Source organism: Mesorhizobium sp. B3-1-6 (assembly GCF_006439555.1).
In the GTDB taxonomy this organism is placed as follows: Bacteria; Pseudomonadota; Alphaproteobacteria; order Rhizobiales; family Rhizobiaceae; genus Mesorhizobium.
Genome location: NZ_VFTM01000023.1, coordinates 57,672 through 111,919, shown reverse-complemented (window position 1 = coordinate 111,919; position 54,248 = coordinate 57,672). Strand labels below are relative to the sequence as shown.

General features: G+C 63.6%; 47 protein-coding genes. 27 read left to right on the top strand and 20 right to left on the bottom strand.

The features are described 5' to 3' along the window. Positions 1–335 precede the first annotated feature (335 nt). Positions 336–2,348 (top strand): acetyl/propionyl/methylcrotonyl-CoA carboxylase subunit alpha, encoded by a 2,013-nt coding sequence (locus tag FJ414_RS20670; protein ID WP_140646190.1) that lies wholly within the window; start codon positions 336–338, stop codon positions 2,346–2,348. 120 nt (positions 2,349–2,468) lie between these two features. Beyond that, complete coding sequence (gene dnaE / locus FJ414_RS20665) at positions 2,469–5,993, top strand: DNA polymerase III subunit alpha (protein WP_140646189.1); 3,525 nt, start codon at positions 2,469–2,471, stop codon at positions 5,991–5,993. A gap of 1 nt (position 5,994) precedes the next feature. On the opposite strand, the gene FJ414_RS20660 is transcribed toward dnaE, so the two are convergent. Next, on the bottom strand, positions 5,995–6,882 hold the full coding sequence (locus tag FJ414_RS20660; protein ID WP_140646188.1) for a DMT family transporter: 888 nt from the start codon (positions 6,880–6,882) through the stop codon (positions 5,995–5,997). Positions 6,883–7,059: 177 nt separating this feature from the next. On the opposite strand from FJ414_RS20660, the gene FJ414_RS20655 reads away from it, so the two are divergent. Next, positions 7,060–7,563 carry a hypothetical protein gene (locus FJ414_RS20655; protein WP_140646187.1) on the top strand — a complete coding sequence of 168 codons (504 nt, stop codon included), beginning with the start codon at positions 7,060–7,062 and terminating at the stop codon, positions 7,561–7,563. A gap of 4 nt (positions 7,564–7,567) precedes the next feature. On the opposite strand, the gene FJ414_RS20650 is transcribed toward FJ414_RS20655, so the two are convergent. After that, a complete protein-coding gene (locus FJ414_RS20650; RefSeq protein ID WP_140646186.1) occupies positions 7,568–8,896 on the bottom strand; it encodes a DNA polymerase IV in 1,329 nt (442 codons plus the stop codon). A gap of 65 nt (positions 8,897–8,961) precedes the next feature. Between FJ414_RS20650 and FJ414_RS20645 the strand changes: the two genes are divergently transcribed. Then, complete coding sequence (locus FJ414_RS20645; RefSeq protein WP_140646185.1) at positions 8,962–9,537, top strand: GNAT family N-acetyltransferase; 576 nt, start codon at positions 8,962–8,964, stop codon at positions 9,535–9,537. 94 nt (positions 9,538–9,631) lie between these two features. Then, positions 9,632–11,209, top strand: a complete 1,578-nt coding sequence (locus FJ414_RS20640; protein ID WP_140646184.1) for a hypothetical protein — start codon at positions 9,632–9,634, stop codon at positions 11,207–11,209. A 9-nt stretch (positions 11,210–11,218) separates the two neighbouring features. Here the strand turns inward: FJ414_RS20640 and FJ414_RS20635 are convergent, their stop codons facing one another. Together FJ414_RS20635 and FJ414_RS20630 are read right to left on the bottom strand one after the other, a co-directional pair. After that, positions 11,219–11,872 (bottom strand): hypothetical protein, encoded by a 654-nt coding sequence (locus tag FJ414_RS20635; RefSeq protein ID WP_140646183.1) that lies wholly within the window; start codon positions 11,870–11,872, stop codon positions 11,219–11,221. Continuing rightward, the gene (locus FJ414_RS20630) at positions 11,869–12,168 is read right to left on the bottom strand and encodes a DUF3572 domain-containing protein (RefSeq protein WP_140646182.1); all 300 of its coding nucleotides are present in this window, start codon (positions 12,166–12,168) and stop codon (positions 11,869–11,871) included. Before FJ414_RS20630 ends, FJ414_RS20635 begins: the two co-directional genes overlap by 4 nt. 240 nt (positions 12,169–12,408) lie before the next feature. On the opposite strand from FJ414_RS20630, the gene FJ414_RS20625 reads away from it, so the two are divergent. Next, positions 12,409–12,780 carry a response regulator gene (locus tag FJ414_RS20625; protein ID WP_027166515.1) on the top strand — a complete coding sequence of 124 codons (372 nt, stop codon included), beginning with the start codon at positions 12,409–12,411 and terminating at the stop codon, positions 12,778–12,780. 33 nt (positions 12,781–12,813) lie between these two features. Further along, positions 12,814–14,187 carry a PleD family two-component system response regulator gene (locus FJ414_RS20620; RefSeq protein WP_140646181.1) on the top strand — a complete coding sequence of 458 codons (1,374 nt, stop codon included), beginning with the start codon at positions 12,814–12,816 and terminating at the stop codon, positions 14,185–14,187. 675 nt (positions 14,188–14,862) lie between these two features. Here the strand turns inward: FJ414_RS20620 and rpmG are convergent. From rpmG to FJ414_RS20575, 8 genes are all read right to left on the bottom strand, one after another. After that, the gene (gene rpmG, locus FJ414_RS20610; protein ID WP_006201775.1) at positions 14,863–15,030 is read right to left on the bottom strand and encodes a 50S ribosomal protein L33; all 168 of its coding nucleotides are present in this window, start codon (positions 15,028–15,030) and stop codon (positions 14,863–14,865) included. Between the two features lie 156 nt (positions 15,031–15,186). Beyond that, positions 15,187–15,645, bottom strand: a complete 459-nt coding sequence (locus FJ414_RS20605) for a hypothetical protein (protein WP_140646179.1) — start codon at positions 15,643–15,645, stop codon at positions 15,187–15,189. A gap of 93 nt (positions 15,646–15,738) precedes the next feature. Further along, positions 15,739–16,914 (bottom strand): MFS transporter, encoded by a 1,176-nt coding sequence (locus FJ414_RS20600; protein WP_140646178.1) that lies wholly within the window; start codon positions 16,912–16,914, stop codon positions 15,739–15,741. 20 nt (positions 16,915–16,934) lie between these two features. After that, complete coding sequence (locus FJ414_RS20595) at positions 16,935–17,675, bottom strand: NUDIX hydrolase (protein ID WP_140646177.1); 741 nt, start codon at positions 17,673–17,675, stop codon at positions 16,935–16,937. A gap of 91 nt (positions 17,676–17,766) precedes the next feature. Continuing rightward, positions 17,767–18,210 (bottom strand): DUF983 domain-containing protein, encoded by a 444-nt coding sequence (locus FJ414_RS20590; RefSeq protein WP_140646176.1) that lies wholly within the window; start codon positions 18,208–18,210, stop codon positions 17,767–17,769. Continuing rightward, a complete protein-coding gene (gene rnr, locus FJ414_RS20585; RefSeq protein ID WP_140646175.1) occupies positions 18,210–20,516 on the bottom strand; it encodes a ribonuclease R in 2,307 nt (768 codons plus the stop codon). The genes FJ414_RS20590 and rnr overlap by 1 nt, the downstream gene beginning before the upstream one ends. Positions 20,517–20,522: 6 nt before the next feature. Further along, positions 20,523–23,090 carry a type I DNA topoisomerase gene (topA, locus tag FJ414_RS20580; RefSeq protein WP_140646174.1) on the bottom strand — a complete coding sequence of 856 codons (2,568 nt, stop codon included), beginning with the start codon at positions 23,088–23,090 and terminating at the stop codon, positions 20,523–20,525. Between the two features lie 277 nt (positions 23,091–23,367). Then, positions 23,368–23,745, bottom strand: coding sequence for a hypothetical protein (locus FJ414_RS20575; protein WP_140646173.1), 378 nt, complete (start codon positions 23,743–23,745; stop codon positions 23,368–23,370). Between the two features lie 165 nt (positions 23,746–23,910). Here FJ414_RS20575 and FJ414_RS20570 point away from each other — a divergent pair, with 165 nt between their 5' ends. Next, a complete protein-coding gene (locus FJ414_RS20570; protein WP_140646172.1) occupies positions 23,911–24,657 on the top strand; it encodes a cytochrome c biogenesis CcdA family protein in 747 nt (248 codons plus the stop codon). A 26-nt stretch (positions 24,658–24,683) separates the two neighbouring features. Here FJ414_RS20570 and FJ414_RS20565 read toward each other — a convergent pair whose 3' ends face one another. After that, a complete protein-coding gene (locus FJ414_RS20565; RefSeq protein ID WP_140646171.1) occupies positions 24,684–25,811 on the bottom strand; it encodes a hypothetical protein in 1,128 nt (375 codons plus the stop codon). A gap of 230 nt (positions 25,812–26,041) precedes the next feature. On the opposite strand from FJ414_RS20565, the gene FJ414_RS20560 reads away from it, so the two are divergent. The 6 genes from FJ414_RS20560 to FJ414_RS20535 all read left to right on the top strand — a co-directional run bounded on the left by FJ414_RS20560 (position 26,042) and on the right by FJ414_RS20535 (position 31,872). Then, the gene (locus FJ414_RS20560; RefSeq protein WP_140646170.1) at positions 26,042–26,479 is read left to right on the top strand and encodes a nuclear transport factor 2 family protein; all 438 of its coding nucleotides are present in this window, start codon (positions 26,042–26,044) and stop codon (positions 26,477–26,479) included. A 145-nt stretch (positions 26,480–26,624) separates the two neighbouring features. Next, positions 26,625–27,992 carry a bifunctional UDP-N-acetylglucosamine diphosphorylase/glucosamine-1-phosphate N-acetyltransferase GlmU gene (glmU, locus tag FJ414_RS20555; RefSeq protein ID WP_140646169.1) on the top strand — a complete coding sequence of 456 codons (1,368 nt, stop codon included), beginning with the start codon at positions 26,625–26,627 and terminating at the stop codon, positions 27,990–27,992. A 235-nt stretch (positions 27,993–28,227) separates the two neighbouring features. Further along, positions 28,228–30,051 (top strand): glutamine--fructose-6-phosphate transaminase (isomerizing), encoded by a 1,824-nt coding sequence (gene glmS, locus FJ414_RS20550; protein ID WP_140646168.1) that lies wholly within the window; start codon positions 28,228–28,230, stop codon positions 30,049–30,051. 171 nt (positions 30,052–30,222) lie between these two features. Then, the gene (locus FJ414_RS20545; RefSeq protein WP_140646167.1) at positions 30,223–30,510 is read left to right on the top strand and encodes a GIY-YIG nuclease family protein; all 288 of its coding nucleotides are present in this window, start codon (positions 30,223–30,225) and stop codon (positions 30,508–30,510) included. Positions 30,511–30,736: 226 nt separating this feature from the next. Further along, positions 30,737–31,036, top strand: a complete 300-nt coding sequence (locus FJ414_RS20540; RefSeq protein ID WP_140646166.1) for a HigA family addiction module antitoxin — start codon at positions 30,737–30,739, stop codon at positions 31,034–31,036. 83 nt (positions 31,037–31,119) lie between these two features. Further along, complete coding sequence (locus FJ414_RS20535; protein ID WP_140646165.1) at positions 31,120–31,872, top strand: DUF502 domain-containing protein; 753 nt, start codon at positions 31,120–31,122, stop codon at positions 31,870–31,872. Here the strand turns inward: FJ414_RS20535 and recG are convergent. Beyond that, positions 31,824–33,932, bottom strand: a complete 2,109-nt coding sequence (gene recG, locus FJ414_RS20530) for an ATP-dependent DNA helicase RecG (protein ID WP_140646164.1) — start codon at positions 33,930–33,932, stop codon at positions 31,824–31,826. The two genes, FJ414_RS20535 and recG, sit on opposite strands and share 49 nt — an antisense overlap. A 93-nt stretch (positions 33,933–34,025) precedes the next feature. On the opposite strand from recG, the gene FJ414_RS20525 reads away from it, so the two are divergent. From FJ414_RS20525 to FJ414_RS20505, 5 genes are all read left to right on the top strand, one after another. Further along, complete coding sequence (locus FJ414_RS20525; protein WP_140646163.1) at positions 34,026–34,313, top strand: succinate dehydrogenase assembly factor 2; 288 nt, start codon at positions 34,026–34,028, stop codon at positions 34,311–34,313. Between the two features lie 13 nt (positions 34,314–34,326). Further along, positions 34,327–37,824 (top strand): transcription-repair coupling factor, encoded by a 3,498-nt coding sequence (gene mfd / locus FJ414_RS20520; protein WP_140646162.1) that lies wholly within the window; start codon positions 34,327–34,329, stop codon positions 37,822–37,824. A 175-nt stretch (positions 37,825–37,999) separates the two neighbouring features. After that, complete coding sequence (locus tag FJ414_RS20515; RefSeq protein ID WP_140646161.1) at positions 38,000–38,332, top strand: Mpo1-like protein; 333 nt, start codon at positions 38,000–38,002, stop codon at positions 38,330–38,332. Between the two features lie 2 nt (positions 38,333–38,334). Beyond that, the gene (locus FJ414_RS20510) at positions 38,335–38,766 is read left to right on the top strand and encodes a DUF3995 domain-containing protein (protein ID WP_210239676.1); all 432 of its coding nucleotides are present in this window, start codon (positions 38,335–38,337) and stop codon (positions 38,764–38,766) included. Between the two features lie 193 nt (positions 38,767–38,959). Then, a complete protein-coding gene (locus FJ414_RS20505; protein WP_140646160.1) occupies positions 38,960–40,333 on the top strand; it encodes a 3-deoxy-7-phosphoheptulonate synthase class II in 1,374 nt (457 codons plus the stop codon). Between the two features lie 102 nt (positions 40,334–40,435). Here the strand turns inward: FJ414_RS20505 and FJ414_RS20500 are convergent, their stop codons facing one another. Continuing rightward, on the bottom strand, positions 40,436–42,016 hold the full coding sequence (locus FJ414_RS20500) for a glycosyltransferase family 39 protein (protein WP_140646159.1): 1,581 nt from the start codon (positions 42,014–42,016) through the stop codon (positions 40,436–40,438). A gap of 193 nt (positions 42,017–42,209) precedes the next feature. Between FJ414_RS20500 and FJ414_RS20495 the strand changes: the two genes are divergently transcribed. Continuing rightward, positions 42,210–42,914 (top strand): hypothetical protein, encoded by a 705-nt coding sequence (locus tag FJ414_RS20495; protein WP_140646158.1) that lies wholly within the window; start codon positions 42,210–42,212, stop codon positions 42,912–42,914. An 8-nt stretch (positions 42,915–42,922) separates the two neighbouring features. Here the strand turns inward: FJ414_RS20495 and FJ414_RS20490 are convergent, their stop codons facing one another. The 3 genes from FJ414_RS20490 to FJ414_RS20480 all read right to left on the bottom strand — a co-directional run bounded on the left by FJ414_RS20490 (position 42,923) and on the right by FJ414_RS20480 (position 45,159). Beyond that, positions 42,923–43,687 carry an RES family NAD+ phosphorylase gene (locus FJ414_RS20490; protein ID WP_140646157.1) on the bottom strand — a complete coding sequence of 255 codons (765 nt, stop codon included), beginning with the start codon at positions 43,685–43,687 and terminating at the stop codon, positions 42,923–42,925. Next, positions 43,647–44,024 (bottom strand): MbcA/ParS/Xre antitoxin family protein, encoded by a 378-nt coding sequence (locus tag FJ414_RS20485; protein ID WP_140646156.1) that lies wholly within the window; start codon positions 44,022–44,024, stop codon positions 43,647–43,649. Before FJ414_RS20485 ends, FJ414_RS20490 begins: the two co-directional genes overlap by 41 nt. Positions 44,025–44,088: 64 nt before the next feature. After that, positions 44,089–45,159 carry a diguanylate cyclase gene (locus tag FJ414_RS20480; protein WP_140646155.1) on the bottom strand — a complete coding sequence of 357 codons (1,071 nt, stop codon included), beginning with the start codon at positions 45,157–45,159 and terminating at the stop codon, positions 44,089–44,091. Positions 45,160–45,482: 323 nt separating this feature from the next. On the opposite strand from FJ414_RS20480, the gene FJ414_RS20475 reads away from it, so the two are divergent. Then, on the top strand, positions 45,483–45,902 hold the full coding sequence (locus tag FJ414_RS20475; protein WP_140646154.1) for a GFA family protein: 420 nt from the start codon (positions 45,483–45,485) through the stop codon (positions 45,900–45,902). 78 nt (positions 45,903–45,980) lie between these two features. Next, complete coding sequence (locus FJ414_RS20470; protein ID WP_140646153.1) at positions 45,981–46,340, top strand: diacylglycerol kinase; 360 nt, start codon at positions 45,981–45,983, stop codon at positions 46,338–46,340. A 14-nt stretch (positions 46,341–46,354) separates the two neighbouring features. Here the strand turns inward: FJ414_RS20470 and FJ414_RS20465 are convergent, their stop codons facing one another. Next, positions 46,355–46,954: a DedA family protein gene (locus FJ414_RS20465; protein ID WP_140646152.1), complete on the bottom strand. Its 600-nt coding sequence runs from the start codon at positions 46,952–46,954 to the stop codon at positions 46,355–46,357. Next, positions 46,951–47,514, bottom strand: a complete 564-nt coding sequence (locus FJ414_RS20460; RefSeq protein ID WP_140646151.1) for a DUF1003 domain-containing protein — start codon at positions 47,512–47,514, stop codon at positions 46,951–46,953. The genes FJ414_RS20465 and FJ414_RS20460 overlap by 4 nt, the downstream gene beginning before the upstream one ends. 91 nt (positions 47,515–47,605) lie before the next feature. On the opposite strand from FJ414_RS20460, the gene FJ414_RS20455 reads away from it, so the two are divergent. The 5 genes from FJ414_RS20455 to FJ414_RS20435 all read left to right on the top strand — a co-directional run bounded on the left by FJ414_RS20455 (position 47,606) and on the right by FJ414_RS20435 (position 54,146). Beyond that, entirely contained in the window at positions 47,606–48,319 is a 714-nt protein-coding gene (locus tag FJ414_RS20455; RefSeq protein ID WP_140646150.1) for a DNA-3-methyladenine glycosylase I, read from the top strand. Positions 48,320–48,400: 81 nt separating this feature from the next. Beyond that, positions 48,401–50,080, top strand: a complete 1,680-nt coding sequence (locus tag FJ414_RS20450; protein WP_140646149.1) for an NAD+ synthase — start codon at positions 48,401–48,403, stop codon at positions 50,078–50,080. Positions 50,081–50,100: 20 nt separating this feature from the next. After that, a complete protein-coding gene (locus FJ414_RS20445) occupies positions 50,101–50,508 on the top strand; it encodes a GNAT family N-acetyltransferase (protein WP_140646148.1) in 408 nt (135 codons plus the stop codon). Positions 50,509–50,877: 369 nt separating this feature from the next. After that, positions 50,878–52,683, top strand: coding sequence for an ABC transporter ATP-binding protein (locus FJ414_RS20440; RefSeq protein ID WP_140646147.1), 1,806 nt, complete (start codon positions 50,878–50,880; stop codon positions 52,681–52,683). Positions 52,684–52,994: 311 nt separating this feature from the next. Continuing rightward, positions 52,995–54,146, top strand: a complete 1,152-nt coding sequence (locus FJ414_RS20435; RefSeq protein ID WP_140646194.1) for a hypothetical protein — start codon at positions 52,995–52,997, stop codon at positions 54,144–54,146. Positions 54,147–54,248 lie beyond the last annotated feature (102 nt).

Below are 54,248 nucleotides of genomic sequence, written 5' to 3'. Positions count from 1 at the left end.
CCGTCGCGCGGCCCTTCGAGGTCCACCTCCATGATCTCAAGCGGCTTTCCGGCGGCAACGGCAACGGCGGCACGCGTTTTCATGAGGCACTCCTCCCAAGGCAATCTGTAAGTTTTAGCTAACGGCAAGCTGTTCGTGGCGAATGGCAGCCTGCCATCCGTTCGGCGTCACGGGCAAGCTTAGCGAGTTCCGCGCTGGCGGCCAACGTCTGTTGCGACGTTTTTCGGCGCGGTTCCTGCAATCGGCGCCAGCCGTAGGAGCCGGCCCGCGGGCACTTGAGGCGGGCCGGAATTGTCCATAGAACAGGACCGCTTCGCCGGAGGAACGACATCCGAATGTTCAAGAAAATCCTGATCGCCAATCGCGGCGAGATCGCCTGCCGTGTGATCAAGACGGCGCGAAAGATGGGGATCGCCACCGTCGCGGTCTATTCGGATGCCGACCGCGATGCCGTGCATGTCGAGATGGCCGACGAAGCGGTGCATATCGGACCGCCGCCAGCGGCACAGAGCTATCTGGTCCCTGAGAAGATCGTCTCCGCCTGCAAGGAGACCGGCGCGGAAGCCGTGCATCCGGGCTATGGCTTCCTGTCCGAGCGTGCCTCCTTCTGCGAGGCGCTGGAGAAGGAAGGCATCGTTTTCATCGGACCGAAGCCCAAGGCCATCAAGGCGATGGGCGACAAGATCGAATCGAAGAAGTTCGCCAGCGAGGCCAAGGTCTCGACCGTGCCTGGATGGCTGGGCGTCATTGAAGACGCCGACCATGCCGAACGGATCGCCGGCGAGATCGGCTATCCGGTCATGATCAAGGCTTCGGCTGGCGGTGGCGGCAAGGGCATGCGCATCGCCTGGAGCAAGGCGGAGGTGCGCGACGGTTTCGACCGGGCGCGTTCGGAAGCGAAAAGCTCCTTTGGCGACGACCGCGTCTTCATCGAGAAGTTCGTCGTCGACCCGCGCCACATCGAGATCCAGGTGCTGGCCGACGCGCATGGCACCGCGCTCTATCTCGGCGAGCGCGAATGCTCGATCCAGCGCCGCAACCAGAAAGTGGTCGAAGAGGCGCCGTCGCCATTCCTCGATGCCAAGACCAGAAAGGCGATGGGCGAGCAGGCGGTGGCGCTGGCCAAGGCGGTCGACTACCAGAGCGCCGGTACGGTCGAGTTCATCGTCGACAAGGACAAGGACTTCTATTTCCTTGAAATGAATACGCGATTGCAGGTCGAGCACCCGGTGACCGAGCTCGTGACCGGCATCGACCTGGTCGAACAGATGATCCGCGTCGCCGCCGGCGAAAAGCTCGACATCAAGCAGAGCGACGTGAAGCTCAACGGCTGGGCGGTGGAAAGCCGCCTTTACGCTGAGGATCCTTTCCGCAACTTCCTGCCCTCGATCGGCCGGCTGACCCGTTACCGGCCGCCGGAGGAGGGCACGTTCGGCGATGTCGTGGTCCGCAACGATACCGGCGTCGCCGAAGGGTCGGAAATTTCGATGTTCTACGACCCCATGGTAGCCAAGCTCTGCACCTGGGCGCCGACCAGGCTTGAGGCGATCGACGCCATGTCGGAGGCGCTGGACAGTTTCGTCGTCGATGGCATCGAGCACAACATCCCTTTCCTTTCGGCGCTGATGCAGCACCCGCGCTGGCGCGAGGGGCGGCTGTCGACCGGCTTCATCGCGGAGGAATATCCGGACGGCTTCGCGCCGGTCGAGCCGGATGGCGGGGAGAGGGCGGTGTTTGCCGCCGTTGCAACCGCGATCGAACTGCTGCGCCGCGACCGGCTCGACCGCCTGAGCGGCCGGCTGGCGCCGCATTCCGGCCATCTCAAGCGCGATTGGGTGGCGAAGATCGACGCTGACTATCTTCCGGTCGAAATCGTCGACGGCATGGTTTCCATCCCGATGGAGGTCGATCTGTCGATCGATGGCGGCAGGCCGCTGACCGTCGCTTCGGACTGGCGGCCGGGCGACGCGATCTGGCAGGGCACGATTGGCGGCAAGAACATCGCCGCCCAGATCCGCCCGATGCTGAACGGTTTGCGCATCGCCTGGAAAGGCATGTCGGTGACGGCTCAAGCCATGCTGCCGCGCACCGCGGAGCTCGAAAGGCTGATGCCGGAAAAGCTGCCGCCCGACACCTCGAAGATGCTGCTCTGCCCGATGCCTGGGCTCGTCGTCTCGATCGCCGTGGCCGAGGGCCAGGAGGTCAAGGCCGGCGAGACGCTGGCCGTGGTCGAGGCCATGAAAATGGAGAACGTGCTGCGCGCCGAACGCGACCTCACCATTGCCAAGCTCAACGCCAAGCCGGGCGACAGCCTGGCGGTCGATGCGGTGATCATGGAGTTCGCCTGAGACGAGGCGATACGGGGCCGCACGCCTGTGGTCTGTGGGTCGATTGTGCTGGACTGGCATGGCCCCGTCCGGGACAATACATCTGCATGGATTTGAGTCTTTGGGACGGCGCGAAAAAATATGGCGGATGAACGACTTCCACGCGACCCGTTGCAGCGCGAAGCAGCCGTGAAGGCCGCGCGGCCGGAAGCGCCGGCGCGGACCTTCATCCATCTGCGCGTGCATTCGGCCTATTCGCTGCTGGAAGGCGCCTTGCAGCTTGGCGCCATCGTCGGCCATGCCGTCAAGGACGAGGCGCCGGCGATCGCGGTCACCGACACCAACAATTTGTTCGGGGCGCTCGAATTCGCCCAGAAGGCGGTCAAGGACGGCATCCAGCCGATCATCGGCTGCCAGGTCGATCTCGCCTTTTCCGGCGAGGCGAGCGACGGCCAGCGAGACCGCCGCCGGCATGGACCGGAAATGTCGCCGGTCGTGCTGATCGCCGCCAGCGAGGCCGGCTATGCCAATCTCGTGCGGCTGATCAGCAAGGTCTATCTGGAGACGCCGCCCGGCGAGCCGGTGCACCTGACCAGCACGATGCTGGAAGGCAGAAGCGATGGCCTGATCTGCCTCACCGGCGGGCCGCGCGGCCCGATCGGCACCGCTCTGAAGGCCGACCGGCGCGATCTCGCCGAACAGCGGCTGCTCTTCCTCAAAGACCTGTTCGGCGACAGGCTCTATGTCGAACTGGAACGGATCGCCGGCTATGATCGCATGGTCGAGAAGTCGACGGTCGACCTTGCCTACACGCATGAACTGCCGCTGGTCGCCACCAACGAGGCGTTCTTCTCCAAGCGTGACGACTATGAGGCGCATGACGCTTTGATCGCCATCGCCGAGGGCTCGGTGGTGGCCGCCGACAACCGCCGGCGGCTCGCCGCGGACAATTTCCTGCGCGGCCAGGCCGATATGGCGCGGCTCTTCTCGGACCTGCCGGAATCGATCGACAACACGGTCGAGATCGCCATGCGCTGCTCCTACTATCCGAAGAACCGCAGCCCGATCCTGCCGCGCTTCACCGGCGCCGACGCCGCAGACAAGGACGCGGCCGAGAAGGCGGAGGCGGCCGAGCTCGCCCGGCAGGCGCGCGAAGGGCTGGAGGCGCGGCTTGCCGCGCACGGGCCGACGCCCGGCTACACGGTCGAGCAATATCGCGAGCGGCTCGAATTCGAGCTTGGCATCATCGAGAAGATGAAGTTCCCGGGCTACTTCCTGATCGTTGCCGACTTCATCAAATGGGCGAAGGCGCAAGGCATTCCGGTCGGACCGGGCCGCGGTTCGGGCGCCGGTTCGCTGGTCGCCTATTCAACCACCATCACCGACATCGATCCGCTGCGTTTCTCGCTGCTGTTCGAGCGCTTCCTCAATCCGGACCGCGTCTCGATGCCCGACTTCGACATCGACTTCTGCCAGGACCGGCGCGAGGAGGTGATCCGCTACGTCCAGCAGAAATACGGCCGCGACCAGGTCGGGCAGATCATCACCTTCGGTACGCTGCAGGCGCGCGCCGTGCTGCGCGACGTCGGCCGTGTGCTGCAGATGCCCTACGGCCAGGTCGACAAGCTCTCCAAAATGGTGCCGCAGAACCCGGCCAATCCGGTCAAGCTGGCGGATGCCATCGCCAACGAGCCGCGCTTTGCCGAGGAGGCGGAGAAGGAGCCGATCGTGCAGACGCTGCTCGACACGGCGCAGAAGCTCGAAGGCCTCTACCGCCACGCCTCGACGCATGCCGCGGGCATCGTCATCGGCGATAGACCTTTGTCGGAACTGGTGCCGATGTATCGCGATCCGCGCTCGGACATGCCGGTCACCCAGTTCAACATGAAATATGTCGAGCAGGCCGGCCTGGTGAAGTTCGACTTCCTCGGCCTGAAGACGCTGACCGTGCTGGAGACCGCGGTGAAGCTGATCCGCCGGCGCGGCGTCGACATCGATCTCGCGACGATCCCGCTCGACGACCCAGACACCTACGCCATGCTGTCGCGCGGCGAGGTGGTCGGCGTGTTCCAGGTTGAAAGTGCGGGCATGCGCAAGGCGCTGATCGGCATGCGTCCGGACTGCATCGAGGACATCATCGCGCTGGTGGCGCTCTATCGCCCTGGCCCGATGGAGAACATCCCGACCTACAACGCCAGAAAGCATGGCGAGGAGGAGATGGCCTCGATCCATCCCAAGATCGACCATCTGGTGAAGGAGACCCAAGGCGTCATCGTCTACCAGGAACAGGTGATGCAGATCGCGCAGGAGCTGTCCGGCTATTCGCTCGGCGAAGCCGACCTTCTGCGCCGCGCCATGGGCAAGAAGATCCGTGCCGAGATGGACAAGCAGCGCGAGCGCTTCGTCTCCGGCGCGGTCGAGCGCGGCGTCTCAAAGCCGCAGGCCGATTTCATCTTCGACCTCCTGGCCAAGTTCGCCGACTACGGCTTCAACAAGTCGCACGCGGCGGCCTACGCGGTCGTTTCCTACCAGACCGCCTACCTGAAGGCGCATTACCCGGTCGAGTTCCTGGCGGCGTCGATGACGCTCGACATGAGCAACACCGACAAGCTGGCCGATTTCCGCCAGGACGCCATGCGCCTCGGCATCGAGGTGGTGGCGCCGTCGGTGATGTCGAGTTTCCGTCCCTTCGAGGTCGGCGAAAACAAGATCTTCTATTCGCTTGCGGCGCTCAAAGGCGTCGGCGATGCGGCGGTCGAGCACATCGTCGAGAAGCGTGGCCAGAAGCCGTTCAAGAACCTTGCCGATTTTTGCGAGCGCGTCGATCCGAAGATCGTCGGCAAGCGCGTTTTCGAAAGCCTGATCATGGCAGGCGCGCTCGATTGCTTCGGCCACGACCGCGCCCAGATGATGGCCGGAGTCGAGCGCATGATGGGCCTGGCCTCGCTGGCGCAGCAGAACGCCATTTCCGGCCAGGCCGACATTTTCGGCGCATCGCTTGGGAGCCAATCGCAGGCGCTCAACCTGCCCGCGACCGATCCGTGGCTTGCCGCGGACCGGCTGCACCGCGAGTTCCAGGTGGTGGGCTTCTACCTCTCGGCCCATCCGCTCGACGAATACAAGGCGGCACTCCAGAAGATGCGGGTGCAGAACTGGGCGGAATTCTCGGCTGCGGTCAAACGCGGCGCCGCGGCCGGACGCCTCGCCGGCACGGTCACCTCCAAGCAGGAGCGCAAGACCCGCACCGGAAACAAGATGGGCGTCGTGCAGTTTTCCGACACGACGGGCCAATATGAGGCGGTGCTGTTTTCCGAGGGCCTGGCGCAATATCGCGACATGCTGGAGCCTGGGAGTTCGGTGGTGATTATGGTTGCAGCCGAAGACAGGCCCGAGGGCGTGAACCTGCGCATTAACTCGGTGCAATCACTGGACGACGAAGCCAGCCGCATCCAGAAAGCGCTACGCATTTTTGTCAGAGACGATGGACCATCATCGATCATTCAATCGCAGCTCAAACAGCGTGGCGACAGTCAAGTCAGCATCATCGTTCTCAAGGGAGAGGCGCAGGGCGAGGTTGAGATCGGCTTGGGGAATTATCGCGTCTCGCCGCAAATCGCCTCTGCCATGCGTGCGGTGCAGGGCGTGGTGGAAGTGGAGTTGGTCTAGCTCAGGGCGTTGCCGCCTCCGCCTCTGCCACTTGCGGTGTCTTGCGCTGCAAATTGAGCAGGTTGCCGGCGAGGATCAGGGCGGCGCCGCCGGCGGTGAAGACGTCGATCTGCTCGTGATAGAGCAGCCAGCCGACCAGCGCCGTCAGCGGCACGCGCAAAAAATCCATCGGCGAGATGATCGTGGCGTCAGCGTGGGTGAGAGCGCGGGCCAGGCAGAAATGCGACGACATGCCGGTGAAGGCGATGATGAAGATCCAGGGCCAGAGGCCGGGCGAGGGAGTGTGCCAGCTATAGAGAGCGGGGATCAAGCCAACCGCCGACTGGATGATCAGCATCCAGAAGATGATGCGCACCACGCTTTCGGTCTTGGTCATCGACTTGACCAGCACCATCGAGATGCCGAAGCAGACCGCGGCGCCCAGGACGACGAGGTGGCCGGGGTCCATCGAACCGGCGCTTGGGCGCACGATGACGACCACGCCGATCAGACCAAGCACGATCGCCGTGAGCTTCGACCGGGACAGTCTTTCCCCCAGAAAGCTGACGGCGAGAACCGCCGTCCAGATCGGCGTGGTGAACTCGATCGAGATCAGCACGGCGAGCGGAATGAGCGTCAGCGCGTAGAGCCAGGCGGCCTGGCCGGTATAGTGGATCATGTTGCGGGCGATATGGGCGAACGGACGCTCGGTGCGCATCGCGGCAAAACCGCCGCTCATCATCACCAGCGGCAAAAGGATGAAGAAACCGATCACCGAGCGCAGCTCCAGCACCTGGAAGACGTTGAGCTCGGCGGTCGTTTCGCGGCCGGCAACCGACATCGCCAGCATCGAGGCGATTGACAGAGCCATCCAGAACGCGGCTTTTGGGATCGAGGGAGCGGGCGCCATTTGGGGCCCTATGTCGCAAGCCCGGACCCTGGCCGCAACCGTTAGTGGCGTCATTCCACTGGGCCAGCGGATCGGGTGTGAAAAAAACCGTCATCGCCGCGGCGGAACCTGGCGCTTGGGCACCCGTTAAGTCCACGCTTCCATCGGAAGGCTATGATCGCAAGAGGGGACGTCTTGATGAAATCGACTGCTGCTTTGCTGGCCGCCGCCTGTCTTTTCTGCTCGACGGGCGCGCATGCAGACGAGGCGGCTTTCCTGCGCTCGCTGCAGGGAAAGTTCTCCGGCAAGGGAACGGTCAGGATCAGGACGAACACGCCGGTGATGAACATCAACTGCACCTTCACCTCGGACGCGACGGCGGACTCGCTGTCGCTTGACGGCACCTGCCGCGCGCTGCTGATCATGTCGCGGGAAATCCGCGCCGACCTGAAGGTCAGCGGGGAGAGCTACACCGGCAGCTATATCGGCTCGCGCAGCGGGCCTGCCGGGCTCAGCGGAAGCCGCAAGGGCGATGCGATCAACCTCGACATCCATTGGGCGAAAATCGTCAATGGCGACCGCGACGCGGAGCTGACGGTCGAGAAGATCGGGCCGGACAATATGCGCATGACGGTGACCGACATGGATCCGGCAACCGGCAAGATGGTGGTGACTAGCCGGATCGACCTCAAGCGGACCTGACCCCTCAATCCTCCAGCGGCTCGGGCGGATTGGCGGCGCGGCCCTTGCCGAATGTGTAGCCGGTCTCGACGGCTTTCCTGCCGAACTTGTCGCGCAGCGTGTCCATCGCGCCTTCCGCCAGCGCGCGCTTGCGCGACTGCATGTCGACAAGGTCCGGCGGATCGGCCTTTTCGTCGTCGGAGAGGTCGCTGACGCCGATGCCGAGCAGTCGGAATCTTGTGCCGTCGGCCTCGCGGCGCAACAGATCGAGCCCGGTCTGGAAAATGCGGTCGGCCAGGCGGGTCGGGTCGCCGAGCTGGCGGTTGCGGGTGCGGAGCTTGAAATCCTGCGTCTTCAGCTTCAGCACCACGGTGCGCCCGGCAATGCCTGATTTCTTCAACCGCGCCGAGACCTTTTCCGACAGGCCGCGAAGCACCGGCACCAGTTCCGCCAAGGCGGCGATATCGGCGTCGAAGGTGGTTTCCGCAGAGACGCTCTTGGCATCGCCGCCGGGGTCGACCGGGCGATCGTCCTCGCCACGCGACAGGCGATAGAGCCGGTCGCCCATCACGCCGTAGCGGCGCATCAGGTCGCCGCGCTCCATGCGCTGCAATTGCGCAATCATGCGGATGCCGTCGCGCTCCAGCGTCGCGGCAAGCGCCTTGCCGACGCCCCAGATCATCGTCACCGGCTGCGCCGCGAGGAAGCTTGGCGCCTCGGCTTCGCCGATCACCGAAAAACCGCGCGGCTTGCGGAAATCCGAGGCGATCTTGGCCAGGAATTTGCAGTAGGAGAGGCCTGCCGAAACGGTGATGCCAAGCTCCTTTTCCACCGTCTGCGCGAAGCGCGCCAGCACCAGCGCCGGCGGCATGCCGTGCAGCCGCTCGGTGCCGGCCAGGTCGAGAAAGGCCTCGTCGATCGACAGCGGCTCGACCTGCGGCGTCAGCGCCAGCATCAGCGCGCGGACCTCGCGCCCGACGCCGACATATTTTTCCATGTTGGGCGGGATCACCACCGCTTCGGGGCACAGTTCGAGCGCCTTGAACATCGGCATGGCCGAGCGCACGCCCTGGATGCGAGCGATGTAGCAGGCAGTGGAGACGACGCCGCGCTGGCCGCCGCCGACGATCACTGGCCTATCCTTCAGCGCCGGGTTGTCGCGCTTTTCGATCGCCGCGTAGAAGGCGTCGCAGTCGATATGGGCGATCTTGAGCCGGTAGAGCTCGGCGTGGCGGACAAGGCGCGGGCTGCCGCAGCGATCGCAGCGACGCGTCTCGGAGCGCTGGAAAGCCAGGCAGTCACGGCAAAAACCGTGTTCGGGATTGTTGACAGGAGCCGCCATCGCTGCGAACATAAAGAGAACAGATGCAATGGTACGACAGCGCAAGGCTGGCAACAAGCTTGGCCTGGGGAGAACGCATGAGCACGACCATAGCACCGCTGACCCCCGAGCGCTGGCCCGATTTCGAGGACCTCTTCGGCAAGCAGGGCGCCTGTTACGGGTGCTGGTGCACGCATTTCCGGCTGGCGCCGGCGCAACGGCGCGCCAGCGACAAGGAGCGCAACAAGGATCTCATCAAGGCGCGAATCGAAACGGGCCCACCGCCGGGGCTTTTGGCGCTCGAAGACGGCAAGGCCGTCGGCTGGATGCAGATCGGGCCGCGCGCCGACGTGCCCGAATGGAACAATCAGGGCAGGGGCTCGGCGCCGGTCGATCCGGCCGATGCCGGCGATCTGGACGTGTGGGCGATCTCGTGCTTCTTCATTCGCGTCAAGGCGAGGGGAAGGGGTGTCACGCATCGTCTCGTCGAGGGCGGTATCGCCTTCGCGCGCGAGAACGGCGCGCGGCTGCTGGAAGCCTGCCCGATCGACCTGTCGCGCGATTCGCGCTCGATCGGGCTTTTCGTCGGCTCGTCGCGGGTGTTCGAGAAGGCCGGCTTCCAGAGGCTTGTCGAGCGCAAGCCCGGCCGGCCGCTGATGCGGCTGGTGCTTTAGCCGGATGCGCTTTTGGCTTACAGTCGGCGTCTTGCGGCTGTAACGCTTCTTGCCTACCAGAAGCACAATCTTTCCGAGACCACGGAGAACCGACGTGAAGCGTATTTTGCCACTTGCCTTCGCCCTTGCGCTCAGCGCGCCGGCTTTTGCCCAGACTGTCGACAATCAAGGCGCCAAGGAGCTGTCCGACAATCTGGCGCGTTATTTCGGCAAGCAGGCGTTCGACAAGGGCGTGCTCAAGGTTTCGGTCGAGGGCGACGCCTACAAGATCGCGTTTGACGTCAAGTCGCTCGTCAGTGCGCTGCCGGAGCAGAAGCTCCTCAAATTCGACATGGCGCCATATGCCTTGATGGTGAAGCCGCGCAGCGACGGGTCCTGGGACGTCTCGTCGAATTTCTCGCAGGGTGCGTCCTTCGAGTTCGATGGGCCGGAAGGCCGTCAGAGCATGGAATTCACGATCAAGGACGGTAAGCTGACCAGCGTCTACGATCCGGCGCTTGCCGCCTTCACCAACGCCACCAGCTCGTTGGCCGGGATGACCATGACGTCCCGGGAAGCCAAGCAGCAGGCCGATGTCTCGACCGGCGCCGGCACCGCCACCGTCACGGCGACCAAATCCGCCAATGGCGGCGTCGACTTCACGGCCACCCAGAAAGTTTCGGACTTCGTCGAGAAGATCAAGATCGACGATACCAACAGCGGAATGAATTTCCCGCTCACCTTGAAAACGCCGGAACTTTCGGTGGATGCAAACGGCAAAGGCGTGCGGACGAAGCCACTGCTCGACCTGCTTGCCTTTGCCGTGGCCAACGAGGACGAAGCCAAACTCAAGGCGAACCAGGCTGAGCTCAAATCGCTCATGCTGGCCGCGCTGCCCATCTGGGAAAGGGTCGACGGCAACTACGGCTTCAAGGATTTCGAGGTGGAGAGCCCTGTCGGCAAGTTCGGGGCCGCGCAATTCAGCGCCGCATTCGGCATGGACGGCGTCTCCCAGAACGGCAAGGTCGACTACAAGATCAAGGCTGCCGGCCTGACAATTCCGCGGCAGACCTTGCCGGAATGGACCGTCCCATTGCTGCCAACCGACATCGATCTGAACTTCGGCGGCGCCAATATCGATCTCGATACGATGGCGAAAAAGGCGATCGAAGCCTTTGATCTCAATAAGAATCCGCCGCTGTCGGATGAATTCGGCAAGGCTCTGGTCGCCGATTTCAAGGCCAAGAATCCGAAGGTCGTGATCGGGCACAGCACGGTGAAGAACGGCGATATCGAGGTCGCGCTGGAAGGTGAGATGACTTTTCCCGGCGAGAAGCCCGACGCGACCGTGACCATCGACGTCGCCGGCTACGACAAGGTCGTCGATGCCCTGAAGGAAGCGGCCAAGAGCGATGAGCAGATGGCGCAAGCCTTCCCGTTTGCGCTGGCCGTCAAGGGATTTGGCAAGACACTGCCGGATGGCCGCCTGGAGTGGGTGATCGACACGAAAGCCGACGGCTCGGTCAAGGTCAACGGCGCCATGCTGAAGGGGCCCGATGCCGTCCAGGACGACAGCGCGGGTCAGGACGACTCGGGTGGTGATGACGGCTCGAACGGAACCGACAATTCGAGTGGGGGCGACGATACGGATGGCGGCGACAATGGCGGGGCCGGAGCGAAGCTGCAGCCCTGAGCGCTTGGGTTAAAGCCCGAGAGCGCTGGCGATTTTTGGCGCCGCATCCCGCCAGTCCTCGACCGAGACGATGTCTTCCGGCGTTGGCGGCAAGAAGGCGCGCAGCGCGTTGTCTGCCATCAAATGGAAGAGGTGGGCATCCGCGACGGAATTGCGCGCCGAGATCAGGTTGGAGGGCTGGTCGTCGACGAAGGCGACGGGCCGGCCCTTGACGCCGCGCAGTTTCGCGATTGCCGGTCCCTTGGCCATTTCCGTCGTCAGCAGCGGATAATTGAGCCCCAGCGCATCGAGATGCGCGCGGCGCACGTCGCGGTGCTTGTGCGGCATGGCGGTCAGCATGACGATCTCGGCGCTTCGGCCGAGCATCGCCAGCGCATCCGCGGCGCCGTCGGCGATGCTTTGCCAATCCGCCTGGGCATCGAAGAATTCGCCCAGGAGCGCCGTCACCTCGGGTTGCTCGATCAGCCGGCCGGTTGCCGTCTCGGCGATGTTGCCGGTCAATCGGAAGGAAGCGAGCGTCAGGCCGAAACCGCGCGACTTCAGGTAGCGCGGAAACGGCCGGATGAATTCCAGCACGACGTCGTCGACGTCGAGCACCAGCAGCGGCCGGTCATCGGCGGCAAGTTCTTCGATCTGCCGCGCCGTCTCGGGATCGTCGCTCATGTCGAACGCTCGTGGTCGTCGTTGCCGAGCGGGAGCGCGCGCAGCGCCTTGCCGACGGCGGCTGGCGGAGTGCCGGTCTCCTCGGCGAAGCGCAGCAGCGTCGGCTCGTGGGCGAGGATGAACTGCAGAACGCCGGCAAGGAAGCCGGGCTCGGCTGCGGCTTTGCGGATCGACTGCACGTCGATGCCGGTGATCGCCAAGAAGCGGGGCAGAAGTTCGGGATCTGCGGCGACGAAGCCCAGAGCCCTGACGGCAATGGTTTCCGCTTCCTCGCGCATTGACGCTGCGTTCGCCATCATTACCTTTGGAATGGTGGATTTTTTCGAGTCTCCTTCCGCAGTAACGGCAAGCGTCGCTTGCGGCAAGCCTCCGCTCTTTCCCGTACAACGTCCGAAGGTGGAATTGGTGCAGCTTTCCAACCTCCGGTTTCCGTTTCGTCAATCATATTGGGCTAGAGTGGAAAAGGGTTGGGTGCGGTCCGAAGGGGACGCATTGCGACGGCCTTCGGTTTCGAGGGCGGTCGGGACGGGAAACTGATGGCTAAGAAGGTCATGATCGTCGAGGACAATGAGCTTAACATGAAGCTCTTTCGGGACCTCATCGAAGCCAGCGGTTACGAGACGGTTCGCACGCGTAACGGGCTGGAGGCGCTGGATCTCGCGCGCCAGCATCGGCCGGACCTGATTCTGATGGACATCCAGTTGCCCGAAGTCTCCGGCCTGGAAGTGACGAAATGGCTTAAGGAAGACGACGAATTGCATTCGATCCCGGTCATCGCCGTCACCGCCTTCGCCATGAAGGGCGATGAGGAGCGCATCCGCCAGGGCGGCTGCGAGGCCTATATCTCCAAGCCGATCTCGGTGCCGCGCTTCATCGAGACGATCAAATCCTATCTGGGCGACGCCTGATGCCCGAGACCAGCAGAGCCGGAGTTTGTTGAGATGACCGCGCGGATCCTCGTCGTCGACGATATCCCCGCCAATGTGCGGCTGCTGGAGGTTCGGCTGCTTGCCGAGTATTTCGAGGTGCTGACGGCCAGCAACGGCCTGGATGCGATCGAGACCTGCGAGAACGGCAAGGTCGACGTGGTGCTGCTCGATGTCATGATGCCGGACATGGACGGGTTCGAGGTCTGCAAGCGCCTGAAGAGCGATCCGGCGACCTCGCATATCCCCGTCGTCATGATCACCGCGCTCGACCAGGTGTCGGACCGGGTGCGCGGCCTCGAGGCGGGCGCGGACGATTTCCTGACCAAGCCGGTCAACGACCTGCAACTGATGACGCGCGTGAAGAGCCTGGTCAGGCTGAAGTCGCTGACCGACGAATTACGGCTGCGCGCCTCGACGACGCGCAATATCGGCATCGAAGAGCTTCTGAGCCGCGATTTCGCCACCGAGGACGCCAAGCCGAGGGTGCTGCTTGTCGACGAGCGCAAATCTTCCGTCGAACGCATCCAGAAGATGCTGCGCAACAGCGCCGAGCTGGATGTCGCGGCCGATCCGAATGCCGGGTTCTTCCAGGCGGCCGAGGCGGCGTATGAATGTGTGCTGGTGTCGACCGCCTTCTCGAATTTCGATGCGCTGAGGCTCTGCTCGCAGCTGCGTTCGCTCGACCGCACCCGCTTCCTGCCGATCATGCTGCTCGCCGACGAGGGCGAGGAGGGCCGCATCCTGCGCGGGCTGGAACTCGGCATCAACGACTACCTGATCCGGCCGATCGACCAGCACGAGCTGACAGCGAGGCTGCGCACGCAGGTGCGGCGCAAGCGCTACAACGACCAATTGCGGGCCAGCGTCGCCCAGACGATCGAGATGGCGGTGATCGACGGGCTGACCGGGCTGCACAACCGGCGCTACCTCGACAGCCATCTGCAGACGCTGTTCGACCGCGCCGTGGCTCGGCGGCGGCCACTGTCGGTGATGATCACCGATCTCGATCGCTTCAAGTCGATCAACGACACCCATGGCCATGACGGCGGTGACGACGTGCTGCGCGAGTTCGCCCGGCGGCTGCGCAAGAATGTGCGCGGCATCGATCTCGCCTGCCGCTTCGGCGGCGAGGAGTTCGTCGTGGTGATGCCGGACACCGACGGCGCGGTCGCCGAGAAGGTCGCCGAGCGCATCCGCGCCGAGATCGCGCAGGCGCCTTTCGCGATCGGCAACGACGGCAAGATGATCGAGGTCACGGTCAGCGTCGGGGTGTCGTCGGTCCTGAAAGGGACGGACAGCGTCGCCGCGCTGATGAAGCGCGCCGACCTGGCGCTCTACGAGGCCAAAAGCGGCGGCCGCAACCGGGTGGTCGCCAAGGCCGCCTAGGCTGTGTTGATATTCAGGTGATGCCGGCCTGCGAACGATGGTTTCCTGCGCTTCCGGTGCTCACGTACTTTAAGTACGCTCCGCTCCGGTTCTCGGAAACCAACGTTCTCGGCTCAGCCTGACCTGAATCTCAACACATCCCAAAAACGCGTCGCGATCTTTCACACCCAGCACGCGCCTGTCTTTGTCCCAAAACCGGTTTCCACTCTCGGGAGACATGCTCGGCAAAAAGGCGACGATTCTCGGCCGTCCCAACAGGGTTACGAATTTACCTTAACCCAAGCGATTCGCGAGCGGTGGTTAAGAAATGGTTGATTTTTATAAGGTCTTGCGCAAATCTGCGATGCATAGACAGAAGCCGAGGCCGGCGCGAGGGTAGACGAGCCGGCTCGATCCAAAAATACCCCATGATGCTCAGGTCCGCCGCATCTCCTGGGTCCGTGGGGTCGGCCGGCCGGCGCTGGCGCATAGTGGCCTCCTCGTACCGCTGCCAAACGCCGACCGGCCCCCTTTTCTCAAAAGCCGACATCGGAAGCTTGCGCAGACAGTCGCGCAGGCTCCCCAGCCGTTCGGTCTTTCCGTCTGCCGGGAAACCGTGTCGGACTTTTCCTGGAATTGCTCCAAAACAAAAACGCCGCCCGAGGGGCGGCGTTTTGATTTCTCGGGATAACCAGATTACTTGATCTTGGTTTCCTTGAACTCGACGTGCTTCTTGGCGACCGGGTCGTACTTGCGGAACGAGAGCTTGTCCGTCTTGGTACGGCTGTTCTTGCTGGTGACGTAGAAGAACCCGGTGTCGGCGGTCGACAGAAGCTTGATCTTGATGTTTGCGGCTTTGGCCATGATTTTCGTCCGTTAATGTTCGTGGAGTTTTGGCCGCTGGAGCACGGGGAAAACACCCGGACGCGGGAAACTTGACGCGACACATAAAGAACGCGCCCGGAAAGTCAAGCCCGGGCGCCTTCCCTGCCCCATTTGGACATGGCCGATCTCGCCGCTTCAGGCGTTCTCGCCGACCCGCTGAGCCGTTTTTTTCCGGTCGCCCGTGGTGTTCCACCAACGGTTGGGATTGGCATGGTCGTCAAGACCCTTGGAACGGCTGGCGAGCAGCGGTTGGATGCGAATGACGGGCTCCTGATAGGAGTGGGCCTGGAATATCGCCTCGACGACACGAGCGGCGAGCGACTGGTCGTCGGCGATCTCGAACGACACTTCAACGGTGCCGGGCCGCCGGCGCAATTCCGTCTCGGCGCCCGCGGCGGCGCCCTCGAGCGGCCGATAGCGCTCGACGCCTTGCGCCGACTGATAGGCGTTGCTGTCATATTTGCCCATGCGCAGCGGCGTGATCGCCACCACCGCCTCCATGATGCGCTCGACATCGGCGGCCGGCGCCTGGAATGTGACGAGCAGAAGCAGTTCCATCCTGAGGGATTTGGTTTCAAAGCCGCTGTCGATCATCGCAATTCTCCTACTTCGCGCTGGAAACAGGGTATAGCAGGGGTGCTGCTGACACGGTGATGTCAGGATGCCCGACGCTGCAGCGGCATTTGCCTACAGAATCTTGCGCACCAGCCTGACCAGGATCAGAGCCATGTAGGCAGCGAAGAAGAAGGCCAGCGACCAGCCGAAGCCGGATGGGCCGAAGGCGTCCATGCCGATGCCGATCGCCTGCGGACCCAGCACCATGCCGACGCCATAGCAAAGCACGAAGGCAGCATTGGCGGATGCCAGTTCATGGCCGGACAGCTGCGAGCCGAGATGGGCAAGGCCGATCGTGTACATGGCGGCGACGACGCCGCCCCAGACGAACAGGAGGGCCGCCATCAGATGCCAGTTCTGTGCGAAGAACGGCATGAAGACCGTTCCGATGAGGCCGACCGTGGCGCAGGCCAGCAGCAGGTAGCGCCGGTCGGAAACGCGGTCGCTGATCATGCCGATCGGGATCTGCAGAAGCACATTGCCGAGCCCGATCATTGTCAGGAGCAGCGCGGCGTCGGCTTCCGAATAGCCGATACGGCTGCCATAGACGGGGAAGAGCGAGAAACCGCCGGTCTCGACGGCGCCGAAAACAAGCACGGCGAAGGTCGCGGTCGGCACCAGCCAGATGTAGCGCAGGAAGTGGCTGGTCTCGCTGTCGGCGACGATGGTCGGACTCTCGTTGCGGGCCGCCAGCACCGGGATAGAGGCAAGCGTCACCAGCGCTATGGTGACGCCGAACGGCAGGAAGCCCGTGCTGCCGAGATGAGCAAACAGCCAGGGTCCGGCGGCAAAGCCGAGCGACAGCACGGTGGCGTAGATGCCAAGCACAAGGCCGCGCCGGTTCGGCGGGGCGGAGGTGCTGATCCAGAATTCCGACAGGATGAACAGCACCGTCAGCGAGATGTGCAGGGCGACGCGGAGCGGAAACCACATCCAGAAATCCGGCGCGAAATGGAAGCCGACAAAGGCGAGCGCGCCGATGGCAATCATCAACAGCATGGTCCAGGCGACGCCGAGCCGCATGGCAAGCGGGGTGGCGAGCGGCGCGCCGGCAATCGAGGCGAGACCGGCGACGGCGGTGTTGAGGCCGATCATCGAAGCGGAATGGCCGCGGCTTTCCAGAATGACGCTGAGCAGCGGCATGCCGAGGCCGATGGCGATGCCGACGACGCTGATCGAGGAGATCGCCGCGATCATCGGCAGCCAGTGTACGCGTTCGTCGCCCTGTTCTTGGGTATCGACCGTCATGGGATCAAAATGCTCTGCTTCTAAAGGACTTCGCGGACAAAGCGGTTGCGGACGAGCCGGAAGAACGGCACGGCGCCCCCCGGCCGCAGCAAGGGATCGTCGGCAAGCCGACCTTCCAGTTCTTCCAGGATCATGCCGGTGATGTCGGGGATGTCGGCCTTGCGGGCATCGGCAAGCGGCAGCCAGACGAGTTCTTCGAGCTCGTTGGTCGGGCCGCCGCCGGGCAATTCCACGGCAACGTCGTGGCGCCAGGCGCTGAAGAAACGCGTATCGAAACGGCGCACGCGATTGGGCGGAGTGATGGCGCGGGCGATGAAGCGGAGCACGTCCAGCGAGGGGACCACGCCATGTTCGGCGAAACCCTGCCAGTCGCGCTTTGCGGTCGAGAAGGCGCCTTTGCGGCCGATAAGCAGGCCGGCTTCCTCATAGGTCTCGCGAATCGCCGACAGGGCGATTGCGCGCGCCCGCGCCACGCTCGCGCGGCCGGGGCCTGAGACCAACCTACTTTCTTCTTCTTCGGGCAGAGGGGCGCCGACGGCAATGCGGCTGTCGGCGGGATCGGTGCGGCCGCCGGGGAAGACGAATTTCCCGGGCATGAAGGCGTGCCCGGCATGGCGCCGGCCCATCAGCACCAGAACGTCCTTGCCCCGGCGATCGAGCAGAATGAGGGTCGCGGCATCGCGCGGACGCAGCGCCCGGCCGTTGCGCACGGCCAGGCCCCTATCGAGCTTGTCGACATCCGCCTTGGTCATTCGTTCCATGCGCTCGACCTAGCGGAAACTTCCCGGATGCGAAAGTGGCTTGCGCGTCGCGGCCTTTGCACCAGGGCCGGCAGCGGCGCGACCTGGCTTATCAATGGCTCTCGAATTCGTCTTTCTCGTCGCCGAAGCCGTGCATATAAAGCGCCCATTGCAGGCCGATGACGGCGCCCTTGACCGGCTGCAGCAGCACGAGCGCGAGAATGATGGTCAACGGCACCCAGATCAGCGCGTGCTGCCAGGTCGAGAGCGTGGTGGCGGCCTCCACCGCCATGAACGAGCCAACCACGATATGGCCGACGATGACGATGACCAGATAGGCAGGCAGGTCGTCCGCGCGATGGTGGTGCAGTTCCTCGCCGCAGACCTCGCACTTGTCCACGGGCTTCACGAAAGCGTGGAACAGCTTTCCCTTGCCGCAATGCGGGCAGCGGCCGAGCATGCCGCGCTTGATCGCCGTCCACAGCGGACGCGCGACGCGGCCTGAGTGGTGCTCGCCGCCGAAAACCTGTTCTTCCACCCGCAAATCGCCTGGCATCATCTTCTCCTGCCGCGCGGACCGACGCGCGATTGCGACGCGCGGGCGCGGCCTTTGGCCTTGTGGAACGACCGCTTTGAGCCGGGCAGGGGCTTCGGGTCGGTCAGCATCTCGAAACGCATCGCACCGGCCATCGGCGCGACCTCGATCAGCCGGACTTCGACGCGGTCGGCAAGCTGATAGCCTTTGCCAGTGCGTTCCCCGAACAGCGATCGGGCGGTTTCGTCGTAGATATAGTAGTCGCCGCCCAGAGTTGACACCGGAATAAAGCCGTCCGCGCCGTACTGCGGCAATTGGACAAAGAGCCCCGCCTTGGTGACGCCGGAAATGCGCGCGTCGAACGTGTCGTTGACGCGCTCGGCGAGATAGGCGGCGATCAGCCGGTCGACCGTATCGCGCTCGGCGGCCATGGCGCGGCGTTCCGTGGCCGAGATCAGCGCGGCGGCCTCTTCCAGCCTGTCCGCCTCCTGCTGCGTCAAGCCGCCGGGACCCAGACCAAGCGCCGCGATCAATCCGCGGTGCACGATCAGATCGGCATAGCGGCGGATCGGCGAGGTGAAATGCGCGTAACGCCTGAGGTTGAGGCCGAAATGGCCGATATTCTTCGGCGAATACTCGGCCTGGCTCTGCGAGCGCAGCACCACTTCGTTGACCAGCGCCTCGTTGTCGGCGCCGCGCACCCGCTCCAGGATACCGTTGAACTGGCTGGGTCGCATCTGCGCGCCGCGCGCCAACGATAGGCTGAGCGTTTGCAGGAATTCGCGCAGCGATTCCTGCTTGGCGAGCGACGGCGCGTCATGGATCCGGTAGACGAGGGGCTCTTTCCTGCCCTCCAATGTCTCCGCGGCCGCGACATTGGCCTGGATCATGAACTCTTCGATCAGCTTATGCGCATCGAGTCGCTCCGGCACGGTGACGCGGTCGACCGTGCCGTCGGGCTTCAGCAGGATCTTGCGCTCCGGCAGGTCGAGTTCCAGCGGCTGGCGGGCGTCGCGGCCGCGCTTCAGCACCGCGTAGGCGTCCCAGAGTGGCTTCAGAACGCCATCGAGGATCGGCCGCGTCTTGTCGTCGGGCACGCCGTCGATCGCGGCCTGCGCCTGCGGGTAGGAGAGCTTGGCGGCCGACTTCATCATGACGCGGTGGAAGGAGTGCCTGAGCTTGCGGCCTTCCGAGGAGAAGGTCATGCGCACGGCGATGGCCGGCCTGTCCTCGCCTTCGCGCAGCGAGCAGAGATCGTTGGAGATGCGTTCGGGCAGCATCGGCACGACGCGGTCCGGAAAATAGACCGAATTGCCGCGCTTCAAGGCTTCGCGGTCGAGCGGCGTGCCATAGCGCACATAGGCGGCGACATCGGCGATCGCCACGGTGACGACGACGCCTCCGGGATTCTTCTCGTCCGCATCGGGCGTGGCGAAGACGGCGTCGTCATGGTCCTTGGCGTCGGCCGGATCGATGGTCACTAGCGGCAGGTTGCGCCAATCCTCGCGGTGATCGAGCGTCGCCGGCTTCACCGCTTCGGCCTCGGCAATCACGTCCGCCGGAAAGATATGGGGAATGTCGTGGGCGTGGATGGCGATCATCGAAACCGCCTTTTCGCTGCTCAAGGACCCCAGTACCGCCAGCACTTTTGCCCTGGGCAGTCCGTAACGGGATGCGCGCGCCGGCTCGACCTCGACCAGGTCGCCGTTTTTGGCGCCGTTCTGGAATTCCTTGTCGACGATCAGTTCCGGCTGGCGCCGTTCGACGGGCTCGATGCGCAACGTGCCATCCTTCAGTACGCGGAAGACGCCGAGCACCGCATCGCTGCGCTTCTCGAAGACCTTCATCACCCGCCCGGTATAGGCGGGGCCTGACGGATCGTCGGTGGGGAAGGTCTTGGCAAGCACGCGGTCGCCGATGCCGGGCACCGGGCCGTTGGCGCCGCGCGAAATCCGAATGGCGATGACCGGCAGCGAGCCGTTGCCGGTGTATTCGTTCGGATGCGCCAGAAGCATGCCGTTGTCGTCGCGGCCGAAAATGTCGAGCACCGCGACATGAGGCACGGCGCCCGCGCGGGTGAGGCGCTTGCGCTCTTTGTTAAGGAGGCCCTCGTCCTGCAGGTCGCGCAACAGGTCTTTCAGCCAGATGCGGTCCTCGCCACGCAGCGCGAAGGCCTTGGCGATCTCGCGCTTGCCCGAGCGGTCGGGATTTTCGGCGATGTAGCGCAGGATTTCGTCGCGAGAAGGTCGATAGTCGTCTTTGACCTTGGCCCTGGTGTCGGCGTGGCGCGGATCGCCGTGGCTTCTTCCGGAGATCCTGCGCGCCACGTCCCGCTATCCCTTCTTCGCCGCCCTGCGGAAGGGCTTTTTGCCGCCTCCGCCCTTGGCCTCCCTTTCGGCAATCAGGGTGAGCGCCTCTTCCATCGTCACCGATTGCGGATCCTTGCCCTTGGGCAGCGTCGCATTGACCTTGCCGTAGTTGACATAGGGCCCGTATTTGCCGTCGCGCACGACGATCTTGCCGCCGCCGTCGGGATGGTCGCCCAGCTCCTTGAGCGCCGCGGCGGTGCCGCCATTGCGGCCGCCCTTGCCCTTCTGCTGTTTCTCGGCGATTACCGAGACCGCGCGGTTGAGGCCGATCGAGAACACGTCCTCGATGCTTTCCAGATTGGCATAGGTGCCGTCATGCAGCACGAACGGGCCGTAGCGTCCGAGGCCGGCCGAGATCATCTTGCCAGATTCGGGATGTTTTCCGACGTCACGCGGCAGGGCCAGCAGCGCCAGCGCCTTCTCGTGGTCGATCGACTCGGGCGTCCAGCCCTTGGGCAGGCTCGAGCGCTTGGCCTCCTTGCCTTCGCCGCGCTGGATATAGGGGCCGAAACGGCCGCTCCTCAGCGTGATTTCCTCGGCGGTGTAAGGATCCTTGCCGAGCAGCTTGACGCCGTCCTCGCCATTGCCGTTCTCGCCGTTGGGATTGGCGGCGTCGCCGAGCTGGCGGGTGTAGGAACACTCCGGATAGTTCGAGCAACCGACGAAGGCGCCGAACTTGCCGAGTTTCAGCGAGAGGTTGCCTGAGCCGCATTTCGGGCAAATGCGCGGGTTGGAGCCGTCCTCGCGTTCCGGGAAGACAAGCGGCGCCAGTTCTTCGTTGAGCGCATCGAGCACGTCGGTGACGCGCAGTTCCTTGATGTCGTCGACGGCGCCGGAGAAATCCTTCCAGAAGTCGCGCAGCACGTCCTTCCAGGCGAGCTTGCCGTCGGAAATCTCGTCGAGCTTTTCCTCGAGCGAAGCGGTGAAATCATACTCGACATAACGCTCGAAGAAGCTTTCGAGGAAGGCCGAGAGCAGCCGGCCCTTGGCCTGCGGCACCAGCCGGCGCCGGTCGATGGTGACATAGTCGCGATCCTCGAGCGTCTTCAGGATCGCGGTGTAGGTCGATGGCCGGCCAATGCCCAACTCTTCCAGCTTCTTGATCAGCGACGCCTCGGAGTAGCGCGGCGGCGGCTCGGTGGTGTGCTGGGTGGCGTTGATCGCCTGGCGGGCGAGCTGCTCGCCGGAGCGGATCTCGGGCAGGCGGCGGCTCTCCTCGTCCTCCGCGTCCTCGTCCTTCTGGTCGGTATAGGCGGCGATGAAGCCGTCGAAGCGGATAACCGAACCGACGGCGCGAAGCTCGGCAGTGCGAGCGCCGTTGACCGCCTCGATCTCGACCGTGGTGCGTTCGATCTCGGCCGGCTGCATCTGGCTGGCGATGGCGCGCTTCCAGATCAGCTCATAGAGCCGGGCCTGGTCGGCGTCGAGATACTGCCTGACCGATTGAGGCGTGCGGTTGAAATCGGTCGGGCGGATCGCCTCGTGCGCTTCCTGGGCGTTCTTGGCCTTGGTGGTGTAGTAACGCGGCTTTTCCGGCAGGTATTTCGCGCCGAACTCGCTGACGATGGCGCTGCGGGCAGCCTCGATCGCCTCGGGCGCCATCTGCACGCCGTCGGTTCGCATATAGGTGATGAGGCCGGCGGTCTCGCCGCCGACATCCATGCCTTCATAGAGCTTTTGCGCCACCTGCATGGTGCGCGTGGCCGAGAAGCCGAGCCCGGAGGAGGCGGCCTGCTGCAGCGTCGAGGTGGTGAAGGGCGGGCCGGGATTGCGCTTGGTGGGCTTGGCCTCGACCGACAACGCCTTGAAGGTCGCGCCCTCCAGCATCGCCTTGATGTCGTCGGCCTGAGCCTTGTTGGCGATGTCGAGCTTCTGCAGCTTCTTGCCGGCAAAGGCGGTCAGCCGCGCTTCGAAACTGTCCTTGCGCGGCGTGTCGAGGATGGCAGCGATCTGCCAGTATTCCTCGCGGATGAAGCGTTCGATCTCGGATTCGCGGTCGCAGACCAGGCGCAGCGCCACCGACTGCACGCGGCCGGCCGAGCGGGCGCCCGGCAGCTTGCGCCACAGCACCGGCGAGAGCGTGAAGCCGACGAGATAATCGAGCGCACGGCGAGCGAGATAGGCGTCGACCAGCGGCGCATCGATCTGGCGCGGATTGGCCATGGCATCGAGCACCGAGGCCTTGGTGATGGCGTTGAAGACGACGCGGCTGACCGGCTTGTCCTTCAGCGCGCGCTTCTGCTTCAGGACTTCCAGCACATGCCAGGAAATCGCCTCGCCCTCGCGATCCGGGTCGGTGGCGAGGATCAGCCCGTCGGCATCCTTGACCGCCTTGGCGATGTCGGCGAGGCGCTTGCCCGACGCGGTGTCGACCGACCAGGACATGGCGAAGTCCTCGTCAGGGCGGACCGAGCCGTCCTTGGCCGGCAGATCGCGGACATGGCCGAAGGAGGCCAGGACCTTATAGTTCTTGCCCAGATATTTGTTGATTGTCTTCGCCTTGGCCGGCGATTCGACGACGACGACGTCCATGAGGTCTCTTAATCAGCTGTGAGGTGGCGGAAGAACTCCGCGACGCACGACGAAATCCCACTCTTTTCGTCGCTCACATGGCCGTGCTTTTGCAATCGGTCAAGGGGAGGCGGCCAATTTGGGAAGCAGCCGCGGACGATACACTCTTAGAGTGTATGGCAAAGATCACATTTTTGGGGATGGATGAATGCACGCCTCGAACCGGGCGGGCGACCGGTAAAAGACGACCGGCTGCCGGATCAAGGGAGCCGGCAACCGGAGCATCCAACAGCGTGCCTCAATCTGCCTTGACGACGTGCCAGGCGCCGGCAACGCCTTCGCCGGTCATGTCGCCGGCCTTCTTGTCCTTGACGAAGGTATAGACCGGCTTGCCGTCATAGGCCCACATCTTGCTACCGTCGGTGCGGTCGACGATCGTCCATTCATCGTCGGCCTTGGCGCCGGCCTCGGCCTTCAGCGGCGGCCAGTTGGCGGCGCATTTGTCGTAGCAGCTGGATTTACCCTTCTTGTCCTTGTCGAACGTGTAAAGCGTCATGCCTTTGGCGTCGGTATAGATCTTCTTGCCGCCGATTTCGGCTTCCTTCCATGCTTCGGCGGCATGGGACGCTGCGGTGCCGAGCAGAAGGGCGGCAAACCCGAGTGCGATCGATTTCATGACAATCTCCCTGAGAACGAGCGCACGGCAATCGCGCGCCTATTCCGACAACGCATTGGCGCGGCTGTTTCTTCCTTGGCGAAGCGGCGACGTGCCACACAATGGTGATTGGCAGGCGCGCGCCCGCATCGCTATATCGACGCCAGCACAATCGGGACTCATTGGATGGCATTGGACATCGGCTATGTCAGCGCGGTCGGAGCAGGGGCGATCTCTTTCCTGTCGCCTTGTGTGCTGCCGCTGGTGCCGCCCTATCTCTGCTACATGGCCGGCGTTTCGGTCGACGATTTCCGCAGCAATCAAAGCGTGACGGCAAAGGAAGGCGCGCGCGGCGCGCTGCTCTACGCTTCGCTCGCCTTCGTGCTCGGCTTTTCCACCGTCTTCGTGGCGCTCGGGGCCGGCGCCTCGACCATCGGCCGCCTGCTGCGCGTCTGGCAGGAGCCGCTGGCGATGGCGGCGGGCGTGCTGATCATCATCATGGGCCTCAACTTCCTCGGCATCCTGCGCATTCCGCTCCTGTCGCGCGAGGCGCGCTTCCAGTCGCAGGGCAAGCCTGCCAGCATGATCGCGGCCTATGTCATGGGGCTGGCCTTCGCCTTCGGCTGGACGCCTTGCATCGGCCCGGTGCTGGGGCCGATCCTGACTTTAGCCGGCGGGCGCGAGACCGTTGGCGAGGGCGCGCTGCTGCTTGCCGCCTATTCGCTGGGCCTAGGTATCCCGTTCCTGATCGCGGCGCTGTTTTCCGGTGCCTTCATGCGTTTCCTCGGCAAATTCCGCGTCCATCTCGGCCGTGTGGAAAAGGCGATCGGCGCGCTGCTGGTCGTCGCAGGCGTGTTCTTCCTGACCGGCGGCGTGCAGAGCGCGTCCTACTGGCTGCTGGAGAATTTTCCGGTGCTGGGACGGCTGGGGTAGTGGTCCGGCGCCCGTTTTGTGAGTCGTCAGATATGAGGCTCGACACGCTGGAAAACGCAAATGGTCTTGAACCCATCAGCAAGCGGCCGGACGAGGACAGCGGTGGGGCGCTGGTCCCGGTTGGAAGGTTGGGCCAGCAAGTAAAGCCGTCCATCGATCCGTTGTGTATCGAAGTGCACGTAGCGCCGGCTTACATTCGGGTAGAGGCGGGGGAGTTGGCCTGATATGACGCTCCATCCCGAGGGCAATTCGTCCGAAAACGCGTCGCCGTCGTCGAGCATACTCTCTTTCAGGATTGTCGATGGATCAGATGCGAGCGGCGCCAAGAGCATGACATCGCCGTCGAAATAATGATTGGTTCCACTCCAGCGGACAAGCTTGCGACGCACGCCGGGCGAGACCTCGATCGTCGCCACCTTGATGTCGAGATTTTGCTGCGCGGTGTCCGTGGGAAAGACGTTGGCATTGTCGTTCGTGGAGGTGCTGACGTTCTCAAATCCTTCCTGTCGAAGACGCAGGAATTTTCGACAAAGACGCGGCTCAGTCGTTCCATGCGCCAGCAATATGGTGCCAATTGGTGGCGGGCGACCCGGCGGCGCATATTCGACGCGATCGATCTTGTACCGGTTCAGTTGAAAAGGCTCATCCAGGCAGACAATGGGTCCCTTGTCCGGCGCCTCTTCTCCGACGACATGACAGTAGCTAAGCCGATCCGGCCTGATCACCATCCCGATCAGCCAGCGCTTTTTGTCCGTCGCGTAGCCAGGCTTCCACTCTTTGCGCGAAAAAATCTTTCGCTTCGCAATCCAAAGGCTGAAGAAGGCTGGCGGATCGGCGCCGCCCTGACCATACCCAAAAGCCTGGTCTTGCCCATCACGGAGGCGGATCGTCCAGCCATTGACCATGGTGCAATTCGATCGACCCGTGGTAGGCGTCGCCGATAATCCCTGATCGACGCTGGTGGGCAGTCGGCGATACCCGACCGGATCTTCGTCCATCGTCAGTGTAAAGCGGATCAGCGCGACGTTACGGCCGGGTTGGCAAACAACCTCGGCATGCGGAGTGGTGTAATCGGCCCGAGCCGTGCCCGGACAGATCGATATGAAAATGAAAAATATAAACACGGCGAAAGCTTCAAAGCCGTGGCTCAACATCTGAAGCCTTTCCTTCAGTGCACGCCGGCGCCATAAACGAGGCGGCCAGAATGAATGATGACGACGGTATCTAACACAAACTTTTTCCCGAAATTTCTGCAATACCAAGGACCACTGAGAAACTGTTGGAAAATTTTGTGCGTGGGCGGTTGGCTTGATACCCAGATCGGAACGATGCCGAAAAGCCGACGTTGCCGAATCGCAAGCACAACACCGATAGCGAGGCGATAATGGTAGCCAAGGCGGACGTGCAAAAGTTCTTCAAGACCTACGAGAAGGTCTACAACGACGCGATCGCCGGCAATGTCGACATGGACGATTTTGGAGCGATGTATTCGACCGGATTTGTCTCGGTCACCCCGGCTGGCGTCATGGTCGGCGAGAACGGCAAGAAATTTCAAGATACGATGAGGAAGGGTTTTGAAGCCTATCGGGCGATGGGCAGCAAGACGATGACCTGCAAGGATGTCTCGGTGACGGCCATCGATCAGGACCGTTGCGTGGCCAAGGTAGAGTGGTCGGGCGAATACGAACGCAAGGACAAAAGGCTCGTGACCATCGATTTCGAAGTCGATTATCTCGTCGAAAGGCGCGAAGGCAGCCTGAAGGTGTTTGGCTGGATCGCCGGCGACGAGCAGGCGGAATTCAACAAGCACGGGCTGTTGTAAGCTCTGCCCGTCGGATTTGGTCGTGGACCAGCTGATTAAGAGTCAGCCGCTCCACCATCTCACCGGAATTTAACCGCATTGGTGCAGCATAGCGCCAATGCTAAGTGTGCCTTGATTCCAAACCTTTTCATACGGTTGCCCCTATATGAGCCAGAGATCCTGCCTGTCCGTCATCCTCGCCGCCGGCGAGGGCACGCGCATGAAAAGCGCCACGCCCAAGGTGCTGCACGCCATTGCCGGCCTGCCGATGGTGGCGCACGTCGTGAAGGCCGCCGAGGCTGCCGGTGCAACCGGCGTGGCGCTGGTGATCGGCCACGGCGCCGACGAGATGCGCAACGCGGCGCAGAAATTCGCGCCCAAGGCGGAAACGTTCGTGCAGGAGAAGCGGCTCGGCACCGCGCATGCCGTGCTTGCTGCTCGCGAAGCGATATCAAAGGGTTATGACGATATTCTCGTCATGTTCGGCGACACGCCGTTGATCGATGCGCGGGCGCTGGCGGCTGCGCGGCAGAAGTTGGCGGAGGGCGCTGCCGTCGCCGTCATCGGCTTTCGTCCGCCAAGCCCGACCGGCTACGGCCGTTTGATCGAAAAGGGCGGCCGTCTCGTCGCCATCCGCGAGGAGAAGGACTGTTCCGAGGCGGAAAAGAAGATCGGCTTCTGCAATGCCGGCATGATGGCGGTGGCGGGCAAGCATGCGCTGCGGCTGCTCGACAAGGTCGGCAACAAGAACGCCAAGGGCGAGTTCTACCTCACCGACATCGTCGAGATCGCCGGCGCGGAAGGCCTCGATGTGGTGGCGACGGAAGCCAGCTTCGAAAGCGCGCTCGGCATCAACAACCGGGCCGAGCTTGCCGAGGCGGAATCGATCTGGCAGGCGCGCCGGCGGCGCGAGGCCATGCTTTCCGGCGTTACGCTGATCGCGCCCGAAACTGTCTATTTCTCGCACGATACCGAAATCGGCGCCGACACGATCGTCGAGCCGAATGTCTGGTTCGGTCCGGGCGTCAGGATCGCGTCGGGCGCCAAGATCCACGCTTTCAGCCATATCGAGGGCGCGACGATCGCCTCGAACTGCGGTGTCGGGCCGTTTGCGCGGCTCAGGCCCGGCGCCGATCTTCGAAACAAGGCAAAGGTCGGTAATTTCTGCGAGGTCAAGCAGGCGACGATAGAGGAGGGCGCCAAGGTCAACCACCTGACCTATATCGGCGACGCGCGCGTGGGTGCCGCGGCCAACATCGGCGCGGGCACCATCACCTGCAATTATGACGGCTACTCGAAATTCTTCACCGACATCGGCGAGGGGGCCTTTGTCGGCTCGAATTCCTCGCTGGTGGCGCCTGTCACGATCGGCAAGGGCGGCTATATTGCCTCCGGCAGCGTGATCACCGAGAGCGTGCCGGACGACGCGCTGGCCTTCGGCCGCGCCCGCCAGAAGACGATCCCCGGCAAGGGCAAGGAGCTGCGCGAGCGCTTCGCCTCGGCCGCCGCGGCGAGGAAGAAGGCGGCGGAATGATTTTTTCAGCGCTTCCTTGCGGAGGCGGTTGCAACTCGGTCAGATATGAACGAGTGGAAACCAGGGCCCTGAAAACCCGAGTGGTTCAGGTAACCGGCTTGCAAGCGCAGTCTGGCATTGTGCACTGGCAAAGAACCGTTCCGCTGACACGGAACGAAACGCAAAGTGACTTTCGCGGCAAGCCGGCAGTCCCTAGATAACGCCGGGTTTTCCGCTCGGAATCGGGGGCTATCGCATGTGCGGTATCGTTGGAATCGTCGGCCGAAGCCAAGTCGCGCCGCTCATCGTCGATGCGCTGAAGCGGCTTGAATATCGCGGCTACGACTCGGCCGGTGTCGCCACTGTCGAGAAGGGCGAGCTCGGCCGCCGCCGCGCCGAAGGCAAACTCATCAACCTCGAACGCCGGCTGAAGGACGAACCGCTCGACGGCACGATCGGCATCGGCCACACGCGCTGGGCGACGCATGGCGTGCCCAACGAGACCAACGCGCATCCGCATTTTTCCGAAGGCGTCGCCATCGTCCACAACGGCATCATCGAGAATTTCGCCGAGCTGCGCGACGAGCTCACCCGCGACGGCTACAGCTTCGCCTCGCAGACCGACACGGAGGTCGTCGCGCATCTGGTGGCGCGCGAGCTCGCCAAGGGGCTGAAGCCCGTGGAAGCCGCGTATGCGGCGCTGAAGCGGCTCTCCGGCGCTTTCGCGCTGGCGATCATGTTCAAGGGCGACGAGGACCTGATCGTCGGTGCCCGCAATGGTCCGCCTCTGGCCGTCGGCCATGGCGATGGCGAGATGTTTTTGGGCTCGGACGCGATCGCGCTGGCGCCCTTCACCAACTCGATCACCTATCTCGAGGACGGCGACTGGGCGGTGGTGCGCCGCGAAAGCGTTGCGATCTACGACATCGACGGCAACAAGGTCGACCGCAAGCGCCAGCAATCGCTGTCGACCAGCTTCATGGTCGACAAGGGAAACCGCCGGCATTTCATGGAAAAGGAAATCCATGAGCAGCCGGAGGTGATCTCGCACACGCTGGCGCATTACGTGGATTTCGTCTCGGGCGTGTCGAAGCCGCTCGACCTGCCGTTCGACTTCGCCAAGATCGGCCGGCTGGCGCTCTCGGCCTGCGGGACCGCCTATCTCGCCGGGCTGATCAGCAAATACTGGTTCGAGCGCTATGCACGGCTGCCGATCGATATCGATGTCGCCTCGGAATTCCGCTATCGCGAGATGCCGCTGTCGGCCAACGACGCGGCCTTCTTCATCTCGCAGTCTGGTGAGACGGCCGACACGCTGGCCTCGCTGCGCTATTGCCGCCAGGCCGGCATGAAGATCGGCGCCGTGGTCAATGTGCGCGAATCGACCATGGCTCGCGAATCCGACGTCGTGCTGCCGACGCTTGCCGGGCCGGAGATCGGCGTCGCCTCGACCAAGGCTTTCACCTGCCAGCTATCCGTCTTGGCTGCGCTCGCAGTCCGCGCGGGCGTGGCGCGCGGCACGATCTCGCGCGACGAGGAAAAGCGGCTGGTGCGCGAGCTTTCCGAAGCGCCGCGCTTCGCCACCCAGGTGCTGAAGCTCGACGAGCAGATCGAGCGGATCTCGCGCGAGCTCTCGCGCTACAAGGACGTGCTCTATCTCGGCCGCGACACCAATTTCCCGCTTGCCATGGAAGGGGCGCTGAAGCTCAAGGAGATTTCCTACATCCACGCCGAAGGCTATGCCGGCGGCGAGCTGAAGCACGGGCCGATCGCGCTGATCGACGAGAACATGCCGGTGATCGTCATTGCGCCGCATGACCGCATCTTCGAAAAGACGGTCTCGAACATGCAGGAAGTGGCGGCGCGCGGCGGCAAGATCATCCTGATCACCGACGCGAAGGGTGCCGCGCAGGCGGGCATCAAGACGATGGAGACGATCATCCTGCCCGAGGTGCCGGAGATCATCTCGCCGATCATCTACGCGCTGCCGATCCAGATGCTGGCCTATTTCACCGCCGTCTTCATGGGCACCGACGTCGACCAGCCGCGCAATCTGGCGAAGTCGGTGACGGTGGAGTAGGTTTCGCTACCGTTGCAAGTTGCGGATGACGCCAACGGCCCCACTTCGTCATCCACGGGCGGAGCAGGAGCGAAGCTCCTGCGCAGACCCGAGGATCCATTCCGTGACGCAAGCCAAAGAATGCAACCCATCAGAATGATCGCGTGATCATCCATCCGTTATCCTTCATGCATGACGGGTTATGTTTATATGACTGCGAGCAAGAAGCGCGGCACCATCTACATCGGGGTCACAAACGATCTTAGCCGTCGGATGCCGGAGCACAGATCCGGCGAAGGCTCGCGCTTTACCGGGCGCTATGGTGTGCAACGCCTGGTCTGGTACGAGGAATATTTCGACATCCGAGACGCCATCCAACGCGAGACGTCGCTGAAACGCTGGCCGCGCCAATGGAAGATCGAACTAATAGAGAAGGCTAATCCAGAGTGGTTCGAGCTTTTCCGCGGCACGGGGTGGTAGCGCCTAATTCTGCAATGATTTGATCCGCCGCAAACGTCACGGAATGGATCCTCGGATCTACGCGCGTCGCTTCGCTCCTTGCTCCGCCCGTGGACGAAGGAAAGGATGTTTCGGCTAATCGTGAACGGAAGCAGCTTCCGTTTGGAACGTAAAGAGCTGTGATCTTGGCTCTGTATCACAGCATGGTACATGTCGCCGCCCGCCTAACCTTTGAGGATACTGGGTTATGCTCAAGTTTGCACGCCCCATCCACCCCGGAGAATTCCTGCGCGAGGAGTATCTGGTGCCGCTCGGCATGAGTGCCGGCGTGTTTGCGAAGAAGCTTAATCTTCCGCGCACCCGGATCGAGCGCATCATCAAGGAGGAGGTCGGTCTTACTCCGGATACGGCGCTTCGCCTCGCCAGGTTCTTCAACACCATGCCCGAGTTCTGGATGAACTTCCAGAAGGCCTACGAGTTGGAGATCGAAGCGAGCAAAATAGCATCGGAACTTGAGAAGATCGTGCCGCTGGATACAGCGGCATGACCAGCGCTCTTTAAAAACTTCGCAGTTCCAAACCGGCTCGCGGTTCACTATCTTGGCGACGCAATCTGCGCCGCGGTGAACCCATGTCCGACGCCCTGAAGACCTCTGGCATGACCCGGCTGAGGAACTATTTCCTGACCGGCTTCGTGGTCTGCGCGCCGCTGGCGATCACGGCCTACATCGCCTGGTCGCTGATCGGTTGGGTCGATTCCTGGGTGAAGCCCTACATTCCGGTCCGCTACAATCCCGACACCTATCTGCCGTTCCCGGTTCCGGGCTTCGGGCTGATCGTGGCGCTGGTGCTGATCACGCTGATCGGTTTCCTGACGGCGAACATCGTCGGCCGCGCCATCGTCAATTTCGGTGAAAGGCTGCTTGGCCGCATGCCGCTGGTGAGGGGCATCTACGGCTCGCTGAAGCAGATCTTCGAGACGGTGCTGTCGAACAAGGGCGACATGTTCCGCCAGGTGGGCCTCGTCGAATATCCGCGCAAGGGCGTGTGGTCGCTGGTCTTCGTCGCCAGCGAGAAGGAGACCGAGATCAACCAGAAGCTCGATCAGGAAGGCGATCCGCTGATCGCGGTGTTCATGCCTTGCACGCCCAATCCGACCACCGGCTTCCTGATGTATGTGCACAAATCCGAGATCGTGCCGCTCGACATGTCGATCGAGGACGGAGCCAAGCTGATCGTCTCGGCCGGCATGGTGGCGCCGGAGGTCAAGGCCAAGCTGGTGACGCTGAATGGCGAACCGATCGAAGGACCGCTCGCCAATCCGCCGCTCGGCGCTCAGCCGGCGCGCAGCAGCCGCACCGCCTCGTCGCGGCCGAACAGGTAAAGCAACAAGCGCAGCGCCTCGCCGCGCTGGGACTGCAATTCCGGGTCGCGCGACAGAATCAGCCGCGCGTCGTCTCGTGCCGCTTCCAGCAGGTCGGCATGGAATTCGATCCGCGCCACCTGGAAGCCAGGCGTGCCAGACTGCCTCGTGCCCAGCAATTCGCCTTCGCCGCGCAGTTTCAGGTCTTCCTCGGCGATCTTGAAGCCATCCTCGGTCTCGCGCATCACCGAAAGCCGGCGTTTGGCCGTCTCGCCGAGCGGCTCCTTGTAGAGCAGCACGCAGGAGGACGGCTTGTCGCCGCGCCCGACCCGGCCGCGCAACTGGTGCAATTGGGCAAGACCGAAGCGTTCGGCATGCTCGATGACCATGATGGTCGCGTCAGGCACGTCGACGCCGACCTCGATGACGGTGGTGGCGATCAGGATGCGCGTTTCGCCCTGCTTGAAGGCGCGCATCGCCTCATCTTTCTCCGCACCCTTCATGCGGCCGTGCACTAGGCCGATCCGGTCGCCGAACAACGGTTTCAGCGAAGCGAAACGGTCCTCGGCCGACATCAGCTTGATCTCCTCGGATTCCTCGACCAGCGGGCAGATCCAGTAGATTTTTTGCCCCTCGGCGACCGCATCGCGCATGCGTCCGACCAGTTCGTCCAGCCGCTCCATCGGCAAGGTCACGGTGCGGATCGGCTGCCGGCCGGCCGGCTTCTCGGTCAGCTTCGAGACGTCCATGTCGCCGAAGGCGGTCAACACGAGCGTGCGCGGGATGGGTGTGGCCGTCATCACCAGCATGTCGGGCGCGTCGCCCTTGGCGGTGATGGCCAGCCGCTGGTGGACGCCGAAGCGGTGCTGCTCGTCGACGACGGCCAGCACCAAGTCATGGAACGCCACGCTTTCCTGGAACAGCGCATGCGTGCCGACGACGATGTCGACCGCGCCGCTGGCAAGACCGGCAAGCGTCTCGGTGCGTTCGCGCCCCTTCTCGCGACCGGTCAGGATGGCGATGTGCAGGCCGACTTTCTCCGCCAGCGGCGCGATGGTCGCCAGATGCTGGCGCGCCAGGATTTCGGTCGGCGCCATCAGCGCCGCCTGGCCGCCCGCCTCGACCGCGCGCGCCATGGCAAGCAGGGCCACCACCGTCTTGCCGGAGCCGACATCGCCCTGCAGCAGGCGCAGCATGCGTTCGGGATCGGCAAGATCTGCGTTGATTTCGCCAAGCGCGAATTCCTGGCTGGGTGTGAGCTTGTAGGGCAGGGCCGCGCGCAGTTTCTCGACGATGCTGCCGTCGCCGACCAGCGGCCGTCCTGACAGGCGTCGCACCTTTGCCCGCACCAGCGCGAGCGACACCTGACCGGCCAGCAATTCGTCATAGGCAAGGCGCCGCCAGGCCGAGCCTTCGACGGCGACGTCGATCGGATCCGCCGGATGGTGGACACGGGCGAGCGAATCGCCAAAGGCGGGGAAGGTCTGGCGCCGCATGAAGGCGTCGTCCTGCCACTCCGGCAGCTCCGGCAGGCGGCCCAGCGCCTGACCGATGGCGCGGCGCAATACCTTGGCCGACAGCCCGGCGGTCAGCGGATAGACAGGCTCGACCAAGGGCAGGCCGTCGGCCTCGCTGGCCAAAGCGATATGATCTGGATGGACCATGGTCGGGCGGCCGTTGAACCACTCCATGCGGCCGGACACGACAACATGCTCACCAACCGGCATTGCCTTTTCGAGATAGGCGGCATGGGCATGGAAGAAGGTCAACGCGACCTCGCCGGTGTCGTCATGGGCGTAGACCCGGTAGGGCACCGACCTGTTGCCGCGCGGCGGCGGCTGGTGGCGGTCGACGCGCACTTCGAGCGTGACGATCTGGCCCTCGGCCGAAAGCGCGATGCCGGGCCGGTTGCGGCGGTCGATCACGGTGTTGGGCAGAACGAACAGAAGGTCGGCCGCGCGCGCGGCGCGGTCGCCGAGATCGGCCGGCACCACACGCTCGATCAGCAGACCGACTTTCGGGCCGACGCCGGCAAGCGAGGTAATCGGAACGAACAGGGGATCGAGGATGGTGGGACGCATCCTGTCAGCTTATGTCGCGACGGCGGCAGCGCAAAGGCTGACACCGCCCTCTATCCACGCTATATGCGCCGCTTTGGACAGGGATGCGGCGACATGACCGGAACACAGCGATCAAGCGAGGGGCTCGACGCCCGCCGCCGCAAGCTTCTGTTCCGATCCTGGCATCGCGGCATGCGCGAGATGGACCTGATCCTCGGTTCCTTCGCCGACGCCGAGATCGGCGCCTTGACCGGCGATGAAATCGACCAATATGAGAGGCTTCTCGAAATCCCCGACACCGAATTCCTGCCGATGGTCACCGGCGAACGCCCGGTTCCGCCCGATATCGACTGCGCGGTTCTGCGGAAGATCCTGGCGTCGCGCCGGACCATGACATTTTGAAAAACGCATATTCATGAGCCTCATTCCTTCCATTGGCCTGCCCAAGGGCCGCGCCGGTCAGTTCATCGTCGACGGCGTGGCCGACGGCTACGAAGCCTTCGCCCTGGTGCAGACGGCGCAGGAGATCGCGCCCGACAAGCCGGTGCTGTTCGTCGCGCGCGACGGCCAGCGGCTGCCGGCGATCATCGAGGCGCTCGCCTTTGCCGCGCCCGGCCTACCGGTGCTGGAGCTGCCGGCTTGGGACTGCCTGCCATACGACCGCGTCTCGCCCGGCGCCGATGCCGCGGCGCGACGGCTCGATGCGCTTTCGGCCATGATCGCGCTGGCCAGGAAGCCGCATCGCGCGGTGATCCTCACCACCGCCAATGCGCTGCTGCAGCGCATCCCGCCGGCCGAGCTAATCGAGGCGCAGACTTTTCACGCCAGACCCGGCAACCAGATCGACATGAACGCGCTGATCGCGCGGCTGGAGATCTCCGGCTTCGAGCGCGTGCCGACGGTGCGCGGCCTTGGCGAATTCGCGGTGCGCGGCGGCATTCTCGACCTTTTCGCGCCGGGCTGGAGCGAGGCGCTGCGCCTCGATTTCTTCGGCGACACGCTGGAATCGATCCGCGTCTTCGACGTGGCGACGCAGCGCACCACCGGCCAGCGCAAGTCGATGTCGCTGCAGGCGATGAGCGAGGTGGCGCTGACGCCCGAAACGATCAGCCGCTTCCGTCGCTCCTATATCGAGGCTTTCGGCGCGCCGTCGCGCGACGACGCGCTCTATGCGGCGGTCAGCGAAGGCCGACGCTTCGCCGGCATGGAGCATTGGCTGCCCTTCTTCTACGAGCGGCTGGAGACGGTGTTCGACTATCTGCCGGATGCGCCTGTCGTCTTCGACCATCTGGCGCATGAGGCGCTGGCCGAGCGCCACACACTGATCCTCGACCACTATGAGGCGCGCCGCAAGCAAGCCGACAGCGCGCTGAAGGACGCCGTGCCCTACAAGCCGGTGGCGCCGGACCTGCTCTATCTGTCGCCGGACAATCTCAAGGCTTCGCTCGGTCCGCGCGAAGACATCGACTTCACGGTCTTCGACGCGCCCGATGTCGGGAGCAAAAAAGTGTTCCATGCCGGCTCGCGGCAAGGCCGCAGCTTTGCCGAGGAGCGCGCCGACCCGAACATCAACGTGTTCGATGTGGTGGTGAAGCATATTGCCGACGAGCGCGCCGCACGCCGCCGCGTGATCGTCGCCGGCTGGACGGAAGGCTCGCTTGACCGGCTCGGCCAGATCCTTGCCGAGCATCATCTCGGCAACCTGAAGCCGGTCGCTACGCTTGCCGAGGTTGAGAAGCTCGAGCCGGGGCAGGCTGGTCTTGCCGTGCTGCCGCTCGAATCCGGCTTCGAGACCGACGATATGGTCGTCGTCGCCGAGCAGGATATCCTTGGCGACAGGCTGATCCGGCGTTCGAAGCGCAAGAAGAAGGCTTCCGACTTCATCGCCGAGGCCTCGTCGCTGTCGGCGGGCGACATCGTCGTCCATGCCGATCACGGCATCGGCCGCTTCATCGGCTTGCGCACCATCGAAGCGGTCGGTGCGCCGCATGACTGCCTCGAAATCCATTATGCCGGCGACGACCGGTTGTTCTTGCCGGTCGAGAATATCGAACTTCTGTCGCGCTATGGCTCCGATTCGGCCGAAGCGACGCTCGACAAGCTGGGTGGCGGCGCCTGGCAGGCGCGCAAGGCGCGGCTGAAGCGGCGCCTGCTCGACATGGCCGGGCAATTGATCCGCATCGCCGCCGAGCGGCAGATGCGTGCAGCGCCCGCGATGATCCCGGCCGAAGGGCTTTATGGCGAGTTCGCGGCGCGTTTCCCTTATGAGGAGACCGACGACCAACAGACGGCGATCGATTCTGTCATGGATGATCTCGGCGCCGGCAAGCCGATGGATCGGCTGGTCTGCGGCGACGTCGGCTTCGGCAAGACGGAAGTGGCGCTGCGCGCCGCGTTCATCGCGGCCATGGAAGGGTTCCAGGTCGCGGTCGTGGTGCCGACGACGCTGTTGTCGCGGCAGCACTTCAAGACGTTCTCGCAGCGCTTTTCGGGCCTGCCGATCCGCATCGCGCAGGCATCGCGCCTGGTGGGTTCAAAAGAATTGGCGGAAACCAAGAAGGGCATTGCCGAGGGCACGGTCGACATCGTCGTCGGCACGCATGCGCTGCTTGGGTCTTCGATCTCGTTCAAGCGTCTCGGCCTGCTGATCATCGACGAGGAGCAGCACTTTGGCGTCAAGCACAAGGAACGGCTGAAGGACCTCAAGTCCGACGTGCATGTGCTGACGCTGTCGGCGACGCCGATCCCGCGCACGCTGCAACTGGCGCTGACCGGCGTGCGCGAACTGTCGCTGATCGCGACGCCGCCGGTCGACCGCATGGCGGTGCGCACGTTCATCTCGCCCTTCGATCCGCTGGTCATCCGCGAGACGCTGCTGCGCGAACGCTATCGCGGCGGCCATTCCTTCTATGTCGTGCCGCGGATCAGTGACCTTTCGGAAATCCATGATTTCCTGAAGGAATCCGTGCCGGAGCTGAAGGTGGCGGTGGCGCATGGCCAGATGCCGCCGGGCGAGCTCGACGACATCATGAACGCCTTCTACGACGGCCAGTACGACGTGCTTTTGTCGACCACCATCGTCGAATCCGGGCTCGATATCCCGACCGCCAACACGCTGATCGTCCATCGCGCCGACATGTTCGGCCTGGCGCAACTCTACCAGCTGCGCGGCCGCGTCGGCCGTTCCAAGGTGCGCGCCTATGCGCTGTTCACGCTGCCGGCCAACCGCAAGCTCACCGATACGGCCGAGCGCCGGCTGAAGGTGCTGCAGTCGCTCGATACGCTGGGCGCCGGTTTCCAGCTCGCCAGCCACGACCTCGACATCCGCGGCGCCGGCAATCTTTTGGGCGAAGAGCAGTCGGGCCATATCAAGGAGGTCGGTTTCGAGCTCTACCAGCAGATGCTGGAAGAGGCGGTGGCCGAGGTGAAGGATACCGGCGAGGCGCAGGACGGCGGCTGGTCGCCGCAGATCGCGGTCGGCACCGCGGTGATGATCCCGGAAAGCTACGTGCCGGACCTGCAGCTTCGCATGGCGCTCTACCGGCGCCTCGGCGATCTCGAAACCACCGAGGAGATCGACGGCTTCGGCGCCGAGCTGATCGACCGGTTCGGGCCGCTGCCGGAAGAGGTGACGCATCTGTTGAAGATCGTCTTCATCAAGGCGCTCTGCCGCAAGGCCAATGTCGAGAAGCTCGATGCCGGGCCCAAGGGCGTCGTCATCCATTTCCGCAAGCGCGAGTTCCCCAATCCGGTCGGGCTGGTCAAGTTCATCGGCGAGCAGGGCTCGCTGGCCAAGATCCGCGCCGACCATAGCGTCGTCTTCATGCGAGACTGGCCGAATGCCGAAAAACGCCTGGCGGGATCGGCGGTGGTGATGACGCAACTGGCCCGGCTCGTCGACAAGGCCGCATAGGCACGTGAACCAGGCCTGCGGCCTGCTGCAGCGGCAGGCGCACCCCTCGCAAGGAAATAGTAACCCACCCGAAAGATCGCGCGCACTTGCAGGGCGTGCGACGATTATGACCATTGCAGTATTTGTACTTGAGAGGTTCAATAGGCCAATCTAATCATCGCTGCAGGGGCTGCTTATGAACCCGCAAACTTTCGATGAATACTGGCTCGGCTACCTTGCCGGCCATTCAAAACCTTCAACCCGCTTTATCCATTACCTCGGCCTCTTCTTTGCGCCGATCGCCGGCGTCGCGGCATCCTTCGTCGTGACGTGGTGGGCCTTTCTGGTCATCATTCCCGTCTTCTACCTTGCGGCGTTGTTCACCCATCCCCTGCTTGAGCACAACAGCAACAAACCTTTCGCGGAACGGCCCTTGTGGAGCGCCATTGCGCTGCTTCGCATGCTCGCGCTCGATTTGACGGGCGGTCTTGGCCGCCAGCTCAGCCGTCTGAAGGACGCCGGCAGATAGGCATGGAAATGGCGATTGTCGCTGCCTGTTCGGCCGTGCTGATGCTTGGCGCCGGATTCCATGTCTACTGGGCCTTCGGCGGCCGCATCGGCGCCGGCGTTTCACTGCCTCAACGCGAGGACGGCAGTCCGGCGGTGAAGGAGACGGCCGTCGGTGCCCTGGCGGTCGGTCTGGTCCTGGCGCTGGTCCTGCTTCTTCTTCTTGGTTTCGCCGGTCTGATCCGCCTGCCGCTGCCGCACTGGCTGCTGAAGACGGCCCTTATCGTGTGGGCGGCCGCATTCACCCTGCGGGCATTGAGCTGGTCGCGATATTTCGGGCTGTTCAAGCGGGTCAGGAACACGCGTTTCGCCAGATATGACAGCCTGCTTTACAGCCCATCTTGCCTGTTGTTGGGGTTGGGCTTGTTCCTGCTCGCGCTGGCGGACACGGCATAGCGAGGCGGTGGAACCATTCGCCACTGTTGAAAAACCCGGCTAGAATAGGCAATCGGCTTCGTGTAAGGAGCCGCGACCTCGTATCGAGGCTGGAATGGCGGGCAAGCGCGTTCGCCGGTTTGTTTTGACGCAATTCCGACGGAAATTTCACAGTTTTCCCGGGGTTGCTCCGAAAGGGCGTTTGGGTGCAGCGATGACGAAATGGTCGCCGAATTCGTGGAGAGCAAAGCCGATCAAGCAGGTCCCGGCCTATCCGGACCTTGCCGCTCTGAAGGCCACGGAAGCACAGCTTGCCACCTTCCCGCCGCTGGTTTTTGCCGGCGAGGCGCGCAAGCTGAAGAAGCAGCTGGCGGCGGTGGCCGCCGGGGAAGCCTTCCTGCTCCAGGGCGGCGACTGCGCCGAGAGCTTCGCCGAGCATGGCGCCGACAACATACGCGACTTCTTCCGCGTCTTCCTGCAGATGTCGGTGGTGCTCACCTTCGCCGGCGCGCAGCCGGTGGTGAAGGTCGGCCGCGTCGCCGGCCAGTTCGCCAAGCCGCGCTCGTCCGACAACGAGACCAAGGCCGGCGTGACGCTGCCGAGCTATCGCGGCGACATCATCAACGGCATCGAGTTCGACGCCAAGTCGCGCATCCCAGATCCTGCCCGGCAGGAGATGGCCTACCGCCAGTCGGCCGCGACGCTCAACCTTCTGCGCGCCTTCGCGCAGGGCGGCTATGCCAGCCTGGAGAACGTGCATCGCTGGATGCTGGGCTTCGTCGCCGACAGCCCGCAAGGCGAGAAATACGGTGCGCTCGCCAACCGCATCACCGAGACAATGGAGTTCATGCGCGCGGTCGGCATCACGTCGGAAACCAATTTCGCGCTGCGCGAGACGGATTTCTATACGAGCCACGAGGCGCTGCTGCTCGGCTACGAGGAAGCGCTGACGCGCGTCGATTCGACCTCCGGCGACTGGTACGCGACCTCGGGCCATATGATCTGGATCGGCGACCGTACCCGCCAGCCGGATCACGCGCATATCGAATATTGCCGCGGCATCAAGAATCCGCTCGGCCTGAAATGCGGCCCGTCGCTGACGCCGGACGGTCTCATGGAACTCATCGACCTGCTCAATCCCGACAACGAGCCGGGCCGCCTGACGCTGATCGCGCGCTTCGGCTCGGACAAGGTCGCCGAGCACCTGCCGAAGCTGGTTCGGGCGGTCAAGAAGGAAGGCCGCAACGTCGTGTGGTCGTCCGATCCGATGCACGGCAACACGATCGAGGCGGCGGGCTACAAGACGCGGCCGTTCGACCGCATCCTCAAGGAAGTGCAGACCTTTTTCGAGGTGCACCGCGCCGAAGGCACGCATCCGGGCGGCATCCATGTGGAGATGACCGGCAAGAACGTCACCGAATGCACGGGCGGCGCCCGCGCCATCACGGCGGAAGACCTGCAGGACCGCTACCACACCCATTGCGACCCGCGCCTCAACGCCGATCAGGCGATCGAGCTCGCCTTCCTGGTCTCGGACCTGCTCAAGAAGAGCCACCCGGTGCAGCACAAGCAGGCCGCCATCGCCTGAACGGGGCCTGATGCCGGATCATCATCGGAGGCGCTGGCGCGAAAGCCGGCGCCTTTTCAATTTGGGCAGATAGGTTTCAACCGCCGGCTATTCGGGGTCGGCTCATTCCGGATCGGGCGGTCCGGGAGGATTGCCCGGGAAGCTGGTTCTACCGGGCGGAATGACGGCAAAGTTGATCTCCAGGGGCGGTCCCTTGAGCGACCAGTTGAATGCCACCGTCTTGACCGGCAGGCCAGCGGTCCAGGCCTCCTGTTGCGGAGAAAGTTTCCAGCCGCGCGGCCATACAAGCAGCATGCCCTGATCCCGCAGCCGCTCGTCTGTGATCCAGGGCGCGAGACGCCTGTCGAGGGTCGTGAAGATCGAAGGCTGGTCCGGGGCTTCCAGTCCGGCAAGCCTGGCCGTGCCGTCGTCGCCGCCGACAATGCCCAGCGGCGCGGACACCGCCTCGTGCCAGATTGCATCGGCCGTCAGCGAAATCGACCGCGCCGGCCAGCACATTGGCTGGAGGCGGCCGAGTATGTTGCAACTGGTCCAGCGGGTCGCCGCATAGGCGCTCGACACGCCGACCACGCATAGCAGCGCCAGCACCGCCAGCCGGCGCAATTCCGTTGGTCCCAGCCGCCGGCCCATAAGCGCGATCGCCAGGACGCCGACGAGATTGTACATCGTCGCGCCCCAGGCTTCGCCGGTGCCGGTAAACAGCGATGCGGCCATGATCAGGAGCGCCGGCCCTAGACCCATCCATGCCAGGTAGGCAACCGCGCGCCGCTCGGGAGCAGGGTAGGCCGGCAAGGGGTCTTGCACGGGCCTGGGCTGCCGTCGCAACAGGCCGGAAATAGCCAGAACGACGGGAACAGCGGCAAGCCCGGCAAGCTGAACGCCGATATAGTAGAGCCGGGCGCGGTTGGCGATCACCCAGGCGTTACGATGCTCGGCATAGGTCAGCGGCAGGAAATCGAGACGGACGAGCGCCACCGCCAGCGGCGCCACGACGCCAAGAAAAACCGCGAGGCCGAGCCACGGCCATGGCGTGGCGAGCCGGCTTCGGGCACGGGTGTCGCACAAAATCCAGATGCCGCCGAAGGCCAGCAGCAGAGCCGTCGAGAACTTGGCATAGAGCCCAACGCCGGCAACGAGGCCGAGGGCGAGCCACCAGCCCGGCCGCCCGTCACGCGCCGCGCGCCATAGCAGCCAAGAGGTCGCGGCCCAGAAAGGCATCTGCGCGTAGTCATGGTTGAATTGCGGGGTGGGCCAGCCGAAGAAATAGATCGCGGGCATCAACAACACGGCGGCGAGCGCACGGGTCGGGCCCATGATGTCGCGCGCGAGCAGATAGACCAGGACGAAAGTCGTCGAGACCATCAGCTGCGACAGCATGTATTGCGGCCAGCGGAACGAGCCGGTCAGGAGATGGCTGATCTCGAGCAGCCAGCAGGGGAGCTGCGGGTGCTTGTAGGTCAGCAGCACCCATTCGCGACCCCACAGGAAACCTTCGACGACGTCGCGCGGCGGTCCAACATTGACGATCGCCGGCATCACGGTCCAGCAGGCGATCTGGATCAGACACAGAAGCGCCAGCAATCGCCATGGGTGCCGGACCAGGCTGTTCCAGATCGAAGACAGATCGTCTTCAGCCGCGGCCGCGGCAGGCCAGACGTTTACGGATTCGCTGGTTCTCGACATGCGGGCCTAAAATCACACCGGTGGATTGCTGAACAGTCCGATAGCAAAAGCTTACGAAAATGTATGCTGCCGCAACATTGTAAAGCCAAGATTGCTATGGAACCCGTCGCTGGCGCTTCGGGCAGAAACCGCCGGCTGATCGTTGCCGGAGCCGGCCCAGGGGCGCCGCCGTTCCAGCAATACAGGTGCCTCCATGCGCCACCAGCATGCCGTCATTCATCACCGCGGGCTCGATTTCTGGTCGGCGCGCGCCGCGGTTCTCGTCATCATCTGCCTGCAGCTTCTGGTCATCAACAACCTGTCCTTCGGTCCGCGCTGGCTCGCCCCGACGGTGGAAGCGGCGCTGCTGGTGCCCCTGTCGATCGCGACGGCCTGGACGCAAATGGCGACGCGCAAGGCAGTCGATCACGAGCATTGGTACGCGATCGGCCAGTTGCGCCTCTATATCCGCCGCACGGCATTGGTGATGACCGGCGTCATCAGCATCATGAATTGCGGATCGCTGGTTTACCTGGTGCGGGCGCTGCTGGAAGGGCATGCCGGCGCCGGCACGACGCTGCTCGTCGATGCGCTCAACATCTGGGTCACCAATGTGATTGTGTTTGCGCTCTGGTTCTGGAGCACCGATCGCGGCGGTCCGCCGACCTGCGGCCTGGTCAAGCGCGCGCAGGCCGACTTCCTGTTCCCGCAAATGACGCTGCCCGATCGCGAGATACAGGGCTGGCTGCCGGGTTTCGTCGACTATGTCTTCCTGGCCTTCACCAATGCCACGGCGTTCTCGCCGACCGACACCTTGCCGCTCACGCAGCGCGCGAAGCTGCTGATGATGGCCGAGGCGATGATCTCGCTGTTGACGATCGCGCTGGTGGCCGCGCGGGCGGTCAACATCCTGGCCTAGCAGGAACTTCAGCGGCGCTCCCAGCGCATTCCGGCAAGCCTTGGATCGGCAAAGGCGGTGCGTGAGAATTCGAGCCGCTTGTCCGGGAATTCGCAGATTGCCTGCAGGCCGAAAGAGCCGATCCGGATGCGCCAGGTCTGCGGCTCCAGCGGCTTGGCCTTGGCAAAGCCCTTGCACGTCAACAGCGCGATGTTGGCGCCCTTCGGATCGCGCACCGAGCGATAGCGGATCGCCTGCAGTTCGGCCTCGCGGGCGACATCGGCGATCGCCTGACAGGCGGTGTAGTCGGTGGGGTGCGTCCAGGCCTTCTCGTCGCGATCGAGCGGCGGCCGTGCCAGGTCGATCGCGCGATCGCATTTCATCGCGGCGGCGAAGGCGGTGTATTCCGCGGTGTCGTTCGGCCATGGCGTCGCGGGCGATTCCGCGAAGAACAGCAAGCGGTAGAAGGCCATTTCCGCCACCGCCGTCAGCACCGTCTCGGCGGCATAATAGACGCCTTTGGTCTTGCCGGCGCGGCGGAAGCGCGAGCCGTACGGGTAGACGGAGCCATAGCGAAAAGGCGTCGCCAGCAGGTAATGGAGATGGCGGCATTCCATCGGGATCTGCGGCTTGGTGCCCTCGATGAGGTCCTCCAGCAGCGCCTGCTCGTGGAGTGTGTCGACGAGCTTGAGGGTCGAGACACGGTGTTGCGCCTCGACCATCCGCCAGTACTTGCCTTCGAGCTTGACGGCCTCAGACGAGAGCGCGCCGGGAGTCCAGGTAGGCAATGACATCGACAAGTCCGGCAATCGTCAGGATTTTCTCGAGCGGCGTGCCGTCGAGCGTGGTGTTGGGGCTCTTCAGCCACGCCCGGGCGACGGTCTCGTCGCCGCCGACGATGGCGTCGAGCGAGCGGAACAGGCGAACGAACAGCACCGCCAGCTCGAACGGCTTGGTGCCGCGTTCAAGCAGGAATTCCTGCCGGCGCATGCGCGAGACCGTCGCTTCCGACACGCCGATGACCAAAGCGAGCGTCCTGGCGGTGATGTCGAGCAGGTCGGCCGCGCGCAGCGTGGCCTTGGTGATGACGGCGTTTTCGGCCGCCGTCGCGGCCGCGACTGGACGTTGCATGAGCGCACCCTTTTCATTTCTGTGGAAAATATAATCCACAAAAATTCGTCTGGAAAGGGGGTTGTCAGTCTTTCTTGTAAAGCAGCCAGCCCTTGGCGGGGCGGCCCGCCGTCGTCGAATGCCTGGTGACGCGGTTGCGGCCGCCGACCTTAGAGCGATAAAGCGCCCGGTCCGCCTTGGTGTAGAGGTCTTCGGGGCTTTCCGCCTCCGAAGCCATGCAGATACCCAGCGATACGGTAACGGTGCCGTAGTTGATGCCGCTCTGGCTGCTGGCGAACGGGGTCTGCTCGATGAGCGCGCGGATGCGCTCGGCGATCTCATAGGTGGCTTCCTCGCTGGCGCCTTCGACGATAAGCGCGAACTCCTCGCCGCCGGTGCGCGCGACAAATATGTCGGAACGCACGCTGGACTGGAAGATCTCGGCGATGATCTGCAGGATCCTGTCGCCGACCGGATGGCCGTAGCGATCGTTTATGTCCTTGAAATGGTCGATATCGGCAAGGATCAAGGCGTTGAACAGGATGCCGCGATTGCTGTTGTAGATCCGGGTGATCTCCTTGTCGAAGGCGCGGCGGTTCCACAGTTGCGTGAGCGGATCCGTGTCGGCCAGCCGCTTGTATTCCTCGAGCTTCGACTTGACGCTTTCAAGCTCGGCCGTCTTTTCGCTGAGCGTGCTGGCGATCTGGCGACCGTGGTCGATCGTCGAGTTGGTGGCGGCCGACATCGCGCCGGCGATCTTTTGCAGAAGCTCTTGCGAAAGCAGGCTGCGATTGCTTAGGCCGCTCGATGTCTCGTCGAGGATGCGGCCGTACTTCTCGATATGCGAGTGCTCATTGCGCAACAGCATGGCAATGTCCTCAAGCTCCTTGGCCACCATCTCGCGGGCGTGCTCGACAATGGTGGGGCCGTGGTGCTGCGGGAAGAAGGCCCGCCCGATGCGATCGAGGTCCTCCTGGGTGGGACGGTTGCTCAACGAGACGACGGCAAGGCTGAGCTCGCGATTGCTGCCGCTCAGCGCCTCGTAGAAGATTTCATAGTTGCGCGGCAGGCCGAGCACGCCGAGCTGTCGCATCGTCGCCACGACAGTGCTGGCGATGTCGGTATTCCTGTCGGTCGGAATGGCTGCCGGCTGCATGTTGTGTTCACTTCCCCTTCAGTGCGACCGGAGACCTGCCACCGCCGGGAGTCGCTCACGCGGGGATTTGAATCAGAATTGCGGTTGCGATGGCGCGTCCCCAACACGACCATTGCTTGTGGGAAGCATAAATGCGGTCCCGCTAAAGTTTCCTTAATAGCCGGCATTTCCTCATTGTCTCTGCTACCACAGGGTGCAAAGCGGGTGCAGCCGCGGCTTCTGAAACGCGTCGCTCCGGTGTCGCATTTGCCGGTGCCCAGCCATTTCAAAACTGAAATTCTATTCCGCAAAGAACGGGACAGATGATGTCGACGGAGGCCGGAATGGACGAAAACCATAGCGGGTCGTGCCTGTGCGGGGCGGTGCGTTTCAGGACGAGCGGGCCGTTGCGCGGCGTCGTCTATTGCCACTGCTCGCAGTGCCGTCGGCAAACCGGCCATTTCGTCGCGGCAACCGCCTCCAAGGACGCCGATATCGTCATAGAGGGCGCCGCCGCGCTCACCTGGTACGGCGCCTCCGACGTGGCCAAACGCGGCTTCTGCCGCACCTGCGGCTCGCTGCTCTTTTGGAAGCACAATGAACTGGATACGATCTCCATCATGGCCGGATCCTTCGAGAGGCCGAGCGGCCTCTCGGCGGAAAGCCACATCTTCGTCGGCGACAAGGGCGATTATTATTCGATCGAGGATGGGTTGCCGCAGTTCGAGAAATCGACGCCGTCGATAAAGGTCGCGGACGGATGAATTTTGCGGCGGCTGCCTTATTCCCTTGATCCCGCCATTGCGATATCCCCTGCCGGTGACTCGCAAAGGGGCAGAGGCATGCAGCGGCTGATCGATGCTTTCATCAATTCGGTGCGGGCTTTCCGCAAGCTGGCCGCCCACGAAAAGGCGTTCCAGCAAGAGCTGTTGCTGCTTGCGCTCGCCTTGCCGGCCGGCTGGTTCATCTCGGTCTCCTGGCGCGGCTATGCCCTGCTCGTCGGCGCCGTGCTGCTCCTGATCATGGTCGAAGTGCTCAACACCGGTATCGAGGCGGCCTGCGACGCGATCTCGCGCGAGTTCCACATCGACATCCAGCTTGCCAAGGATTGCGGCTCGCTGGCGGTGCTGATTTCGATCGTGATCGCCGGCGGCGTCTGGGGCGTCGCCCTCATCGAACGCCTTGTCGGCGCGCCGATCTGAACCTCGCGGATTGATCACGATCCCGCCCGGTTTTCCCTGGCGCGTTCGCGCTTCGCGAAGTGATGGCCTACCAACCAGGCGACCACGGCGACAACGATGCCGACGCCAAGGGCGATGAGCAGGCGCTCATGGCGAGCAAACGCCTCGCCCACCATGTGCTCCGCGCCCAGGCCGAAGATATAGCCTATGCCGCTGAACAGGGCCGCCCAGGCCGCGGACGAGATGGCATTCAGGATGACGAAACGCGGCATGGACACGGTCGACAGGCCGGCGGCGATGCCGCCGACCAGGCGCATGCCGTAGATATAGCGGTTGGTCAGCACGAAAATGTTGGGATGGGTGTTGAGCAGGCGGTAGGCGCGGCTGAAGCCCGGACGCCTGCGCAACAGTCTCACATAGCGATGTTCGGCGAAGCTGCGCCCCATGGTGAAGAAGAAGGTGTCGCCGGCGAAGGCGCCGACAAAGGCGGCGAGGAAAGTCTGCCACAACACGAAAACATGCTGATGAGCGAAGAAGCCGCCGAGGATCGCGGCGCTTTCGCCTTCGGCGACGCAACCCAGGAAGACCGCGATCAGCCCATATTGCTCGATGAGGTGGTGGATGGTCTCGCTCATTCTGTTGCGGGCCGCGCCGACAGTTTTTCGTCGATGCGCCTGATCTGCTCGGCCATGCGCAGGATTTCGTCACGCATGCCGATGATCTCGCTGTGGCGCAACTCGTCGAGCTTTTCATGCAGGGCCATGATCTCGATCTCGGCCTTCAGATTGACCTCGTAGTCATGCGCGGCGTCGATGCGGTCGCGCTCGGTCTGGCGGTTCTGCGACATCATGATTACCGGCGCCTGGATCGCCGCCAGCATCGACAGCACAAGGTTGAGGAAGATGAAAGGGTACGGGTCGAAGGCGTCGCGCGTGAGCAGCCAGACATTGCCGACGGTCCAAATAACGAGAAAGGCAAGGAAGCCGAGGATGAACGACCAGGAGCCGCCGATCCTGGCGATGCTGTCGGCGACGCGGTCGCCATAGGTCTCGTGGAAGGCGACGGCCTTGTTGGTGTCGCGCGCGATGGTGGTGCGCTCGAGCGTCGACTGGAGCACGCGGCTCTCGAGCGGACCGAAACCGTCCGGCTTTCGCTTGAGCAAACGGTTCGCCATGTCCTCGACGATCTTGTTCATCTGCCTTCTCCTTCGGCCGGGCGTCGATAGAGGTAGAGGCTGCTGGGCCGGACGTGAAGTGCTAGATTGCGGCGAACAGGCGAGGAAAACGATGCTCGAATTCCAGAAAATCCATGCGCGTGCGGCAAAGCGCAAGGGCGGGGAGGCCGTGTTGGCGCCGTTGCTCGGCCCGGCGCCCGACAACACCGCGGTGGCGAAAATCCCTGACGACCGCATTCTCTCCACCATGGCCGAGCGCATTTTCGCCGCCGGTTTCGTGTGGCGCGTCATCGAACAGAAATGGCCGGGGTTCGAGGAAGCGTTCCTCGGCTTCGAGCCGAAGCGGCTCTTGTTCCAGCCGGACGACTTCTGGCACGAGCTGGCGTCCGACAGCCGCATCGTGCGCAATCCGCAGAAGATCAAATCGGTGCGCGACAATGCTGCTTTCGTCGATCGCGTCTCGAAGGAGAATGGCAGCTTCGGCAAATTCATCGCCTCCTGGCCGGCGGACGATCAGGTCGGCCTGACCGCTTATCTGGCCAAGCATGGCAGCCGGCTCGGCGGCAACACCGGACAGTATTTTCTGCGCTGGATGGAATGGGACACGTTTGTCGTCTCCACCGACATGGCGGCGGCCTTGCGCGACGCCGGCCTCGATATCGCCGAAAACCCGACCTCGAAGCGCGATCTCGACAAGATCCAGGCGCAGATCAACCGATGGTCGGCCGAAACCGGCCTGCCGCGCCGCCACATCTCGCGCATCCTGGCGATGTCGATCGGCGAGAACCGGTCGGCAGAGGCGTTGCGCGAGTACATGGGCGATTAGGCTGAGCGCATTCGTGCGCACCTTGGATTGGCACAAGCAATCGCCATTGCGGGGCGATTTCAGCCACGCTAAATCCGTTCCATGACCAAGACCGCTCCCGATATCCTGCGCATCGCCGTCGCCCAGCTCAACCCGACCGTCGGCGACGTCGCCGGCAATCTGGCCAAAGCGCGCGAGGCGAGGGCGGACGCGGCGCGCCAGGGCGCCGATCTGGTGCTCTACACCGAGCTCTTCCTCGCCGGTTATCCGCCGGAAGACCTGGTGCTGAAGCCGTCCTTCCTGAAGGCTTGCGAGAAGGCGGCGCAGGATTTCGCCAAGGACACGGCCGACGGCGGCCCCGGCGTCATCATCGGCACGCCGCTGAAGCGCAAGACCGGCACGCATAATTCCATCGTCTTCGCCGACGGTGGCAAGATCATCGCCGAGCGCTACAAGCTCGATCTGCCGAACTATGGCGAGTTCGACGAGAAGCGCGTGTTCCAGGCCGGACCGGAGCTGCAGGGGCCGGTCAATTTCCGCGGCGTGCGCATCGGCGTTCCGATCTGCGAGGACATCTGGGGCGACATCGCCGTCTGCGAGACGTTGGCCGAAAGCGGCGCCGAGATCCTGCTGGTGCCGAACGGCTCGCCCTATTACCGCGCCAAGATCGACGTCCGCCACCAGATCGTCATCAGGCAGGTCATCGAAACCGGCTTGCCGATGATCTACGCCAACCAGCTCGGCGGACAGGACGAGCTGATCTTCGACGGCGCGTCGTTTGCAATAGGTTCCGACAAGACGCTCGCCTTCCAGATGAGCCAGTTCGAGGACGCGGTCGACGTCACCACCTGGAAAAGAAAGGGAGACAGCTGGATCTGCTCGGAAGGTCCTATGTCGAAGGTCCCCGAGCGCGAAGAGGCCGATTATCGCGCCTGCATGCTCGGCCTGCGCGACTACGTCAACAAGAACGGCTTCAAGAACGTCGTGCTCGGTCTCTCCGGCGGTATCGACTCGGCAATCTGCGCGGCTTTGGCCGTCGATGCGCTGGGCGAAGAGCGGTTGCGGACCGTCATGATGCCCTACCGCTATACGTCGAAGGATTCGCTGAAGGACGCCGAGGACTGCGCCAGAGCGCTCGGCTGCCGCTACGACATCGTGCCGATCTCCGAGCCGGTCGAAGGCTTCAAGCACGCGCTGACCCAGCTCTTCGAAGGCACCCAGGAAGGCATCACCGAGGAGAACCTGCAGAGCCGCGCCCGCGGCACGATCCTGATGGCGATCTCCAATAAGTTCGGCTCGATGGTGGTCACCACCGGCAACAAGAGCGAGATGTCGGTCGGCTACGCCACGCTTTACGGCGACATGAACGGCGGCTTCAACCCGATCAAGGATCTCTACAAGATGCAGGTCTATGCGCTGTCGCGCTGGCGCAATTCGCACGTGCCGCCGGGCGCGCTCGGACCCTCCGGCGAGGTCATCCCGAACAACATCATCGACAAGGCGCCGTCGGCGGAGCTGCGCGAGAACCAGACCGACCAGGATTCGCTGCCGCCCTATCCGGTGCTGGACGACATTCTGGAATGCCTGGTGGAGAACGAGATGAGCGTCGACGACATCGTCGCGCGCGGCCACGACCGGGCCACGGTGGCACGCGTCGAGCACCTGCTCTACATCGCCGAATACAAGCGCCGCCAGGCGGCGCCCGGCGTCAAGATCACACGGAAGAATTTCGGCCGCGACCGCCGCTATCCGATCACCAACCGGTTCCGGGATCGCGGCTAGTCCCCGAGATTGCGCCGCGCATGCAGGATATTGAAATCAGTTTCGACCTGTCGCGGATCGATTTCCGGGCGACCTCCGACCAGCTCATGCAAAGCTATTGGGGAGCGTCGCGAACCGACGAGGCGAACCGTCGCGCCTTCGACAACTCGCTTTGCGTCGGCGCCTATCTCGACGGCAGGCAGGTCGGCTTCGCCCGCGCGATCACCGACTGCACGGTCTTTGCCTATCTTGCCGACGTCATCGTCTGGCCGGAGCGTCGTGGGCATGGCATCGGCAAACGGCTTGTGCAGGCACTGCTAGATCATCCCGATATGAAGACGGTTTCTCATTGGAGCCTCACGACCAGCGACGCTCACAGCCTCTACCAGAAGTTCGGATTCCGGGCGGAAGGGCGCTACATGCGACTGGATCGCTCACCCGCTGCCTGAGGCTTGGCCACAACCCGCCGTTGTTGCAAATTCGTCTCAGTGCTTGGACCAGATGCCATTTCCGTGACGGGCCGACTTGGCGATCGGCTGATGCCTCCCTATAAGGGCGTTTCCGCGATTCCCTTCCGGGAGGACCGTATGGCAGGATTTGACATCGTTACGCGAGGCCGCGAGGCCTAGGTCGGCGCCGGCGCTCCGAGGGTTTCTCGGAGAGCCAGACGCCGAACAGGCGTTTGCCGCTGCCGGTCGCCGCCTTCGGGCGGGCGGCCTACCATACTGAACCTCCCGCTTTCAGAGACGCAACGCGCGGACGCGGGTTTTCCAATTTGATTTTACCGGGACCGGGCTCGTTTGCGCCTGGATGACATCATGGCTCGTTTCAAGATCGATCTGCGCGCGAGCGCCTTTCGCAGTGTGCTTGGTTTTACGTTCAGTCACTGGCGCCACCAGCCGTGGCGGCTTTCGCTCATCATGGGCGCCTTCCTGCTCTCGACGCTCGCCGACGTGCTGACACCCTTTTATTCAGGCCGCCTGGTCGATGCGGTGGCCAGCGGCGCCGGAACCGACGCAGTCGCCTGGAATGCGGCGATGACGGCGTTCTCGACCCTGATGGTGCTGGCGCTGGCAGGCGTCGTGCTGCGCAACGCCGCCTTCCTGTGGATCGTCGAGCTGACGCTGAAGATGATGTCGGACATTGCCGCCGATGCCTTCCATCGGGTGCAGCGCTTCTCGACGGATTGGCACGCCAACAGCTTTGCCGGATCGACGGTGCGCAAGATAACGCGCGGCATGTGGGCGCTGGACCTGCTCAACGACACGATCCTGATCGCGCTTCTGCCGTCGGTCGTCATGCTCGTCGGTTCGACGCTGCTGCTCGGCTGGTTCTGGCCGCTGATGGGGGCTGTGGTGGCCGCCGGTTCGGTGCTGTTCATCGCGGTCACGGCGATGCTGTCGCTCGGCTATGTCGCGCCTGCCGCGCGGCTCGCCAACAGCTGGGACACGCGGCTGGGCGGCTCGCTGGCTGACGCGATGAGCTGCAATGCCGTCGTCAAGGGCTTCGGCGCGGAGGCGCGCGAGGAAGCGCGGCTGGCGCGCGTCGTCGCCAAATGGCGCCTGCGCACCGGACGCACTTGGATGCGCGGCACCGCCAACGGCACCACGCAAGGGGCGCTGCTGCTCCTGATGCGTGCGGCGGTGATCGGTCTTGCTCTCATGTTGTGGGCCTGGGGCCAGGCAAGCGCCGGCGACGTCGCCTTCGTGCTGACCTCGTTCTTCGTGCTGCAGGGCTATCTGCGCGACATCGGCACTCATATCCGCAACCTGCAGCGCTCGATCAACGACATGGAGGAACTGGTCGACTTCCAGTCCGAGTCGCTCGGCATCGAGGACCGCCCCGGTTCTCAGCCGATCCGGATCACCGATGGGCACATCGCCTTCGACAAAGTGACGTTCCACTACGGCAGTCACCTTCTGCCGCTCTATCACGATTTCTCGGTCGATATCGGGGCCGGCGAGCGTGTGGGACTGGTCGGGCATTCGGGCTCGGGCAAGACGACCTTCGTCAAGCTGATCCAGCGGCTTTATGACGTGAATGCCGGGCAGATTCTGATCGACGGCCAGGATATCTCGCAGGTCGAGCAGGCGTCGCTGCGCAGCCAGATCGCCATCGTCCAGCAGGAGCCGATCCTGTTCCACCGCTCGCTTGCCGAGAACATCGCCTATGCCAGGCCCGGCGCCAGCCAGGCCGAGATCGAGCATGCGGCCAAACTCGCCAGCGCGCATGATTTCATCACAAGCCTGCCCAAGGGCTATGGAACCCTGGTCGGCGAACGTGGCGTGAAATTGTCGGGCGGTGAGCGTCAGCGCGTGGCGATCGCCCGCGCCTTTCTGGCCGACGCGCGCATCCTGATCCTGGACGAGGCGACGTCGAGCCTGGATTCGGAATCGGAAGTGCTGATCCAGAGGGCGATGGAGCGGTTGATGATCGGGCGCACGACCCTGGTGATCGCGCACCGGCTCTCGACGGTGCGGGCGCTCGACCGGCTGCTGGTCTTCGATCGCGGGCGTATCGCCGAGGAAGGTTCGCATGACGACCTGATCCGGCTGAACGGCGGCATCTACCGGCGGCTGTTCGAGCGTCAGGCGCTCGAATTGACCAAGGGCCTCGTGGCCTGAGGAAAGGGGACTGCGCCCGGCCCCGGCCGGGCGCAGCCGGAGCATCGTCTTCGGAGCGATCCGCCTGCCAACTCGACTGTTACAACCGCCTTCACGTTATGCGGATATGGCTGCATAATGTTCTATTCAATTTTCTTTCTATACATTGAATATTTTAGTAGTTGCTCTCTTAAATTTGATCGTCTCGCGCTTTTTGAAGCAACATTTGTCGTATATTTACAGAAAAGCAAATCGGATGCGATAGGCGCTGGCCTCCAGGATTTTTTGTTTCTGTAGGAATGCCGGTTGAACGGAGATTTTCTTTGGGAAGCATGACCGGCCCGGGAAAGGTGGCCGCGCCGTCGACGCTGGAATCCCAGCATGGCTCGGTTCGGCCTTTGGCCGCCGGGGATCTCGAGCACGTCGCCGCGCTATTCCTGATGAAGTTCCGCCATCGTCGCCTCCAGCGCGATCGCGCGATCGCGCAGACGGCCGACTACATGAGGGAGCTTTACCTTGATGGGGATGAGAGCAAGGCTCTTGTCCAGATCGATCCGCAGGGCCGCCTGGGTGGCTTCATGGGCGTTCTGAAAGCCCGCTACGAGCTCAACGGAAGCGCATTGAACGCGGCCATCATCGGTCCCTTCATGACCGACTCAAATACCGATCACGGTTGGGCCGGGCCGCAATTGCTGCGTACCCTGCATCAAGGCGAATTCGATCTCTACCTGACCGACTCCGCCAATCGCACATCCTTGGCCTTCGCGCGTCCGATGAAGTATCAGCTGCTGCCGGTGCACTGCCTGGAATGGACCTGTGTTTTCCGGCCGGGCGCCATGGCCGCCGCCGCGCTGCGCCGTAAATGGCCCGGGCTGCCCCGCCTTGCGCTCGATCCCTGCGTGAGAGCATTCGACGCTCTTGCAAGAAGAAGGTTCGAGCCATCGGCCCAGCACTCGTCTTCCCAACGGATCCACCGGGAGCCGATCGATGCGGTCCGATTTGCGGAGCGACTGCCAATCCTTTTGACCGATTACTCCCTGCGACCGAGTTGGAAGGACGGCGAGTTGCCGCGGCTGCTTGCGCTGGCGGCCGAGAAACGAGCCGACGGGCCACTTCATTTCGGCGGGATCTACGACGAAACGGGCAAGATGCTGGGCTGCTACGCTTTTTATGGCCAGGCCGGCGGCGTCGCGAACCTGCTGCAAATCCAGGCGTCCGGATCCCACTGGGGCGCGACGCTGGATGCTCTCATCGCGGCGGCGCGGGATATGGGTTGCGTGGGCATTGCCGGGCAGTCCCAGAGCCGATTCATGCCGCAGCTCTTCGGCCACCAGCATGTGTTCTTCCGCTATGCCGGCGGAACGATGGTTCGCTCGCGCATTGCCGAGGTAGCGGAAGCGGTCCGCTCCGGCGACATCTTCATCGGCGGATTGATGGGCGATCGTTGGACCCGGCTCAGTTCCGATGATTTCGGCCGCGTCTGATGATCTTGCGATATGACGCCATTCCGGATGGAAGGCCACGGCGAAGTTAGTTCCCCAGAAGAGGGATTTTGACCCATCGGCTCTGTTTGCGTTTGGCAGGGG

Bases quoted from the DNA above. Each gene is read 5' to 3' on its own strand.
- FJ414_RS20670 (WP_140646190.1), top strand. From the start codon at position 336: ATGTTCAAGAAAATCCTGATCGCCAATCGCGGCGAGATCGCCTGCCGT.
- dnaE (WP_140646189.1), top strand. From the start codon at position 2,469: ATGGCGGATGAACGACTTCCACGCGACCCGTTGCAGCGCGAAGCAGCC.
- FJ414_RS20660 (WP_140646188.1), bottom strand. From the start codon at position 6,882: ATGGCGCCCGCTCCCTCGATCCCAAAAGCCGCGTTCTGGATGGCTCTG.
- FJ414_RS20655 (WP_140646187.1), top strand. From the start codon at position 7,060: ATGAAATCGACTGCTGCTTTGCTGGCCGCCGCCTGTCTTTTCTGCTCG.
- FJ414_RS20650 (WP_140646186.1), bottom strand. From the start codon at position 8,896: ATGTTCGCAGCGATGGCGGCTCCTGTCAACAATCCCGAACACGGTTTT.
- FJ414_RS20645 (WP_140646185.1), top strand. From the start codon at position 8,962: ATGAGCACGACCATAGCACCGCTGACCCCCGAGCGCTGGCCCGATTTC.
- FJ414_RS20635 (WP_140646183.1), bottom strand. From the start codon at position 11,872: ATGAGCGACGATCCCGAGACGGCGCGGCAGATCGAAGAACTTGCCGCC.
- FJ414_RS20630 (WP_140646182.1), bottom strand. From the start codon at position 12,168: ATGGCGAACGCAGCGTCAATGCGCGAGGAAGCGGAAACCATTGCCGTC.
- FJ414_RS20625 (WP_027166515.1), top strand. From the start codon at position 12,409: ATGGCTAAGAAGGTCATGATCGTCGAGGACAATGAGCTTAACATGAAG.
- FJ414_RS20620 (WP_140646181.1), top strand. From the start codon at position 12,814: ATGACCGCGCGGATCCTCGTCGTCGACGATATCCCCGCCAATGTGCGG.
- rpmG (WP_006201775.1), bottom strand. From the start codon at position 15,030: ATGGCCAAAGCCGCAAACATCAAGATCAAGCTTCTGTCGACCGCCGAC.
- FJ414_RS20605 (WP_140646179.1), bottom strand. From the start codon at position 15,645: ATGATCGACAGCGGCTTTGAAACCAAATCCCTCAGGATGGAACTGCTT.
- FJ414_RS20600 (WP_140646178.1), bottom strand. From the start codon at position 16,914: ATGACGGTCGATACCCAAGAACAGGGCGACGAACGCGTACACTGGCTG.
- FJ414_RS20595 (WP_140646177.1), bottom strand. From the start codon at position 17,675: ATGGAACGAATGACCAAGGCGGATGTCGACAAGCTCGATAGGGGCCTG.
- FJ414_RS20590 (WP_140646176.1), bottom strand. From the start codon at position 18,210: ATGCCAGGCGATTTGCGGGTGGAAGAACAGGTTTTCGGCGGCGAGCAC.
- topA (WP_140646174.1), bottom strand. From the start codon at position 23,090: ATGGACGTCGTCGTCGTCGAATCGCCGGCCAAGGCGAAGACAATCAAC.
- FJ414_RS20575 (WP_140646173.1), bottom strand. From the start codon at position 23,745: ATGAAATCGATCGCACTCGGGTTTGCCGCCCTTCTGCTCGGCACCGCA.
- FJ414_RS20570 (WP_140646172.1), top strand. From the start codon at position 23,911: ATGGCATTGGACATCGGCTATGTCAGCGCGGTCGGAGCAGGGGCGATC.
- FJ414_RS20565 (WP_140646171.1), bottom strand. From the start codon at position 25,811: ATGTTGAGCCACGGCTTTGAAGCTTTCGCCGTGTTTATATTTTTCATT.
- FJ414_RS20560 (WP_140646170.1), top strand. From the start codon at position 26,042: ATGGTAGCCAAGGCGGACGTGCAAAAGTTCTTCAAGACCTACGAGAAG.
- glmU (WP_140646169.1), top strand. From the start codon at position 26,625: ATGAGCCAGAGATCCTGCCTGTCCGTCATCCTCGCCGCCGGCGAGGGC.
- glmS (WP_140646168.1), top strand. From the start codon at position 28,228: ATGTGCGGTATCGTTGGAATCGTCGGCCGAAGCCAAGTCGCGCCGCTC.
- FJ414_RS20545 (WP_140646167.1), top strand. From the start codon at position 30,223: ATGACGGGTTATGTTTATATGACTGCGAGCAAGAAGCGCGGCACCATC.
- FJ414_RS20540 (WP_140646166.1), top strand. From the start codon at position 30,737: ATGCTCAAGTTTGCACGCCCCATCCACCCCGGAGAATTCCTGCGCGAG.
- FJ414_RS20535 (WP_140646165.1), top strand. From the start codon at position 31,120: ATGTCCGACGCCCTGAAGACCTCTGGCATGACCCGGCTGAGGAACTAT.
- recG (WP_140646164.1), bottom strand. From the start codon at position 33,932: ATGCGTCCCACCATCCTCGATCCCCTGTTCGTTCCGATTACCTCGCTT.
- FJ414_RS20525 (WP_140646163.1), top strand. From the start codon at position 34,026: ATGACCGGAACACAGCGATCAAGCGAGGGGCTCGACGCCCGCCGCCGC.
- mfd (WP_140646162.1), top strand. From the start codon at position 34,327: ATGAGCCTCATTCCTTCCATTGGCCTGCCCAAGGGCCGCGCCGGTCAG.
- FJ414_RS20515 (WP_140646161.1), top strand. From the start codon at position 38,000: ATGAACCCGCAAACTTTCGATGAATACTGGCTCGGCTACCTTGCCGGC.
- FJ414_RS20510 (WP_210239676.1), top strand. From the start codon at position 38,335: ATGGAAATGGCGATTGTCGCTGCCTGTTCGGCCGTGCTGATGCTTGGC.
- FJ414_RS20505 (WP_140646160.1), top strand. From the start codon at position 38,960: ATGACGAAATGGTCGCCGAATTCGTGGAGAGCAAAGCCGATCAAGCAG.
- FJ414_RS20500 (WP_140646159.1), bottom strand. From the start codon at position 42,016: ATGTCGAGAACCAGCGAATCCGTAAACGTCTGGCCTGCCGCGGCCGCG.
- FJ414_RS20495 (WP_140646158.1), top strand. From the start codon at position 42,210: ATGCGCCACCAGCATGCCGTCATTCATCACCGCGGGCTCGATTTCTGG.
- FJ414_RS20490 (WP_140646157.1), bottom strand. From the start codon at position 43,687: ATGTCATTGCCTACCTGGACTCCCGGCGCGCTCTCGTCTGAGGCCGTC.
- FJ414_RS20485 (WP_140646156.1), bottom strand. From the start codon at position 44,024: ATGCAACGTCCAGTCGCGGCCGCGACGGCGGCCGAAAACGCCGTCATC.
- FJ414_RS20480 (WP_140646155.1), bottom strand. From the start codon at position 45,159: ATGCAGCCGGCAGCCATTCCGACCGACAGGAATACCGACATCGCCAGC.
- FJ414_RS20475 (WP_140646154.1), top strand. From the start codon at position 45,483: ATGGACGAAAACCATAGCGGGTCGTGCCTGTGCGGGGCGGTGCGTTTC.
- FJ414_RS20470 (WP_140646153.1), top strand. From the start codon at position 45,981: ATGCAGCGGCTGATCGATGCTTTCATCAATTCGGTGCGGGCTTTCCGC.
- FJ414_RS20465 (WP_140646152.1), bottom strand. From the start codon at position 46,954: ATGAGCGAGACCATCCACCACCTCATCGAGCAATATGGGCTGATCGCG.
- FJ414_RS20460 (WP_140646151.1), bottom strand. From the start codon at position 47,514: ATGAACAAGATCGTCGAGGACATGGCGAACCGTTTGCTCAAGCGAAAG.
- FJ414_RS20455 (WP_140646150.1), top strand. From the start codon at position 47,606: ATGCTCGAATTCCAGAAAATCCATGCGCGTGCGGCAAAGCGCAAGGGC.
- FJ414_RS20450 (WP_140646149.1), top strand. From the start codon at position 48,401: ATGACCAAGACCGCTCCCGATATCCTGCGCATCGCCGTCGCCCAGCTC.
- FJ414_RS20445 (WP_140646148.1), top strand. From the start codon at position 50,101: ATGCAGGATATTGAAATCAGTTTCGACCTGTCGCGGATCGATTTCCGG.
- FJ414_RS20440 (WP_140646147.1), top strand. From the start codon at position 50,878: ATGGCTCGTTTCAAGATCGATCTGCGCGCGAGCGCCTTTCGCAGTGTG.
- FJ414_RS20435 (WP_140646194.1), top strand. From the start codon at position 52,995: ATGACCGGCCCGGGAAAGGTGGCCGCGCCGTCGACGCTGGAATCCCAG.